Source organism: Mycobacterium venezuelense (assembly GCF_054919535.1).
On sequence record NZ_JBONDW010000010.1, the window covers coordinates 57,672 to 113,738 of the forward strand.

At 66.2% G+C, this 56,067-nt stretch carries 56 protein-coding genes and 1 tRNA gene (2 of these 57 running past the window's edge); 29 read left to right on the forward strand and 28 right to left on the reverse strand.

The annotated features are described in order from the left end of the window. The 3 genes in view from ACRCUN_RS17845 to ACRCUN_RS17855 are tightly spaced (at most 12 nt apart) and all read right to left on the reverse strand, a layout consistent with a single transcriptional unit that may run on beyond the window. On the reverse strand, positions 1 to 832 hold the 5' portion of the coding sequence (locus ACRCUN_RS17845) for a thiolase family protein (RefSeq protein ID WP_462142963.1). 344 nt of this gene lie to the left of the window's left edge; 832 of the gene's 1,176 nt are visible here — the first part of the coding sequence; the start codon lies at positions 830 to 832; its stop codon lies off the left edge, out of view. Continuing rightward, complete coding sequence (locus tag ACRCUN_RS17850; protein ID WP_462142964.1) at positions 832 to 1,902, reverse strand: thiolase family protein; 1,071 nt, start codon at positions 1,900 to 1,902, stop codon at positions 832 to 834. The genes ACRCUN_RS17845 and ACRCUN_RS17850 overlap by 1 nt, the downstream gene beginning before the upstream one ends. Before the next feature lie 12 nt (positions 1,903 to 1,914). Then, on the reverse strand, positions 1,915 to 2,916 hold the full coding sequence (locus tag ACRCUN_RS17855) for a Zn-ribbon domain-containing OB-fold protein (protein WP_462142965.1): 1,002 nt from the start codon (positions 2,914 to 2,916) through the stop codon (positions 1,915 to 1,917). Between the two features lie 57 nt (positions 2,917 to 2,973). Between ACRCUN_RS17855 and ACRCUN_RS17860 the strand changes: the two genes are divergently transcribed. From ACRCUN_RS17860 to ACRCUN_RS17870, 3 genes are read left to right on the forward strand one after another with little or no spacing between them, the layout of a single operon-like run. Next, a complete protein-coding gene (locus ACRCUN_RS17860; protein WP_462142966.1) occupies positions 2,974 to 4,005 on the forward strand; it encodes an LLM class F420-dependent oxidoreductase in 1,032 nt (343 codons plus the stop codon). Positions 4,006 to 4,048: 43 nt separating this feature from the next. Further along, positions 4,049 to 4,765: an acetoacetate decarboxylase family protein gene (locus tag ACRCUN_RS17865; protein WP_462142967.1), complete on the forward strand. Its 717-nt coding sequence runs from the start codon at positions 4,049 to 4,051 to the stop codon at positions 4,763 to 4,765. Further along, a complete protein-coding gene (locus ACRCUN_RS17870; protein ID WP_462142968.1) occupies positions 4,762 to 5,973 on the forward strand; it encodes a cytochrome P450 in 1,212 nt (403 codons plus the stop codon). The genes ACRCUN_RS17865 and ACRCUN_RS17870 overlap by 4 nt, the downstream gene beginning before the upstream one ends. A 510-nt stretch (positions 5,974 to 6,483) precedes the next feature. On the opposite strand, the gene ACRCUN_RS17875 is transcribed toward ACRCUN_RS17870, so the two are convergent. From ACRCUN_RS17875 to ACRCUN_RS17885, 3 genes are all read right to left on the reverse strand, one after another. Then, the gene (locus ACRCUN_RS17875) at positions 6,484 to 7,137 is read right to left on the reverse strand and encodes a nitroreductase (RefSeq protein ID WP_462142969.1); all 654 of its coding nucleotides are present in this window, start codon (positions 7,135 to 7,137) and stop codon (positions 6,484 to 6,486) included. Between the two features lie 42 nt (positions 7,138 to 7,179). Beyond that, positions 7,180 to 7,752 (reverse strand): HD domain-containing protein, encoded by a 573-nt coding sequence (locus tag ACRCUN_RS17880; protein WP_462142970.1) that lies wholly within the window; start codon positions 7,750 to 7,752, stop codon positions 7,180 to 7,182. 111 nt (positions 7,753 to 7,863) lie between these two features. Continuing rightward, a complete protein-coding gene (locus ACRCUN_RS17885) occupies positions 7,864 to 8,664 on the reverse strand; it encodes a crotonase/enoyl-CoA hydratase family protein (RefSeq protein WP_462142971.1) in 801 nt (266 codons plus the stop codon). 33 nt (positions 8,665 to 8,697) lie between these two features. Here ACRCUN_RS17885 and ACRCUN_RS17890 point away from each other — a divergent pair, with 33 nt between their 5' ends. Both ACRCUN_RS17890 and ACRCUN_RS17895 read left to right on the forward strand, forming a co-directional pair. Continuing rightward, a complete protein-coding gene (locus tag ACRCUN_RS17890) occupies positions 8,698 to 10,386 on the forward strand; it encodes a medium/long-chain-fatty-acid--CoA/3-oxocholest-4-en-26-oate--CoA ligase (protein WP_462142972.1) in 1,689 nt (562 codons plus the stop codon). Next, on the forward strand, positions 10,386 to 11,507 hold the full coding sequence (locus ACRCUN_RS17895; protein WP_462143137.1) for an NAD(P)H-dependent flavin oxidoreductase: 1,122 nt from the start codon (positions 10,386 to 10,388) through the stop codon (positions 11,505 to 11,507). The genes ACRCUN_RS17890 and ACRCUN_RS17895 overlap by 1 nt, the downstream gene beginning before the upstream one ends. Positions 11,508 to 11,510: 3 nt before the next feature. On the opposite strand, the gene ACRCUN_RS17900 is transcribed toward ACRCUN_RS17895, so the two are convergent. Both ACRCUN_RS17900 and ACRCUN_RS17905 read right to left on the reverse strand, forming a co-directional pair. Further along, a complete protein-coding gene (locus ACRCUN_RS17900; RefSeq protein WP_462142973.1) occupies positions 11,511 to 12,020 on the reverse strand; it encodes a DinB family protein in 510 nt (169 codons plus the stop codon). Next, positions 12,017 to 13,570, reverse strand: coding sequence for a succinic semialdehyde dehydrogenase (locus tag ACRCUN_RS17905; RefSeq protein WP_462142974.1), 1,554 nt, complete (start codon positions 13,568 to 13,570; stop codon positions 12,017 to 12,019). Before ACRCUN_RS17905 ends, ACRCUN_RS17900 begins: the two co-directional genes overlap by 4 nt. A 129-nt stretch (positions 13,571 to 13,699) precedes the next feature. On the opposite strand from ACRCUN_RS17905, the gene ACRCUN_RS17910 reads away from it, so the two are divergent. Beyond that, positions 13,700 to 14,095: a VOC family protein gene (locus ACRCUN_RS17910; protein WP_462142975.1), complete on the forward strand. Its 396-nt coding sequence runs from the start codon at positions 13,700 to 13,702 to the stop codon at positions 14,093 to 14,095. Here the strand turns inward: ACRCUN_RS17910 and ACRCUN_RS17915 are convergent. Beyond that, complete coding sequence (locus ACRCUN_RS17915; protein WP_462142976.1) at positions 14,032 to 14,748, reverse strand: helix-turn-helix domain-containing protein; 717 nt, start codon at positions 14,746 to 14,748, stop codon at positions 14,032 to 14,034. The genes ACRCUN_RS17910 and ACRCUN_RS17915 overlap by 64 nt on opposite strands. 42 nt (positions 14,749 to 14,790) lie before the next feature. Between ACRCUN_RS17915 and ACRCUN_RS17920 the strand changes: the two genes are divergently transcribed. Then, positions 14,791 to 15,360 (forward strand): helix-turn-helix domain-containing protein, encoded by a 570-nt coding sequence (locus tag ACRCUN_RS17920; protein ID WP_462142977.1) that lies wholly within the window; start codon positions 14,791 to 14,793, stop codon positions 15,358 to 15,360. Here ACRCUN_RS17920 and ACRCUN_RS17925 read toward each other — a convergent pair. Next, positions 15,331 to 16,302: an NAD-dependent epimerase/dehydratase family protein gene (locus tag ACRCUN_RS17925; protein ID WP_462142978.1), complete on the reverse strand. Its 972-nt coding sequence runs from the start codon at positions 16,300 to 16,302 to the stop codon at positions 15,331 to 15,333. The genes ACRCUN_RS17920 and ACRCUN_RS17925 overlap by 30 nt on opposite strands. 39 nt (positions 16,303 to 16,341) lie before the next feature. Between ACRCUN_RS17925 and ACRCUN_RS17930 the strand changes: the two genes are divergently transcribed. Further along, positions 16,342 to 17,529, forward strand: a complete 1,188-nt coding sequence (locus ACRCUN_RS17930) for an NADH:flavin oxidoreductase (RefSeq protein ID WP_462143138.1) — start codon at positions 16,342 to 16,344, stop codon at positions 17,527 to 17,529. On the opposite strand, the gene fadD17 is transcribed toward ACRCUN_RS17930, so the two are convergent. From fadD17 to ACRCUN_RS17945, 3 genes are read right to left on the reverse strand one after another with little or no spacing between them, the layout of a single operon-like run. After that, complete coding sequence (gene fadD17, locus ACRCUN_RS17935; protein WP_462142979.1) at positions 17,526 to 19,025, reverse strand: long-chain-fatty-acid--CoA ligase FadD17; 1,500 nt, start codon at positions 19,023 to 19,025, stop codon at positions 17,526 to 17,528. The genes ACRCUN_RS17930 and fadD17 overlap by 4 nt on opposite strands. 1 nt (position 19,026) lies before the next feature. Next, positions 19,027 to 20,112 carry an acyl-CoA dehydrogenase family protein gene (locus ACRCUN_RS17940; RefSeq protein ID WP_462142980.1) on the reverse strand — a complete coding sequence of 362 codons (1,086 nt, stop codon included), beginning with the start codon at positions 20,110 to 20,112 and terminating at the stop codon, positions 19,027 to 19,029. A 13-nt stretch (positions 20,113 to 20,125) separates the two neighbouring features. Then, a complete protein-coding gene (locus ACRCUN_RS17945) occupies positions 20,126 to 21,307 on the reverse strand; it encodes an acyl-CoA dehydrogenase family protein (protein ID WP_462142981.1) in 1,182 nt (393 codons plus the stop codon). A 164-nt stretch (positions 21,308 to 21,471) separates the two neighbouring features. Here ACRCUN_RS17945 and ACRCUN_RS17950 point away from each other — a divergent pair, with 164 nt between their 5' ends. The 12 genes from ACRCUN_RS17950 (at position 21,472) to ACRCUN_RS18005 (ending at position 33,333) form a co-directional block, all read left to right on the forward strand. Beyond that, the gene (locus ACRCUN_RS17950) at positions 21,472 to 21,663 is read left to right on the forward strand and encodes a ferredoxin (RefSeq protein ID WP_067846743.1); all 192 of its coding nucleotides are present in this window, start codon (positions 21,472 to 21,474) and stop codon (positions 21,661 to 21,663) included. 39 nt (positions 21,664 to 21,702) lie between these two features. Next, on the forward strand, positions 21,703 to 22,632 hold the full coding sequence (locus ACRCUN_RS17955; RefSeq protein ID WP_462142982.1) for a 3-oxoacyl-ACP reductase: 930 nt from the start codon (positions 21,703 to 21,705) through the stop codon (positions 22,630 to 22,632). Positions 22,633 to 22,917: 285 nt separating this feature from the next. Next, on the forward strand, positions 22,918 to 23,682 hold the full coding sequence (locus ACRCUN_RS17960) for an MlaE family ABC transporter permease (protein ID WP_067846736.1): 765 nt from the start codon (positions 22,918 to 22,920) through the stop codon (positions 23,680 to 23,682). Further along, on the forward strand, positions 23,679 to 24,521 hold the full coding sequence (locus ACRCUN_RS17965) for an MlaE family ABC transporter permease (RefSeq protein ID WP_462142983.1): 843 nt from the start codon (positions 23,679 to 23,681) through the stop codon (positions 24,519 to 24,521). The genes ACRCUN_RS17960 and ACRCUN_RS17965 overlap by 4 nt, the downstream gene beginning before the upstream one ends. 6 nt (positions 24,522 to 24,527) lie before the next feature. Continuing rightward, a complete protein-coding gene (locus tag ACRCUN_RS17970; protein ID WP_462142984.1) occupies positions 24,528 to 25,730 on the forward strand; it encodes an MCE family protein in 1,203 nt (400 codons plus the stop codon). After that, the gene (locus ACRCUN_RS17975; protein WP_462142985.1) at positions 25,730 to 26,767 is read left to right on the forward strand and encodes an MCE family protein; all 1,038 of its coding nucleotides are present in this window, start codon (positions 25,730 to 25,732) and stop codon (positions 26,765 to 26,767) included. Before ACRCUN_RS17970 ends, ACRCUN_RS17975 begins: the two co-directional genes overlap by 1 nt. Beyond that, entirely contained in the window at positions 26,760 to 27,818 is a 1,059-nt protein-coding gene (locus ACRCUN_RS17980) for a virulence factor Mce family protein (protein ID WP_462142986.1), read from the forward strand. Before ACRCUN_RS17975 ends, ACRCUN_RS17980 begins: the two co-directional genes overlap by 8 nt. Then, complete coding sequence (locus ACRCUN_RS17985) at positions 27,815 to 29,239, forward strand: MCE family protein (RefSeq protein WP_462142987.1); 1,425 nt, start codon at positions 27,815 to 27,817, stop codon at positions 29,237 to 29,239. The genes ACRCUN_RS17980 and ACRCUN_RS17985 overlap by 4 nt, the downstream gene beginning before the upstream one ends. An 83-nt stretch (positions 29,240 to 29,322) precedes the next feature. Next, a complete protein-coding gene (locus ACRCUN_RS17990) occupies positions 29,323 to 30,447 on the forward strand; it encodes an MCE family protein (RefSeq protein ID WP_462143139.1) in 1,125 nt (374 codons plus the stop codon). After that, positions 30,447 to 32,159, forward strand: a complete 1,713-nt coding sequence (locus ACRCUN_RS17995; RefSeq protein WP_462142988.1) for a virulence factor Mce family protein — start codon at positions 30,447 to 30,449, stop codon at positions 32,157 to 32,159. Before ACRCUN_RS17990 ends, ACRCUN_RS17995 begins: the two co-directional genes overlap by 1 nt. Further along, positions 32,159 to 32,848 (forward strand): Rv1363c family protein, encoded by a 690-nt coding sequence (locus ACRCUN_RS18000; RefSeq protein ID WP_462142989.1) that lies wholly within the window; start codon positions 32,159 to 32,161, stop codon positions 32,846 to 32,848. Before ACRCUN_RS17995 ends, ACRCUN_RS18000 begins: the two co-directional genes overlap by 1 nt. Then, positions 32,848 to 33,333, forward strand: coding sequence for a mammalian cell entry protein (locus tag ACRCUN_RS18005; RefSeq protein ID WP_462142990.1), 486 nt, complete (start codon positions 32,848 to 32,850; stop codon positions 33,331 to 33,333). Before ACRCUN_RS18000 ends, ACRCUN_RS18005 begins: the two co-directional genes overlap by 1 nt. Here ACRCUN_RS18005 and ACRCUN_RS18010 read toward each other — a convergent pair. From ACRCUN_RS18010 to ACRCUN_RS18030, 5 genes are all read right to left on the reverse strand, one after another. Then, positions 33,320 to 34,771 carry an alpha,alpha-trehalose-phosphate synthase (UDP-forming) gene (locus ACRCUN_RS18010; RefSeq protein WP_462142991.1) on the reverse strand — a complete coding sequence of 484 codons (1,452 nt, stop codon included), beginning with the start codon at positions 34,769 to 34,771 and terminating at the stop codon, positions 33,320 to 33,322. The two genes, ACRCUN_RS18005 and ACRCUN_RS18010, sit on opposite strands and share 14 nt — an antisense overlap. Next, positions 34,772 to 34,936: a hypothetical protein gene (locus ACRCUN_RS18015; RefSeq protein ID WP_462142992.1), complete on the reverse strand. Its 165-nt coding sequence runs from the start codon at positions 34,934 to 34,936 to the stop codon at positions 34,772 to 34,774. Between the two features lie 46 nt (positions 34,937 to 34,982). Beyond that, the gene (locus tag ACRCUN_RS18020; RefSeq protein WP_462143140.1) at positions 34,983 to 35,372 is read right to left on the reverse strand and encodes an intersectin-EH binding protein Ibp1; all 390 of its coding nucleotides are present in this window, start codon (positions 35,370 to 35,372) and stop codon (positions 34,983 to 34,985) included. A gap of 95 nt (positions 35,373 to 35,467) precedes the next feature. Next, positions 35,468 to 35,794 carry a hypothetical protein gene (locus ACRCUN_RS18025; protein WP_462143141.1) on the reverse strand — a complete coding sequence of 109 codons (327 nt, stop codon included), beginning with the start codon at positions 35,792 to 35,794 and terminating at the stop codon, positions 35,468 to 35,470. Between the two features lie 69 nt (positions 35,795 to 35,863). Then, positions 35,864 to 36,220, reverse strand: coding sequence for an intersectin-EH binding protein Ibp1 (locus ACRCUN_RS18030; RefSeq protein WP_462142993.1), 357 nt, complete (start codon positions 36,218 to 36,220; stop codon positions 35,864 to 35,866). A 265-nt stretch (positions 36,221 to 36,485) separates the two neighbouring features. Here ACRCUN_RS18030 and ACRCUN_RS18035 point away from each other — a divergent pair, with 265 nt between their 5' ends. Both ACRCUN_RS18035 and ACRCUN_RS18040 read left to right on the forward strand, forming a co-directional pair. Then, positions 36,486 to 37,394, forward strand: a complete 909-nt coding sequence (locus ACRCUN_RS18035) for an enoyl-CoA hydratase (protein ID WP_462142994.1) — start codon at positions 36,486 to 36,488, stop codon at positions 37,392 to 37,394. A gap of 43 nt (positions 37,395 to 37,437) precedes the next feature. Continuing rightward, positions 37,438 to 38,274 (forward strand): SDR family oxidoreductase, encoded by an 837-nt coding sequence (locus tag ACRCUN_RS18040; protein WP_462142995.1) that lies wholly within the window; start codon positions 37,438 to 37,440, stop codon positions 38,272 to 38,274. A 13-nt stretch (positions 38,275 to 38,287) separates the two neighbouring features. On the opposite strand, the gene ACRCUN_RS18045 is transcribed toward ACRCUN_RS18040, so the two are convergent. The 5 genes from ACRCUN_RS18045 to ACRCUN_RS18065 are packed head-to-tail and all read right to left on the reverse strand — an operon-like array spanning position 38,288 to position 43,616. Continuing rightward, positions 38,288 to 39,178: an NAD(P)-dependent oxidoreductase gene (locus ACRCUN_RS18045; RefSeq protein ID WP_462142996.1), complete on the reverse strand. Its 891-nt coding sequence runs from the start codon at positions 39,176 to 39,178 to the stop codon at positions 38,288 to 38,290. Beyond that, positions 39,175 to 39,666: a (2Fe-2S)-binding protein gene (locus ACRCUN_RS18050; RefSeq protein WP_462142997.1), complete on the reverse strand. Its 492-nt coding sequence runs from the start codon at positions 39,664 to 39,666 to the stop codon at positions 39,175 to 39,177. Before ACRCUN_RS18050 ends, ACRCUN_RS18045 begins: the two co-directional genes overlap by 4 nt. Then, the gene (locus ACRCUN_RS18055; protein WP_462142998.1) at positions 39,659 to 40,534 is read right to left on the reverse strand and encodes an FAD binding domain-containing protein; all 876 of its coding nucleotides are present in this window, start codon (positions 40,532 to 40,534) and stop codon (positions 39,659 to 39,661) included. Before ACRCUN_RS18055 ends, ACRCUN_RS18050 begins: the two co-directional genes overlap by 8 nt. Then, positions 40,531 to 41,232, reverse strand: a complete 702-nt coding sequence (locus ACRCUN_RS18060) for an SRPBCC family protein (RefSeq protein ID WP_462142999.1) — start codon at positions 41,230 to 41,232, stop codon at positions 40,531 to 40,533. The genes ACRCUN_RS18055 and ACRCUN_RS18060 overlap by 4 nt, the downstream gene beginning before the upstream one ends. Before the next feature lie 2 nt (positions 41,233 to 41,234). Beyond that, positions 41,235 to 43,616, reverse strand: a complete 2,382-nt coding sequence (locus ACRCUN_RS18065; protein ID WP_462143000.1) for a xanthine dehydrogenase family protein molybdopterin-binding subunit — start codon at positions 43,614 to 43,616, stop codon at positions 41,235 to 41,237. 212 nt (positions 43,617 to 43,828) lie between these two features. On the opposite strand from ACRCUN_RS18065, the gene ACRCUN_RS18070 reads away from it, so the two are divergent. Next, positions 43,829 to 44,662: a DUF5995 family protein gene (locus ACRCUN_RS18070; protein ID WP_462143001.1), complete on the forward strand. Its 834-nt coding sequence runs from the start codon at positions 43,829 to 43,831 to the stop codon at positions 44,660 to 44,662. Here ACRCUN_RS18070 and ACRCUN_RS18075 read toward each other — a convergent pair. Then, positions 44,659 to 46,362 carry a hydroxysqualene dehydroxylase gene (locus tag ACRCUN_RS18075; RefSeq protein WP_462143002.1) on the reverse strand — a complete coding sequence of 568 codons (1,704 nt, stop codon included), beginning with the start codon at positions 46,360 to 46,362 and terminating at the stop codon, positions 44,659 to 44,661. The two genes, ACRCUN_RS18070 and ACRCUN_RS18075, sit on opposite strands and share 4 nt — an antisense overlap. Further along, complete coding sequence (locus tag ACRCUN_RS18080; RefSeq protein ID WP_462143003.1) at positions 46,359 to 49,544, reverse strand: ATP-binding protein; 3,186 nt, start codon at positions 49,542 to 49,544, stop codon at positions 46,359 to 46,361. The genes ACRCUN_RS18075 and ACRCUN_RS18080 overlap by 4 nt, the downstream gene beginning before the upstream one ends. A 106-nt stretch (positions 49,545 to 49,650) precedes the next feature. Between ACRCUN_RS18080 and ACRCUN_RS18085 the strand changes: the two genes are divergently transcribed. From ACRCUN_RS18085 to ACRCUN_RS18100, 4 genes are all read left to right on the forward strand, one after another. Continuing rightward, positions 49,651 to 50,283, forward strand: coding sequence for a M15 family metallopeptidase (locus ACRCUN_RS18085; RefSeq protein WP_462143004.1), 633 nt, complete (start codon positions 49,651 to 49,653; stop codon positions 50,281 to 50,283). A gap of 63 nt (positions 50,284 to 50,346) precedes the next feature. Continuing rightward, positions 50,347 to 51,048 carry a cutinase family protein gene (locus ACRCUN_RS18090; protein WP_462143005.1) on the forward strand — a complete coding sequence of 234 codons (702 nt, stop codon included), beginning with the start codon at positions 50,347 to 50,349 and terminating at the stop codon, positions 51,046 to 51,048. A gap of 88 nt (positions 51,049 to 51,136) precedes the next feature. Then, positions 51,137 to 52,273, forward strand: coding sequence for a glycoside hydrolase 5 family protein (locus ACRCUN_RS18095; RefSeq protein WP_462143006.1), 1,137 nt, complete (start codon positions 51,137 to 51,139; stop codon positions 52,271 to 52,273). Between the two features lie 29 nt (positions 52,274 to 52,302). Beyond that, a complete protein-coding gene (locus ACRCUN_RS18100) occupies positions 52,303 to 52,458 on the forward strand; it encodes a hypothetical protein (RefSeq protein ID WP_462143007.1) in 156 nt (51 codons plus the stop codon). A 64-nt stretch (positions 52,459 to 52,522) separates the two neighbouring features. Here ACRCUN_RS18100 and ACRCUN_RS18105 read toward each other — a convergent pair. Next, a tRNA-Thr gene (locus ACRCUN_RS18105) sits at positions 52,523 to 52,597 on the reverse strand. Between the two features lie 27 nt (positions 52,598 to 52,624). Beyond that, positions 52,625 to 53,440: a hypothetical protein gene (locus tag ACRCUN_RS18110; protein ID WP_462143008.1), complete on the reverse strand. Its 816-nt coding sequence runs from the start codon at positions 53,438 to 53,440 to the stop codon at positions 52,625 to 52,627. A gap of 96 nt (positions 53,441 to 53,536) precedes the next feature. Between ACRCUN_RS18110 and ACRCUN_RS18115 the strand changes: the two genes are divergently transcribed. Continuing rightward, entirely contained in the window at positions 53,537 to 54,256 is a 720-nt protein-coding gene (locus ACRCUN_RS18115; protein WP_067846670.1) for a response regulator transcription factor, read from the forward strand. A gap of 30 nt (positions 54,257 to 54,286) precedes the next feature. Beyond that, positions 54,287 to 55,726 (forward strand): sensor histidine kinase, encoded by a 1,440-nt coding sequence (locus ACRCUN_RS18120; RefSeq protein ID WP_462143009.1) that lies wholly within the window; start codon positions 54,287 to 54,289, stop codon positions 55,724 to 55,726. Here ACRCUN_RS18120 and ACRCUN_RS18125 read toward each other — a convergent pair. Further along, positions 55,686 to 56,067, reverse strand: partial view of an HIT family protein gene (locus ACRCUN_RS18125; RefSeq protein WP_462143010.1) — the 3' portion only. The gene runs 35 nt beyond the window's last position; the window shows 382 of its 417 coding nt (coding positions 36-417); the start codon falls outside the window, past its right edge; it ends in the stop codon at positions 55,686 to 55,688. The two genes, ACRCUN_RS18120 and ACRCUN_RS18125, sit on opposite strands and share 41 nt — an antisense overlap.

Genomic DNA, 56,067 nt, shown 5'->3' on the forward strand with positions numbered 1-56,067 from the left:
CGTCGATCGGGCTCGTGATGCCTGCATCGCGCCACAACGCGGCCGCGGCATCCCGACCGGCCTGCGGGTTCACCTGGTCACGGCCCGCATAGGCAAGCGGTTCGGTGCGCAGTGCGGTTGCGTGGATCCAGGCGACCGGATGACCCTCGGCAACCCGCGCGTCGGCGGCCTGCTCGTCGCCGATCACCATCGCGGCCGCGCCGTCCGAGGACGGGCAGGTCTCATCGAAACGGATCGGGTCCCAAAGCATCTGGGACGCCAGCACCTTTTCCAGCGTGATGTCGGGCTGATGCAGATGGGCCAGCGGGTTCTTCGCCCCGTTGAGGCGGTCCTTGACCGCGACCATGGCGCCGATGTGGTTCGGCGCTCCGGAGCGACGGATGTATGCGCGCACGTGCGGGGCGAAGTAACCACCCGCACCCGCGCCGACGGGCTTGGTGAACGGCACCGGAATCGACAACGCCCACATGGCATTCGACTCCGACTGCTTCTCCCAGGCCATGGTCAGCACGCGGCGGTACTTGCCCGACTTCACCAGGCTGGAGGCGACCACGGCCGTCGACCCGCCCACCGAACCCGCGGTGTGCACGCGGATCAGCGGCTTGTTCGTCGCACCGACGGCGTCGGCCATGAACAACTCGGGCATCATCACGCCCTCGAAGAAGTCCGGCGCCTTGCCGACCACCACGGCGTCGATGTCGGCCATGGTCGAGCCGGAATCCGCCAACGCCCGGTCGATGGCCTCACGCACGAGCCCGTTCATCGACACGTCCTGACGCTTGGCCACGTATTTCGTCTGTCCGGTACCCAGTACCGCGGCTTTCTGAGCCATCACTTGCCCTCCAGTACGGCTACCAGATTCTGTTGCAGCGCAGCGCCGCTCGTGGCATGAGCCAGTACGCGCCCCGCTGATCCGTCGAATATGTGCTGTGCGGCGAAGCCGATTCGCTCGAGGCCCGCCGAGAACATCGGGTTGGCCGCCAGCACCCCACCGGACGGGTTGATCTTGGTCGATTCGCCAAGCCCGATCGCCTCGGTGAGGATCAACTGCTGGTGCGTGAACGGCGCATAGAGTTCGGCGACCTCGATCGAACTCGTATCGCCACCGGTCGCCGCCTGCGCCGACGCGGCGGTCGAGGGGGACGTCGTCAGATCGCGGGCACCGAGGATCGGGGTCTCGATGCGATGCTCGAATCCCGTTATCCACGCCGGGTTCTCCCTCAGTTCGCGGGCCCGGTCGCCTGCGGCCAGCACGATCGCCGACGCGCCGTCGGCGATCGGTGCGATGTCGTGGCGGCGCAGTGGATCGGCGAAGAACGGCCGGTTCAGCAGTTCGTCGATCGACTTAGCCGGCTTCTCGCTGTCGGTTCGTTCCGAGACGGCGAACGAGTCAAGCGCGACCTGGGCCATCTGCTCGGCGGTCCACTTGCCGGCATCGAGCCCGAAGCGGGCCTGCAGGCCCGCCATCGACACCGCGTCGGGCCACAGCGGCGCGACCGTATACGGGTCGGTCTGCAGGGACAGCACGCGGCGCAGGGTGCCGGCCGACGACTTGCCGAACCCGTACACCAGCGCGGTCTCGACCTCGCCGGTCAGGATCTTGATATAGGCCTCATACAGCGCCCATGCGGCGTCCATCTCCACGTGCGATTCGTTGATCGGCGGAACGGCGCCGATCGAGTCGATCGCGGAGATGAACGAGAATGCCCGGCCGGCAAGGTAATCGGACGAACCTGAGCACCAGAAGCCGATGTCGGTCTGCTGCAGGCCGAGCTCTTCGTAGAGCCGATGGAAACACGGCATCAACATCTCGACGCCGTTGGTCGTGCCGTCGGTGCGGCGAACATGCGGGGCGTGCGCGAAGCCCACCACTGCAACTTGTCTGTTTGACCCCGAAGTCATTGCGAAATCCCTTTACAGGTGGTGCTTGTAGCTGTCGTAGTCGGCGTCGGGCTCACCCGTCGGCCGGAAGTGCGAGATATTGTCGATGCCGAGGCCCCATTCCTCCTGGGGCTTCCACACCGCCTCAACGCGCATGCCCATCCGGACCTCGGATGCGTCGATCTCGGTGACCAGATGCAGGAACGGGATGTCGGCACCGTCGAGCAGTACGTACGCCGCGACGTAGGGCGGTTTGATGCGCTGCCCGGCGAACGGGATGTTGATGATGGCGAACGTTGTGACCGTGCCCTTGTCCGGCAGCTCCAGATACTCGGTGAGTTCCTTGCCCGTCGCGGGATCGGCTTCCTTCGGCGGGAAGTAGACCTTGCCCTTCTCGCCGTTCGCGCCCACCGTGCGCGCGCCCAGCAGTTTGCCTTCCTGCAACGCCCGCAGGAACGTGCTCTCGGGAAGCGACGCGGTGTGCTGGATCTCGATGGCCGTCGGAACCACCAGCATCGTCACCGGGTCACGGTCATCGGTGGTGTCCGGCACGGGCTCCGGGGTCTCACCGGGCACGAAGTAGGCGATGTCGGTGATCGCGCCGACGGGCTCGTCCACCCAGTGCGCGTGCACCCGCATGCCGGTGCTCACGGCGCCTTCCGCAGCATCCACCGCATGCAGCAGCGGGGTGTCGGCGCCGTCGAGCTTGATCAGCGCCCAGGCGAACGGGCGGTCCAGCGGCTGGCCCTCGAGCGGCTGCGGCTGCCAGGTCCAGGACAGCACCGTGCCGACACTGGCCACCGGAACGACCTCGGTCAGTGCTTCGTAAGTGACCGGGTCATACTCAGCGGGTGGCACATGCACGCGCCCGTCCGATCCCCGCACGCCGACGATGCGGCGCTCGCGCAGGGCGGTGAAGAACTGACTCAGCAGAGGGCCAACTGAACGGGTGTAGTCAAAAGACAGTTTCAGTGGCGCAGAAAGTGGCGGCTCGCGGCGATCTATCGAGGCCGGGCTGCTTTGGCTGGCTGTCACACATCGAGTAGAACAGGTTCTAAGAATCGTGGCAAGAAGCGGTCGAGAGGACAGCTAATGAAGTTGGGACTGCAGCTCGGATATTGGGGTGCGCAGCCGCCCGCCAACCATGCGGAATTGGTGGCAGCGGCCGAAGCGGCCGGGTTCGACACCGTGTTCACCGCCGAGGCGTGGGGGTCGGACGCGTTCACCCCGTTGGCCTGGTGGGGACGCGAAACGAGCCGGTTGCGGCTCGGCACCTCGGTCGTGCAGCTCTCGGCCCGCACGCCGACCGCGTGCGCGATGGCGTCGCTGACGCTCGACCACCTGTCGGGTGGGCGCCACATCCTGGGCCTCGGCGTCTCGGGCCCTCAGGTTGTCGAGGGCTGGTACGGCCAGAAGTTCCCGAAACCACTTGCCCGCACGCGTGAGTACATCGACATCATCCGCCAGGTGTGGGCGCGCGAAGCGCCGGTGACCAGCGATGGACCGCACTATCCGCTTCCGGTTTCGGGTGAGGGCACGACCGGGCTTGGTAAGGCGCTCAAGCCGATCACGCACCCGCTGCGGTCTGATATTCCCATCATGCTGGGTGCCGAGGGCCCCAAGAACGTCGCGCTCGCGGCCGAGATCTGTGACGGCTGGTTGCCCATCTTCTATACGCCGCGCATGGCCGACACCTACAACTCGTGGCTCGACGAAGGGTTCGCGCGGCCGGGTGCGCGTCGAACACGCGAGAACTTCGAGATCTGTGCGACCGCCAACATCGTCATCACCGAGGACCGCGCGGCCGCGTTCGCCGCGATGAAGCCGTATCTGGCGCTGTACATGGGCGGCATGGGCGCCGAGGACACCAACTTCCACGCCGACGTCTACCGGCGGATGGGCTACGGCGAGGTGGTCGACGAGGTCACCGCGCTGTTCCGGTCGGACCGAAAAGATGAGGCGGCCAAGGTCATCCCGGACGAGGTCGTCGACGACGCGGCGATCGTCGGCGACGTCGACTACGTACGCGAGCAGATCAAGGTGTGGGAGGCCGCGGGCGTCACAACGATGGTCGTCAGCGGGCGCAGCGCCGAACAGATCCAGGAGCTCGCCACGCTCGTGTAGACACTTCTTGCAAAGTGTTTAGAACAGGTTCTAGATTTGGCCTGTGACCCAGCACACCATCGCCGGGCAAGCGGTGACCATGCCGGTGCAGATTCGCACTGCGAACCAGCACATGGCCATGTTCTCCGTGGATGCCGACGCGGCGCAGCGGATGATCGACTACAGCGGTCTGCAAGTGTGCCGCTACCGGCCCGGCAAGGCCGTCGTGATCCTGATGCTCATGCGGTACGTGGACGGTGACCTGGGCCAGTATCTGGAGTACGGCACCAACGTCATGGTGAACCCGCCCGGATCGGATGCGTCCGGGCTACGTGCGCTGCAGTCCGCGGGTGCGTTCATCCATCACCTTCCGGTCGATCAGGCGTTCACGCTGGAGGCGGGCCGCAAGATCTGGGGCTATCCAAAGGTGATGGCGGACTTCACCGTTCGTGACGGACGCCAGTTCGGTTTCGATGTGAGCATCGACGGCAGGCTCGCGGTGGGCATGGAATTCCGGCCCGGCCTGCCGGTGCCGTCGGCGTTCACCGCCAAACCGCAGGTGCACCCGACGTATTCGCATCTTGACGGCGTCACCCGCGAAACTGCCGGGCAGATGCGGCTTTCCGGCGTGCGGTACCGGCTGGGCGGGGTTCGACTGACGCTCGGCGACCACCCGTATGCGCAGGAACTCGCGGCGCTGGGCCTGCCCAAGCGGGCTTTCGTTTCCAGTTCTGCTGCCAATGTGCAGATGACGTTCGGCGACGCCAAGGAGATCGCATGACCCAGGTTCTGCCCGCGACCAAGCCGGACGTCGATCTGGTGAACGGGGTGTTCTACGCCGACGGCGGGGCCCGCGAGGCCTACCGGTGGATGCGGGCCAACGAGCCGGTCTTCCGGGATCGCAACGGGCTTGCGGCGGCGGCGACCTATCAAGCCGTCATCGACGCCGAGCGCAACCCCGAGCTGTTCTCGTCGACCGGCGGCATTCGCCCCGACCAGCCCGGCATGCCGTACATGATCGACATGGACGACCCGCAACATCTGTTGCGCCGCAAGCTCGTCAACGCGGGCTTCACCCGCAAGCGCGTCATGGACAAGGTGCCTTCGATCGGCAGGCTCTGTGACACGTTGATCGACAACGTGTGTGAGCGCGGCGAATGCGACTTCGTCCGTGACATCGCCGCGCCGCTGCCGATGGCCGTGATCGGCGACATGCTCGGTGTGCTGCCGTCCGAACGCGAGATGCTGCTCCAGTGGTCCGATGACCTCGTGTGCGGCCTGTCGTCACACGTCGACGAGCAGACCATCCAGAAGCTCATGGAGACGTTCGCGGCTTACACCGCGTTCACGATGGACGTGATCGCCAAGCGCCGCGCCGAACCGACCGACGACCTGTTCTCGATCCTCGTCAACGCCGAGGTCGAGGGCCAGCGGATGAGCGACGACGAGATCGTGTTCGAGACGCTGCTCATCCTCATCGGAGGCGACGAGACCACCCGGCATACGTTGTCGGGCGGCACCGAACAGCTTCTGCGGCACCGGGATCAGTGGGATGCCCTTGTTGCGGATGAGGAGTTGCTGCCGGGCGCGATCGAGGAGATGCTGCGCTGGACCTCGCCCGTGAAGAACATGTGCCGCACGCTCACGGCGGACACCGTCTTCCACGGCACCGAGTTGAAGGCCGGTGAGAAGATCATGCTGATGTTCGAATCGGCCAACTTCGACGAGGGGGTGTTCGGCGATCCCGACAACTTCCGGATCGATCGGAATCCGAACAGTCACATGGCCTTTGGCTTCGGCTCTCACTTCTGCCTCGGCAACCAGTTGGCCCGCCTTGAGCTCAAGCTCATGACCGAACGTGTGCTGCGGCGCTTGCCCGACCTCCGCCTTGCCGACGACGCCGCGGTTCCGTTGCGCCCGGCGAACTTCGTCAGCGGCCCGGAATCCATGCCGGTGGTCTTCACGCCGACGGCTCGCGTGGGGGATTAGGCGCCGCTACCCGGCAGATGTGTGGGTGTGGTTCTGCCCGCCTGTTAGCGACAATGTCGCGGAAATCGCCTCATGTTGCCCTTTGGGCACTTCGGCCCCACGTCGGCGACATCATCGGTCGCTTGTGTCGCAATTTCTTCTCCTGCAACGTAATTGGTGGTGCCCGCCTATTAGCGACATTGTCGCTGGCGGCTGAATGTGGAGACGGATCGCGAAGCCGCTTGGCCGCGTGAGTAACGAGACGGCGATTTGACACGTCTTTTTCCGCCACTGCGTTACTGGCGCGGCAGTGTCATCTCGCGGTCCCCCCATTGTCACGCCAGAGTGGCTGTGGGCGTCGATTGTCACGCCAGAGTGGCAGTGGGCTTCGATAGCCACGCCAGCGTGACAATCGCGAGCTCACGCCGTTGCGCCTGAGTCGATTTCCGCGACATTGTCGCTCATAGGCGGGCGCACCGACACCTCGGTGATCCTGACGTCGGACCGCGGCCGGCCTCGGTACCTCAACACTCAGTGCTCCAGGAACACCACATTCGCGCTCACCGGGTTTCGTGGCGTGTGAACGGAGTTCCCCGGGAAATCCGGGTCGGCGTAACCGATGCCCACGCCGCACAGGATGCGCAGGTCTTCGCCGATGCCGAGCTGTGAGCGCACCACATCCGGATACCCGGCGATGGAAACCTGGACGCACGTGTCGAGGCCGCGGGCGGTCAGCGCCAACAGCAACGTCTGCAGGAACATCCCGACACCCATGGCGTCGACGTAGTCGAGGTCGCGGTGCATGCACACGATGCCGGCCAGCGGGGCGCGGAAGAACTCCCAGTTGCGCAGGACCACCGTGCGTCGGGCGTCGGCGTCGCCGCGCGCGATGCCGAGTGCGCCGAACAACGCTGCGCCGACCTCGAATCGGTGGTGTTCGTACTGCTCGGGAAGCGGGGGAATCTGAGGGTCAGTGGTTTTGGCCTCGGCCAGCAGAGCCGCGACGAGCCGGTCCCGCGCGGCGCCCGAGGCGAACAGCACCTGCCACGGCTGCACGTTCGAATTGGACGGTGCGCGGATCGCGAGTTCGAGTGCCTCGTGGACGAGTTCGTGCGGGACGGGTTTGTCAGGCAGGAACAGCCGAGTCGAATGTCGCTCGGCGATGGCGTCTTCGAGGTCGTACATGAATCAGCACGGTATCGGCGCTGCGCCGCGCTGCCTACTCATTTACACGAGGTACGGGTCGCTGTGGCCCTGGCCGGCCAACCGACCGCGCACCCGGGCCGACGCCGCGCGGATGTAGTCGTCGCGCGCCGGGTTGGCGAGCGCGCCCGGCGAGGTGGGTCCGTGGCGGGCCAGCTTTTCGCGGAGCCGCTCGGACACCGTGATGAACGAACCGTCCTGCAGTGCGGTGTTGTCGGCAACCGTCAACACGTCAGACGATTCGTCTTCGACGAACTCGAAAACACCCAGCGAGCTGCCGAGGCCACGTACGCGGGCCACGAACCTGCTGCCGGAATGGTGGGCGACCATCGCGCAGATGTCGTCGCGCCAGCCGTGCTCGCGCAGATACAGCGCGCCGTCGAGCGGGTGGAAACCGGTTCGGCCGAGCGCGGGCAGATAGCCGATATCGTGCAGCCATCCCGCGGCGACGAGCGCATCGACCGCGGCAGGCGGTACGGCCGCGCTGAGAGCTTCGCACCGGGCAGCGACGCCTGTGAGGTGGCTGAGGCGATCGGGTTGCTCATGCATGAGACAGGTCGCGAGCTCACGGGCGTTTTCCGCGAGCGTCCCGGACACAAACGCCAACGTACGCGCGGCAATCCGTGGGCGCCGCCCCGTTCAGCAACTTGTCGCGCGACGTTCGGACGTTCGCTGCGGTGTGTTGGTCGTGGCGCAGTCGAGCGTGGCCTACTTCATCTGGAACTTGGGCGCGCGCTTCTCCTTGAACGCCAACGGACCTTCCTTGGCATCCTGGGACAGGAACACCGGAATGCCGTTGGCGGTGTCGGGCTTGAACGCGTCGTTCTCGTGCATGCCCTCGGTCTCGCGGATGGTCTTGAGGATCGCCTGCACGGCAAGCGGTCCGTTGTTGTTGATCACCTCGGCGATCTCCAACGCCTTGTCCAGCGCCGTCCCGTCGGGAACGACGTATCCGATCAGCCCGTACGACAGCGCCTCGGCTGCGGTGATGTGGCGTCCGGTCAGCAGCAGATCGCACGCGATGGTGTAGGGAATCTGGCGCACGAGGCGCACGGCCGACCCACCCATCGGGTACAGGCTCCACTTGGCCTCGGAGATCCCGAACTTCGCGCTCTCGCCCGCGATGCGGATGTCGGTGCCCTGCAGGATCTCGGTGCCGCCCGCGATGGCAGGTCCCTCGACCGCCGCGATGAGCGGCTTGGTGAGACGGCGGCCCTTGAGCAGGCCGTCGATGCGCGACGGGTCGTAGCTGCCGTCCTTGAACGAATCGCCCGGCGGCTTCTTGGTCGCGCCTTTGAGGTCCATGCCCGCGCAGAAGTAGCCGCCGGCCCCGGTGAGGATGCAGGTGCGGATCTCCGGGTCGTTGTCGACGCGGTCCCACGCCGCGACCATGATCGAGAGCATCTCGGTGGAAAGCGCGTTGCGCGCCTCTGGCCGGTTCAGCGTCAGGATCAGAGTGTGTCCACGCTGCTCAATGAGTGCGTCGGGCTCCTTTTTCGCCTCGCTCACAGGTACCTGCCTCCATGCTTTCTAACCCCAGACTTGTCACGAAATGTAACACGTTCTAGTTTAGGTTCCGTGGCTCTGAACATTGCGGATCTTGCCGAGCATGCCATCGACGCGGTGCCCGACCGGGTGGCGCTCATCTCCGGCGACGAACAGCTGACATACGGGCAGTTGGAGGAGAAAGCCAACCGTCTCGCCCATTACCTGATCGAGCAGGGCGTCAACAAGGACGACAAGGTCGGACTGTATTGCCGCAACCGCATCGAGATCGTGATCGCGATGCTGGGCATCGTCAAAGCCGGCGCGATTCTGGTCAACGTCAACTTCCGCTACGTCGAGGGTGAGCTGAAGTACCTGTTCGACAACTCGGACATGGTCGCGCTCGTGCACGAGCGTCGCTATGCCGACCGGGTGGCCAACGTGCTGCCCGAGACCCCGAACGTCAAGACGATCCTGGTGGTCGAAGACGGCAGCGACGATGAGTACGAGCGGTACGGAGGCGTCGAGTTCTACTCCGCCATCGCCGACAGCTCGGCCGAACGTGACTTCGGCCCGCGCAGCGAGGACGACATCTACCTGCTCTACACCGGCGGCACCACCGGGTTCCCGAAAGGCGTGATGTGGCGCCACGAGGACATCTACCGAGTGTTGTTCGGCGGGACCGACTTCGCGACCGGTGAACCCGTTGCCGACGAGTACGGCCTGGCCAAGCAGGCCGCGGCCGGACCGCCGATGATCCGCTACCCGATCCCGCCGATGATCCACGGCGCGACGCAGTCGGCCACCTGGATGGCGCTGTTCTCCGGCGGAACCGTGTTGCTGACACCGGAATTCAATGCAGAAGAGGTCTGGCAGGCCATCCACGACCACAAGGTCAACCTGCTGTTCTTCACCGGTGACGCGATGGCCCGCCCGCTGCTGGACGCGCTGCTGGCCGCGCAGGCCAACGGCACGGAATACGACCTGTCGAGCCTGTTCCTGCTGGCGAGCACGGCCGCGCTGTTCTCGACGAGTCTCAAGGAGAAGTTCCTCGAGCTGCTGCCCAACCGCGTCATCACCGACTCGATCGGTTCGTCGGAGACGGGCTTCGGTGGCACGAGCATCGTCGCCAAGGGTCAGTCGCACACCGGCGGTCCGCGCGTGACCATCGACAAGAACACCGTGGTGCTCGACGAGGACGGCAACGAGGTCAAGCCCGGTTCGGGTGTGCGTGGTGTGATCGCCAAGCGCGGCCACATTCCGGTGGGCTACTTCAAGGACGAGAAGAAGACCGCGGAGACGTTCAAGACCATCAACGGAGTCCGCTACGCGATCCCCGGTGACTACGCCGAGGTCGAGGCCGACGGCAGCGTGACGATGCTCGGCCGTGGCTCGGTGTCGATCAACTCCGGTGGCGAGAAGATCTACCCAGAAGAGGTCGAGGCCGCGCTCAAGGGGCATCCGGATGTGTTCGACGCGCTCGTGGTCGGCGTACCCGATCCGCGGTTCGGTCAGCACGTCGCGGCCGTCGTGCAGGCCAGGGAGGGCACACGCCCGTCGCTGGCCGAACTCGACGCGTTCGTGCGCACCGAGATCGCGGGATACAAAGTGCCGCGCAGCCTTTGGCTGGTCGACGAGGTCAAGCGCTCGCCAGCGGGCAAGCCCGACTATCGGTGGGCCAAAGACACCACCGAGGAGCGCCCCGCCGACGAGGTGCACGCCAACCATGTGGGAGCCAATTCATGATGCGTACTGAACTCTGTGACCGGTTCGGGATCGAATACCCGATCTTCGTGTTCACCCCGTCGGAGAAGGTGGCCGCCGCCGTCAGTAAGGCAGGCGGGCTCGGTGTTCTGGGCTGCGTGCGGTTCAACGACGCCGACGACCTCGAGGACGTTCTGCAGTGGATGGACGCCAACACCGACGGCAAGCCCTACGGCGTCGACGTGGTCATGCCGGCCAAGGTGCCGACCGAGGGCACGGCCGTCGACATCAACAAACTGATACCGCAGAGCCACCGTGACTTCGTCGCCAAAACTCTCGCCGATCTGGGTGTTCCGCCGCTGCCGGAGGACGAGGACCGCAACGAGGGCGTGCTGGGCTGGCTGCATTCGGTGGCCCGCAGCCATGTCGAGGTGGCGCTCAAGCATCCGATCAAGTTGATCGCCAACGCGCTGGGCTCGCCGCCCAACGACGTCATCGAACAGGCGCACGCGGCGGGTGTCCCGGTGGCGGCGCTGGCCGGCAGCGCCAAGCATGCGCTGCGCCACGTCGAGAACGGTGTTGACATCGTCGTCGCGCAGGGGCATGAGGCCGGCGGGCACACGGGCGAGATCGGCTCGATGGTGTTGTGGCCGGAAATCGTTGACGCCCTTGACGGCAAGGCGCCCGTGCTGGCCGCGGGCGGTATCGGCACCGGACGTCAGGTCGCCGCGGCGCTCGCGCTGGGTGCCCAAGGCGTGTGGATGGGGTCGGCGTTCCTGACGTCGGCCGAATACGACCTCGGGCATCGGCTGCCCGGTGGCACCTCCACGATCCAGGAGGCGCTGCTGCGGGCAGGCACCGCCGACACCGTGCGCCGCAAGATCTACACCGGCAAGCCGGCCCGGTTGCTCAAGACCAAGTGGACCGACGCCTGGGATGCCCCGGACGCGCCCGAGCCACTGCCGATGCCACTGCAGAACATCCTCGTCAGCGAGGCGCACCAGCGCATGAACGAGTCGGACAACCCCGACACCGTTTCGATGCCGGTGGGCCAGATCGTGGGCCGCATGAACGAGATCCGGCCGGTCGCCGACATCATCGGCGAGTTGGTGGCCGGCTTCGAGCAGGCCACCAAGCGCCTGGACACCGTTCGCGACAGCTGAGGTTCACACGCCGGTCGCGCCGTCGATGCTTTCGCGGATGAGATCGGCGTGCCCGCAGTGCCGGGCGTATTCGGCGATCATGTGGGTGTAGATCCAGCGCAGGGTCACCTCGGTGCCCATGAACGGGCTGGTGTCATCGAGTGCGCGGCCGGCACAGTTCGCCTTCGACCGCTCGATCTCGGATTGCCATCTGGCGTGCACGGTTTCGAAGGTGACGTCCGTGGCGGGGTCGAAGCCGCCGTCATGGCCTTCTGCTGACCGTGGACCATAGATCGACGGTATGTCCTCGCCGATCAGCACGCGGCGGAACCAGTTCCGCTCGACTTCGGTCTCGTGCTGGACGATGCCCATGAGCGTCAACGAGGACGGCGACACCGACGCCGTGCGTAACTGCTCGTCGGACAAACCCGCACACTTCGCCGCCAGGGTCGCGCGATAGAAGTCGAGCCAACTCTGCAGCGTGGTGCGCTCGTCGCCGGCCAGCGGCGGGGTGCTCCGTTCGACCGTGCTCACCGCCCGGGCAGTTTCTGCACAGCCTGGATCATCGGCGTGAGGGCCTTCTGCCATAAGGTCTGCGATATACCCAGCGGCGGATCGAGATTGAGCACACGGGCCGTGGAAACCGTCTGGGATTCCGTGTATTTGAGGATGCCGTCGGCACCGTGCCTGCGGCCGACGCCGGATGCCTTCATGCCGCCCATCGGAGCCGCCGTGCTGCCGAAGGCGAGCGCGTAACCCTCGTCGACGTTGACGGTGCCGGAACTGATCCGGGTGGCGATCGCCTCACCCTCGGCCTTGCTGGCCGCCCACACGCTGGCGTTGAGGCCGTACTCGGTGTCGTTGGCCTTCTCGATCGCCTCCTCGACCGAATCGACCGGGTAGATCGACACGAGCGGGCCGAAGGTTTCGTTACGCGCGCATTCCATCTCGTCGGTGACGTCCGACAGAACGGTCGGCTCGTAGAACAGCGGCCCGATGTCAGGGCGGGCATTGCCGCCCGCGATCACCTTGGCGCCCTTGACCTTTGCGTCGTCGACATGGCCTGACACGGTCTTGACCTGGTCTTCGGAGATCAGGCTGCCCATGTCGGCGGTGAAGTCGTATGCCGGCGACAGCTTCATGTTGCGGACCTGTTCGCCGAACTTGGCGGTGAATTCGTCGGCGATGTCGCGCTCGACGTAGATGCGCTCGATCGAGATGCACAGCTGGCCTGCGTTCGAGAAGCACGCCCGGGTCGCGGCCTTCGCGGCGACGTCGAGGTTGGCGCCCTTTGCGACGATCATCGGGTTCTTGCCGCCGAGTTCGGCGGAGAAGCCGATCAGCCGCCGGCCGCACTGCTCGGCCAGTGACCGGCCGGTGGCCGTGGAGCCGGTGAACATCAAGTAGTCGCAGTTCTCCACGATTGCGGTGCCGACGACCGAACCCGGGCCGGGCACAACGGCGAACAGGTCGCGGGGCAGGCCTGCCTCGTAGAGCAGTTCGGCATTGGCGAGGGTGCAGTACGGGGTCTGGCTGTCGGGTTTCACGACGACGGCGTTGCCGGCCAGCAGGGCCGGAATCGAGTCCGAGATCGAAAGCGTCATCGGGTAGTTCCACGGCGAGATGACTCCGACCACGCCTTTGGGGTGGTGGTTGACGACGGTCTTGACCACGCCTGGCAGCAGGCCCTGAACACGCTTGGGCGCCAGCAGCTTGGCTGCCTGGCGCGCGTAGTAGCGCGAGTTCAGCATGATGTCGACGAGCTCTTCCTGGGCGGCCGAGCGCGCCTTGCCGGTCTCGGCCTGCGCCACGTCCATCAGGAAGTCACGGTTCTTGGCGACGAGTTCGCGGAACCGCTCGATGATCGCGCAGCGCTCCTTGACCGGTCGCTTGGCCCACGCCGCCTGTGCGGCGCGTGCCTTGGCGAAGGCGGCCGTGACGTCTTCGGCGGTGCCGACCGGGATGGTGGTCAGCTCGCGGCCGGTGAAGACCTCCTCGATCGATCTCACCTGCCGGGATTCGACGTCGTCGATCGCGACGAGCTTGCGGAGCCGGGCGAATTCCGCGGCGGACGGAGCGGGCATGGCTGACCCTCCCTACTGGCGAGTAACTAGCGGTTAGGGTCAACCTACTCGGCAACCGCGGACCGACCAAGGGCAGGCCTGTCCGATCTGTTCACGACGCGGTCCACACTGCGGGCTTAACGTGCGGATATGGATATTCACGTCACGTCGACCGCCATCGAGATCGTTGCCAAGGACTTGGGCCGATCTCTCGCCTTCTACCGTCTGCTCGGCCTGGCGATTCCTGACGAAGAAGGTCCGCACGTCGAGGTCGAACTCCCAGGGGGAGGCAAACTGGCGTTCGATACCGAGGAGACCATCGCCGGACTTCACCCCGGCTGGTCACCGCCCACCGAGCCGGGCCGGGTGGTGATCGGGTTCGAGTTGAATGCGCCTGCCGCGGTCGACGCCCTCTACGACAAGCTGGTGGCCGCGGGCCATCCCGGCGTACTTGCGCCGTTCGACGCCTTCTGGGGCCACCGCTACGCGACTGTCGAGGACCCCGACGGCACGTCGGTCGACCTGTACGCGCCGTTGGCCAGCTGACGTAGCGGAACTCCGGCCAGGGTGCGCACCTCGCGGTGCAGGTGGGGCTGATCGGCATATCCGGCCTGCGCCGCGACATCGGCAACCGGCAGTCCGGAATTGAGCAACCGCACGGCCCGCCGGAACCGCAACACGCGCCGCAGCATTGCGGGCCCGTACCCGTAGACCGCCGTGCAGTGGCGCTGCAGCGTGCGGCTCGACCAGCCGGTCTCCCGTGCGATGTCCGCTACGGCGGCACCGTCGGCGAGCCGGCTCGTCACCTGCCGCAGTGTCGCAAGCGACCACGGCGCGGTCTCGGCGCTGGGTTGGTCGGAGGCGAGACCGGCTGCCAGTTCGTACAGCGAGCGGTCGCGGCGGATCACGCGGAGATCGTGCAGGGCCACGCGGGTGTTCTGGACCTCGGCAGCCGGGACGCCGAGCAGCCGCGGCAACACGCCTGGCCGGAACCGCAAGCCCTGTATGGGATGCGGACTTCCGTCAGCGACGTATGCGGTGGTGTCCGGGCCCGCCACGATGGTGTGGTCGCCGGCGCGGATCAGGTCCATGCAGCCGTCGGGCAGCACACGAGCGGGCTCGACCCGCCCGGTCCGTGTCCAACTGCATTCCACGAGGGCGGCCAGCTCAGGCGGCGGAGACTGCTCGCGGTAGCCCACAGACCCGACGGTACCCGCGCGGGCATGCGGTTGAATCGGGGCATGACCGGGCGTCCACGCGACACGTCGATCGACGAACGGGTGCTGACCGCGACGCGGGAGTTGCTCGTCGAGGTCGGCTGGGACGATCTGAGTGTCCGGTTGGTCGCGGCCCGTGCGGGGGTCGGGCGCTCAAGTTTGAACCGGCGCTGGGCGTCCAAGGCGGAACTGGTGCTGCACGCCATATTCGGCGAAACACCGGATATGTCGCCGTTCGAGGGCACCGATCTCGCCGGCTGGATCGAGTGGGTGGTGCGCGGCAGCCACGAGATGTTCAGCAGGCCCGACCTCAACGAGGCGGTGCCGGGCCTGCTGCTGGCCCTGCGGGAGAACCACGAGCTCCGCACCGCGTTGTGGACCGAGTTCAGCGGTCCCGCGATCAAGCTGTTCGCCGAGCAGGGATACGGCAGTGAAGTGGACGCGCGGGCGGCGATCGCACTGGCGGCCGGGGCGGCGTTGTTCGTCACAAACGTTGCCGTCGACGATGATTCGCCTGCTCTGCAGGACCGCCTCGTGCAACTGCTCTGCGCCGCGCTCGGCGCATCACCGCCCGATCGACTCGAGTATCGCTGACTGCGGTGAGCGCCAGGCGCCGATCCCGAGTTCAGCGCGGGTGTGGCTGTCGTCGGTGGGGGTTGCGGCCGTCAGCAGCATCGCGGCTTCATAGCTGAGGCCGTCGCCGAGTGGCAGCATCCCGCCGATCAGATCCGAGCACCGGCCGACCGCGCGGAACACCTTCGGTGACAGCGGGATCCTCCGGATCCGCCGGCCGGATCCCTGCTGCAGGGTGTCGATCATGTCGTCGAAGCTCACCATGGCCCCGCCGCAGACGTAGCGGCGTGGCCCCCGTCCGGGTTGCATGAGCCTGATATGGACGTCGGCGACGTCGCGCACGTCGATCATCTGCATCCCACCCTGCAGGCGCGGCGCAATGCGCGCGCGCAGGATCGGTGCCCACCCCCGCTCGGTCACGCCGGGCGCCGTCCAGTGGGCCGAGCCCACGACGCTCGACGGGTAGGTCACCACGACGGGGGCGCCTGCGCGTTGCAATCGTCGCGCCACCCGGTCGGCGTACGCCTTTGTCTGCGCGTAAGGGCTCCGGCCCGGCGCGGTCGGGGTGTCGCGCGAGATCACGCCGTCCGGCGGCGGGAACAGTGCGCTGTAACTGCTGACCGAGACGACGGGATCCAACCCGGCCGCCACGGCCCGCGTCAGTACCGACTCGGTTGCGTAAGCGTTGATGTCCCACATCAATTCGGTGCGACGGCGGTCGGTGCCGACCACGCCGGCCGCGTGGATCACCGCATCGCAGCAGGACAGCAGTAGGTCGATGGCCGCGGTATCGCGGATGTCGCCTTCGATCACCGTCATGTCGCCGCCGGTCGCGAGGCGCTCGATCACCGCGTCGTCGACTCCGGGTATGGCGAGCATGCGTACCTCGTGCCCGGCTTCGAGCAGGCCTCGGACGATGTGGGCCCCGACGTAACCGGTCCCGCCGGTCATGGCGATTCGCACAATTCACCTCTCGTCACTGCCTGCTATATTTCGATGCCAATGGTATCGAAACTGGAAAACGCGGTGGCGGCGGGGCCTTTCACGTCCATGACCCTGGGGCCGTTGACGCTCAAGAACCGGTTCATCAAAGCCGCGACGTTCGAAGGCGTGATGCCGCTCGGGCAGGTCAGCGACGAACTCGTCGACTTCCACGTCGACGTCGCCAAGGGCGGTGCGGCGATGACGACTGTCGCCTACTGTGCGATATCGCCAGGCGGCCGCGTGCATCGCGACACGATCGTGCTGGACGCCGACCGGGCGCGAGCGCTGCGCCGGCTCACCGAGGCGGTACACGGCGAAGGCGCACTGGCCTGTGCGCAGATCGGGCACGCGGGCCTGGTGGCCAACACGCTGTCCAACCGCACGCCATCGCTCGCCCCGGGCACGCGGCTCAGCGCGCCCGCGATGGGCCTGGTGAGGGCCGCCACGCCCGAGCAACTCGAGACGGTCGTCGAGCAATTCGGAGTCGCGGCCCGTAACGCCGTCGACGCCGGTTTCGACGCCGTCGAAATCCACATGGGCCACGGCTATCTGCTGAGTTCCTTCTTCAGCCCGAACCTCAACAAGCGGAATGATGCGTACGGCGGCACCACCGTTCGACGTGCCGAGCTGGCCCGTCGCGTGGCCGAACAGGTCCGCCTGGCGGTCGGTGAAACAGTCGCGGTAACAGCGAAATTCAGCATGGACGACGGCGTGCGAGGCGGATTCTGGCTCACCGACAGCCTGCCGACCGCACAGCTCCTGCAGGACGACGGTCACCTCGACGCACTGCAGTTGACCGGCGGCAGTTCACTGCTCAACCCGATGTACTACTTCCGTGGTCCGGTTCCCCTCGATGAGTTCATCGCGTCCCAGCCGGGCGTGGTGGGACTGGGCCTGCGGGTGCTCGGCCGAAGGCTGTTCCGGGAGTATCCGTTCGAAGAGGCGTTCTTCCTTCCGCTGGCCAGGCAGTTCCGTGAGACCTTGACCATGCCGCTGATCCTGCTCGGCGGGGTCAACGAGTTGGCGACGGTGCAGGACGCGGTGGCCGACGGATTCGAGTTCGTCGCGATGGCCCGTGCGCTCCTGCGAGACCCAGCGCTGGTCAACCGCTTTCGCGTGCACGCGGCCACCTCGGGTCTCTGCGTGCACTGCATGAAGTGCATGCCGACGGTGTACAGCGGCACGCGCTGCGTCGTGCGCGGCTAGCGCACGACCGGCCACACCGGATCGGTGCAGTCGATGCCCTCGGCCGACAGTTGTCGCTTGACCACCTTGAAGGTTTCGGTGCGGGGCAACGTGGGGCCCACCCGCACGTAGGAGGGCCACTGCTTGGGTCCGAGATCGGGTTGCTCGTAGAGGAAGGCGCGAAACTTCTCGACATCAAACTCGCCGCCTGCGGCAAGCACCAGCGCCGCCATCACCTGATCGCCCACCGCGGGGTCGGGGATCGGGTACACGGCAACCTCGACAACGTCGGGATAGCGCAACAGGATTCGCTCGATCGGGGCAGTGCCCAGGTTCTCGCCGTCCACGCGCATCCAGTCACCGAGCCGGCCGGCGAAGTACACGTAGCCATCTTCGTCGCGGTAGGCGAGGTCGCCCGTGTGGTACACCCCGCCGGCCATCCGCTCGGCCTCCGCGTCGGGATCGTTGTAATAGCCCCGGAACCAGCCCCGCCCAGTGGGATTCACGAGCTCGCCGACGACCCCGGCGGGGCACGGCTCGCCGGTCTCCACATCGACGATCGCGACCTCGTCGGTCAGCGGCCCCAGCGAACCCTCCGGCGTGCCGGGGGCACGGGCGATCGCGACACCGCCCTCGGTGGACCCGAAACCGTCGACCACCACGACGCCGAACCGCTTCGCGAAGCGCTCGAGATCGCGCGGCGCGCCCTCGTTGCCGTACATGATCTTGAGTGGATTGTCCGCATCGTCATGCCGGGGCGCGGTGGCCAGGATGTAGGACAACGGCTTGCCCACGTAGTTGGCATAGGTGGCGCCGTAGCGGCGGACGTCGTCGATGAATCCCGAGGCGGAGAACTTGCGCCGCAGAGCGATTGACGCGCCCGCCGCGACGGCCACGGCCCAGCCGGCCATGATCGCGTTCGAGTGGAACAGCGGCATCGAAAGATACGCGGTGTCGTCCGGCCCCAAGCCGAACCGGTCGGCGAGCATACTTCCCGGAAACGCCACCTTGTCGTGGGTAACCCGCACGGCCTTGGGTTCACCGCTGGTCCCCGAGGTGAAGATCAGCATGAACAGGTCGTCGCCCGACAGCTCGGCAAAGGTCACCGGCGTGCCGTCGAAGGACGCGAGTTCACCTGCCCATTCGGCTGATTCGACATCGACGAAGTCCACGCCCGGCGGCACTGTCTCCGGGTTGTCGGTGAGCACCAGCTGACAGTCGGCCCGTGCGATGTCGCGGGCCAGCGCCTCGCCTCGCCGGGTGGGGTTGAGGCCCACCGGAACCAGCCCGCTCAGCCCCGCGGCCACCAGCAGGCTGGAGAAAAACGGCGTATTGCCCAGCAACACGCCGACGTGCGGTGGCCGCCCCGGCTCAAGGCGCGACCGCAACGCGGCGGCCAACCGCGCACCGTCCGCGATGTGGTCGGCCCAGCTGACGAACGAATCACCTTCGTAGATACCGCGGTCGGTGACGTCAGCCAGCGGGGCCAGCAGTTCGGTGACGGTCGGGCCTGCCACTTCAGGCAGGCGTATCGGCGAGTTCGCGTCCGATGCGCAGTAGCTGCCCGGTCGCGCCGCCGAGCGCGAACTCGGTCTGCTTGGCAACCAGGAAGTACCGGTGCACCGGGTGATCCATGTCGATGCCGACGCCGCCGTGCACGTGCACCGTGGTGTGGGCGACCCGATGGCCTGCCTCAGCTGCCCAGAACGCGGCACTCGAAACATCGATGTCGGCGGGGAGATCCTCCGACAGCCGCCACGCGGCCTGGGTGAGGGTGAGCCGCAATCCCTTGATGTCGATGTAGCCGTCGGCCAGCCGCGACGACACCGCCTGGAAGCTGCCGATCGGGCGGTCGAACTGCTCACGCTCGCGCGCGTACTCCGCGGTGAGCTCCAGGGCTCGTTCGAGCACCCCGAGTTGATAGGCGGTCCGGCCCAGCGCCGCGTGCGTGGTCAGCCAGTCCACCACATCCGCGCCGCCGACGACTCGACCGTCGTCGACCGGGGTGCCTTCCAACTCCAGGAGCCCGACGCTGCCGCGTCCGGTGGTGACGAGCGCGCTGACGGACACGCCCGGGTCATCTGCTGCGACCACGAAAACGGAGACGCCCGAACCTGTCTCGGCCGGCACGAGGAACGCGTCGGCCACCGGGCCGAAGCTCACGAGGGTGCGCGTCCCGGTGAGCCGGCCGTCGGTGGCCTGCACCGGGCCCTGGCCCATCTCGCCTTCGAGAGCCACCGCGAGAATCTTCTCGCCGGCCACGGCGGGAGCTGCCCACTGTGTGCGCAGTTCCTCCGATCCGAACGCCGCGATGGCGCCGGCGCCGAGGATCACCGAATCGAGGTACGGCACGGCGGCGAGTTGCCTGCCGAGCGCGGTCAGCACCGCGGTCTGCTCCAGCACGCCGAAGCCGCCTCCGCCAACGGATTCGGGGGCCGCGGCCGAGAGTACGTCTGCTTCGACCAGCTTGGCCCATAGGTCGCGGTCGAAACGTTGTTCCAGGCCGTCGAGCTCACGCTGGTGTTCGGGCGTGCACACCGACTCGGTGATCGTGCGCACCAGGCCGCCCAGGTCGGCGGCCGCTTCAGTGGTCTTGAAATCCATTGGTGTGCCGTCCTTACCGGTTCACTCGGGGCAGGCCGAGCGCGACCATGCCGATGATGTCACGCTGAATCTCGTTCGTGCCGCCGCCGAACGTCAGGATGAGCGCCGACCGGTGGAACCGTTCGATCCGGCCGCGCAGCAGTGCGCCGCGGCTGTCGGCGCGCAGCGTTGCCGACGTTCCGAGTACCTCCATGAGCAGGCGGTAGGCCTCGGTGGCGAGTTCGGTGCCGTACACCTTGGCCGCCGACGCGTCGGCGGGGGAGGGCGCCGCGTCTTGAGCCGAAGCCAGTTCCCAGTTGACGAGCTTGAGCACCTCGGCTTTGGCGTGCACGCGGGCCAGATTCAGCTGCACCCACTCGGAGTCGATCAGGCGCTTGCCGTGCACGTCCTTGGTGTTCTGCGCCCATTCGCGAACGCCGTTGAGCGCGACGTAGATCGGCTGGGCCGAGACCAGCGCGACCCGCTCGTGGTTGAGCTGGTTGGTGACGAGCTTCCAGCCGGCATTCTCCTCGCCGACGAGGTTGGTGACCGGCACCCGCACGTCCTGGTAGTAGGTGGCGCTCGTATCGACGCCGGACATGGTGTGCACCGGAGTCCACGAAAAGCCTTCGGCGGTCGTCGGCATGATCAGCATCGAGATGCCGCGGTGCTTCTTGGCTTCGGGGTTCGTGCGCACGGCCAGCCACACATAGTCGGCGTAGGCGATCAGGCTGGTCCACATCTTCTGGCCGTTGACGACATAGTCGTCGCCGTCGCGCACGGCGGTGGTGCGGAGCGCCGCCAGGTCGGTACCCGCGCCGGGCTCGGAGTAGCCGATCGAGAAGTGCAACTCGCCCGCGGCGATCTTGGGCAGGAAGAACTTCTTCTGCTCCTCGGTGCCGAAGTGCATGATCGTGGGCGCGACGCTGTTGATCGTCAGGAACGGGACCGGCGCACCTGCGATGGCCGCCTCGTCGGTGAAGATCAGCCCGTCCATGGGCGGACGGGCCTGACCGCCGAACTCCTTGGGCCACGACAGCGTCAGCCAGCCGTCCTTACCCATCTGCGCCACCGTGTCGCGGTAGACGTTGCCCCGGCCCATCTCGCCTTCCGACGAGTTCAGCGCTTCGACTCGGTCGGGTGTCATCAGTTCGGAGAAGTAGGCGCGCAGCTCGCGGCGCAGCTCCTCCTGCTCGGGGGTGTAACCGATCCGCATCCGCTGCATCCTCACTGCTTGATAGACCTGAGTTCTCACCCGGTTGTAACACGTTCTAGTCTTAGGGTCCAGGCCGGTATTGAGCCGGCAGTGTTCACGCCGGGTCGTATTCTGTGGCTGCGTGCCCCCAGCCCGGCGCACGCACACGTCGTGAGGAGGTCGTCATGCGAGTTGAAGTTGACCGTGATCGCTGTGAAGGCAACGCGGTGTGCGTGGGAATCGCCCCTGATCTGTTCGATCTCGATGATGAGGACTACGCCGTGGTCAAAGCCGACCCGGTCCCTGCCGACCAGGAGGAACTGGCCGAGCAGTCGGTCGCCGAATGCCCACGGGCAGCCCTGATCCGGAAAGACTAGAGGTATTCATAAATTGACGCCGCGCACGCGAGGAGCGATATGACCGGAGACAGCAGCGCCGACGCCCAGATCGATCTGTCCGGAAAGGTTGCCGTGGTCACCGGCGCGGCGGCCGGACTGGGCCGGGCCGAGGCGATCGGGCTCGCCCAGGCGGGTGCGACCGTGGTGGTCAATGACATGGCCGGCGCACTCGACAAATCCGACGTGCTCGACGAGATCGCCTCGGCCGGCTCGAAGGGTGTTGCGGTGGCAGGCGACATCAGCCAGCGTTCGACCGCCGACGAGATCGTCGCGACCGCCGACGGCCTCGGTGGGCTCAGCATCGTCGTCAACAACGCCGGGATCACTCGGGACCGGATCCTGTTCAACATGACCGACGAGGAATGGGATGCCGTCATCGCGGTCCATCTGCGTGGTCACTTTCTGCTCACCCGCAATGCCGCCACCTACTGGCGGGCCAAGGCCAAAGAGGGCGATGGCACGGTATACGGCCGCATCGTCAACACCTCGTCAGAGGCCGGGCTGTCCGGTCCGGTCGGGCAGCCGAACTACGGCGCGGCGAAGGCGGGAATCACGGCGTTGACCCTCTCGGCGGCGAGGGCGCTCGAGCGGTTCGGGGTGCGGGCCAATGCCATCGCGCCGCGAGCCAGGACCGCGATGACCGCGGGTGTGTTCGGCGATGCGCCGGAGCTGCCGGAAGGTCAGGTCGATCCGTTGTCGACCGATCATGTGGTGACGCTCGTGCGGTTCTTGTCGTCCCCGGCGGCGGAAGCCGTGAACGGTCAGCTGTTCATCGTTTATGGTCCAACTGTCACGTTGGTCGCGGCACCCACGGCGGAGAAGCACTTCACTGCGAGCGCCGATGCGTGGGCTCCGGCGGACCTCAGCGTGACACTGCACGATTACTTTGCTGATCGTGACCCTGAGCGTGGATTTTCGGCGACTGCACTGATGGAGTCACGAGACTGACAGTCTCAGTTGTCATTGCCCGGCGAGTGTTAGAACACGTTCTAGAACGTGTGTCGATCGACGTGCTCTGACCTGGGGAAACAATGTAGTTTTCCTATGATTTGCTGTTCTTTGACACTGCGAACGTGTTCTAGTTAGTATGATCCGGCTCACTAAGAGCCATGTAAGACCAAGGGGTGGGAGGACCGCCACGGCGCGCGGTCACCGAATTTTCGCCAACGCAAACTGTGCAAAGTTGGCGAACAGTCGAACGACCACCCCGCCCACCCGAGAACGGAGCTGAGGTTGATCGAACAGCTTGCGGCTCCGGCCCGGGCCGTGGGCGGTTTCGTCGAGATGTCGTTGGACACCTTCGCCAAGATCTTCCGCCGACCTTTCCAGCTCAAGGAATTTCTCGATCAGACGTGGATGATCGCGCGCGTGTCGCTCGTGCCCACGCTGTTGGTGGCCATCCCGTTCACCGTGCTGGTGGCCTTCACCCTCAACATCCTGCTGCGCGAGATCGGTGCCGCCGACCTGTCGGGTGCAGGCACGGCGTTCGGCACCATCACCCAGCTCGGCCCGGTGGTGACCGTGCTCGTAGTGGCGGGCGCCGGGGCCACGGCCATCTGCGCCGACCTCGGTGCGCGCACGATTCGTGAGGAAATCGACGCCATGCGGGTGCTGGGCATCGACCCGATCCAGCGTCTGGTGGTCCCGCGGGTGCTCGCGTCCACGTTCGTGGCGCTTCTGCTCAACGGCCTGGTGTGCGCGATCGGCCTGTCCGGGGGTTATGTGTTCTCGGTCTTCCTGCAGGGCGTCAACCCGGGTGCGTTCATCAACGGGCTGACCGTGCTGACCGGTCTGGGGGAGCTCGTGCTCGCCGAGATAAAGGCCTTGCTGTTCGGCGTGGTCGCCGGTCTGGTCGGCTGCTATCGGGGCTTGACCGTCAAGGGCGGTCCGAAGGGTGTCGGCAATGCCGTCAACGAGACCGTGGTGTACGCGTTCATCTGCCTGTTCGTGATCAACGTGATCATGACGGCCATCGGCGTTCGGGTGCTTGTTCGATGAGTTATGACGCCACTCTTCGCTTCCGCCGACTGTTCCGCGGCGTGCCCAAGGTCGTCGACAACGTCGGCGAGCAGGCGCTGTTCTACGGCGAGACGATGCGCTACATCCCCAACGCGGTCACTCGCTACCGCAAGGAGACCATCCGCCTGATCGCCGAGATGACCCTCGGCACCGGCGCGCTCATCATGATCGGCGGCACCGTGGGCGTCGCCGCGTTCATGACCCTGGCCTCCGGCGGTGTCATCGCGGTGCAGGGTTATTCGTCGCTCGGCAACATCGGTATCGAGGCGCTGACCGGTTTCCTCTCGGCGTTCCTCAACGTCCGCATCGTCGCACCCGTCATCGCGGGAATCGCGCTGGCCGCGACCATCGGCGCAGGCGCGACCGCACAGCTAGGTGCGATGCGGGTGGCCGAGGAGATCGACGCCGTCGAATCGATGGCCGTCCACGCGGTGTCCTATCTGGTGTCCACGCGGCTGATGGCCGGCCTGATCGCGATCGTGCCGCTGTACTCGTTGTCGGTGCTGGCCGCGTTCTTCGCCGCGCGCTTCACCACGGTCTTCATCAACGGACAGTCCGCGGGCCTCTACGACCACTACTTCAACACGTTCTTGATCCCCAGTGACCTGTTGTGGTCCTTCCTGCAAGCCATCGTCATGTCGGTCGCGGTCATGCTCGTACACACCTATTACGGCTACAACGCCTCGGGCGGCCCGGTCGGCGTCGGCATCGCGGTCGGTCAGGCCGTGCGGACCTCGCTGATCGTCGTGGTCACCATCACCTTGCTCATCTCCCTGGCCGTCTATGGCGCGTCCGGCAACTTCAATCTTTCCGGGTAGGGCGGGATGTCGAACGGAAGCGCGAAACGTAGCCATGTCAGGATCGCCGCCGCGATCTTGGCCGCCATCGTGCTGGCCGCGGTGGTCTTCACCTACCTGTCCTATACCGCGGCGTTCACGCCTACCGACACCGTGACCGTGACCTCGCAGCGCGCCGGTCTGGTGATGGACCGCGACGCCAAGGTCAAGTACCGCGGCATCCAGGTGGGCAAGGTCTCCGACATCGAATACGCCGGCAACGAGGCCAAGCTGACGCTGTCGATGAACCGCAACGAGCTGCGCTACATCCCGTCCAACGCCACGGTGCGGATCGCGGGTAACACGGTCTTCGGCGCCAAGTCGGTCGAGTTCCTGCCGCCCGACGAGCCGAAGGAAACCTCGCTGCGCCCCGGCACCAACGTCGCGGCCAAAGACGTCCAGCTGGAGGTTAACACCCTCTTCCAGACGCTGTCGGATGTGCTGAACAAGATCGACCCGGTCAGCCTCAACGCGACGTTCACCGCGCTCGGTGAAGGCTTGCGCGGCAATGGCGACGACCTCGGTGCGGCCATGAGCGGGCTGAATTACTACCTGCAGCAACTCAATCCGAAATTGCCGACACTGCAGGACGACCTCGCCAAGACCGCGGTGGTGGCCAACATCTACGGCGACGCCGGACCCGACATCGCGCGCGTGATCGACAACGTGCCCGCCTTGAACCGGACGATCGTCGACGAGCAGGCCAACCTCAACGCCACGCTGCTGGCCGCGACCGGGCTGGCGAACAACGGCACCGCGACGCTGGAACCGGCTGCCGACGACTACATCGCCGCGATCCAGCGGTTGCGCGCCCCACTGAAGGTCGCCGGCGACTATTCGCCCGAGTTCGGCTGCATCCTGAAGGGCGTGTCGGTCGGTGTCGACCGGTTCGCGCCCATCATCGGCGGTATCCGGCCCGGTCTGTTCGTGGCATCAAACTTCCTGCCCGGCGCGCCTGCCTATACCTACCCGGAAAGCCTGCCCCTCGTGAACGCCTCCGGTGGGCCGAACTGCCGTGGCCTGCCGGACATTCCGTCCAAGCAGTTCGGCGGCAGCTGGTATCACGCTCCCTTCCTGGTCACCGACAACGCATACGTTCCGTTCCAGCCGAACACCGAATTGCAGTTCGACGCACCCGCGACGTTGCAGTTCCTGTTCAACGGCGCGTTCGCGGAAAGGGATGACTTCTAGTGCATCGCGATCGGACCATGCTCAAGGTCAGTGTCTTCACCATCGCCATGCTGTTGGTGGCGGCGATGCTGGTCGTGGTGTTCGGCGAGTTCCGCTTCGCCGCGGGCAGCGGCTATCACGCCACGTTCAGCGAGGCGTCGCGGCTGAAAGCCGGCCAGGACGTCCGCATCGCCGGGGTGCCGGTCGGCACGGTCAATGCGGTGAAGCTGAATCCGGACAACACCGTTGACATCGAGTTCGACGTCAACAAGCGCTATCAGCTCTACACCTCCAGCCGCGCCGTGGTGCGCTACGAAAACCTGGTCGGCGACCGGTATCTCGAGATCACGTCCGGACCCGGTGAGCTGCGCAAGCTGCCACCGGGCGGCACGATCGCGCTGCAGAACACCCAACCCGCACTGGATCTTGATGCGCTGCTCGGCGGTTTGCGGCCCGTCCTCAAAGGCCTCGACGGCAACAAGGTCAACGAGGTCTCCAACGCCGTGATCGAACTGCTGCAGGGGCAGGGCGGCGCGTTGTCGAATCTGCTGACGAGCACGAGCGCGTTCACGCAGAACCTGGCCGCGCGCGATCAGCTGATCGGCGACGTGATCACCAACCTCAACACCGTGCTCGGCACCGTCGACGAGAAGGGTGCCCAGTTCGACGCAAGCGTCGACGAATTGCAGAAGCTCATCACCGGATTGGCGGAGGGGCGCGATCCCATCGCCGGTGCCATCGCGCCGCTCGCGTCGGCTGAGAACGATCTCACTGCGATGCTGGAGGCCTCCCGCCGCCCGATCCAAGGTGTCATCGAGAACGCCAGGCCGCTCGCGCAGCGGATGGACGAGCGTAAAGGCGACATCAACAAGGTCATCGAACCGCTTGCGGAGAACTACCTGCGGCTCAACGCACTCGGCGCGTACGGCTCGTTCTTCAACATCTACTACTGCTCGATCCGGATGAAGGTCAACGGACCGGCGGGCAGCGACATCCTGATTCCGTTCGGCGGCCCGCCGGACCCGTCCAAGGGGAGGTGTGCACCGAACGATGGCTAACTCACGCGAGTCGAATCCCTTGCGCACCGGGATCCTCGGCATCTTCGTGGTGGCGTGCCTGGTGCTGGTGTCGTTCGGATACACCGGGCTGCCGTTCTTCCCGCAGGGCAAGCCGTATGAGGCGTACTTCAGTGACGCGGGCGGCATCAACCCCGGCAACGACGTGAACGTCTCGGGCATCACGGTCGGCAAGGTGACCGGCGTGGCCTTGGCCGGCGATGCGGCCAAGGTCAGTTTCACCGTCGACCGCAACATCAAGGTCGGCGACCAGTCGCTGGTCGCCATCAAGACCGACACCGTGCTCGGCGAGAAGTCTCTCGCCGTCACCCCGAAGGGCTCGGGCTCCCAGACCGTCATCCCGTTGGGGCGCACCACGACTCCCTACACCCTCAACACGGCTCTGCAGGATCTCGGACAGAACGTCAGCGATCTCGACAAGCCGAAGTTCGAGCAGGCCCTGCAGACCCTGACCGACACGCTGCGCGATGCCACCCCACAGTTGCGGGGCGCGCTCGACGGCGTCGCGAACCTGTCGCGCAGCATCAACAAGCGCGACGAGGCGCTCGAACAGCTGCTGATGCATGCCAAGCGGGTGTCGGATCTGCTGGCACAGCGCGCCGGGCAGGTCAACCAGCTCGTCACCGACGGCAACATGCTGTTCGCGGCTCTCGACGAGCGCAGGCAGGCGCTGAGCAACCTGATCGCCGGTATCGACGATGTGTCCAAACAGCTTTCGGGCTTCGTCGCCGACAACCGTCGCGAGTTCAAGCCGGCCTTGGAGAAGCTGAACCTGGTGATGGACAACCTGCTGGAACGTCGGGAACACATCGGCGAGGCGCTCAAGCGGCTGCCGCCGTACGCGACCGCACTCGGTGAGGTCGTCGGCTCGGGGCCCGGCTTCCAGATCAACCTGTACGGTCTGCCGCCTGCGGCCATCTCCGAGGTGCTCCTCGACACCTACTTCCAGCCGGGCAAACTGCCGGACAGCCTCGCCGACATGCTGCGCGGGTACATCTCCGAGCGGACGATCATTAGGCCGAAATCGCCATGACCCAAGACAATTCGGTTTCCAGCCGCGGTCGCTGGCTTCGTATCGGACTGGCAGCTCTGCTGCTGGTGACCCTGGCGGTCGGGGTGTTCCAGGTGTGGCCGTCGCGGGTCGGCCACAAGCTGACCGCGTACTTCACCAACGCGGTGGGGCTCTACCCGGGCGACGAGGTCCGCGTGGTCGGCGTGCCGGTGGGCAGGATCGACTCGATCGAACCGCGGCCGTCCGACGTCAAGATCACCATGACCATCGACGACGGCGTCAAGGTGCCCGCCGACGCCAAGGCCCTCATCATCGCGCCGAACCTGGTGTCGGCCAGGTTCATTCAGCTGACCCCGGCCTACACCGAGGGTGACGTCATGGCCGAGGGCGCGTCGATCGGCCTGGACCGCACGGGCGTTCCCGTCGAATGGGACGAGGTCAAGGAGCAGCTGACCCAGCTCAGCACCCAGCTCGGGCCGCAGCAGGGCTCGGTTCAGGGCCCGCTGGCGCAGTTCGTCAACCAGGCCGCGGACACGTTCGACGGCAACGGCGACTCCTTCCGCAACGCACTGCGCGAACTGTCCCAAACCGCTGGGCGCCTTGGTGATTCGCGCACGGACCTGTTCGGCACGATCAGGAATCTGCAGGTTCTGGTCGACGCGCTGTCCAACAGCAATGAGCAGATCGTGCAGTTCACCAACCATGTGGCGTCGGTGTCGCAGGTGCTAGCCGACAGCTCCAGTGGGCTGGACTCGACCCTGGCCACGCTCAACCAGGCGCTCAGCGATGTCCGTGGGTTCCTCGACGAGAGCAACGACGCGCTCATCGGGCAGGTGGGTAAGCTCGCCGACTTCACGCAGATCCTCACCGATCACAGTGACGACATCGAGCAGATCCTGCACATCACCCCCAACGGCCTGGCGAACTTCTACAACATCTACAACCCGGCCCAGGGCACCGTCGGTGGTCTGCTGTCACTGCCCAACTTCGCGAACCCGGTGCAGTTCATCTGCGGCGGCACGTTCGACACCGGCGCCAACCCGGACAACTACAAGCGCGCCGAGATCTGCAGGCAGCGCATGGGGCCGGTGCTCAAGCGCATCACGATGAACTACCCGCCGTTGCTGTTCCACCCGATCAACAGCATCACGGCCTACAAGGGCCAGATCATCTACGACACCCCGGCGACCGAGGCCAAGTCGGAGACGCCGTTGCCGTACCTGCAGTGGCAGAACGCTCCCGGCGTGACGCCGCCGCAGATCCCGCCGGACGCGTCGCTGAGCTCCCTGATCCTGCCGCCCGATCCGGCCGCCGCGGCGCCGGGTGCGCCTGCTGCTCCGCCGCCGTCGAGTTCGCACATGGGCGGACCCGAGGCGCCGGCCCCCGGCCCCGCCCCCGATCCGGCCGCGCCGCTGCCCGCGCAGGCAGGAGCCGGCGGATGACCTCACCGATCACAAGAGGTAAAGCGTTGGGAAGCAAAGCATCACGGCTCACCTGCCGGACCGTGGCGTTCGGTAGCGGCGCAATGCTGCTGGCCGGATGTCAGTTCGGCGGCCTCAATTCGCTCAACATGCCCGGCACCGCGGGGCACGGTCCTGGCTCCTACACCGTCACGGTGCAATTGCCGGATGTGGCGACGCTGCCGCAGAACTCGCCCGTGATGGTCGACGACGTCACGGTCGGGAGCGTGTCCGGCGTCGACGCGGTGCAGCGTCCGGACGGGACGTTCTATGCGGCCGTCGAGTTGTCGCTCGACGGCAACGTCAAGCTGCCCGCCAACGCGACGGCGCGCGTGGCGCAGACCTCGCTGCTCGGTTCCCAGCACGTCGAATTGTCAGCGCCGGTCGACGAGCCGGCCGAGGACGAGAAGCTGCGCCAGGGCTCCGACATCGCGCTGGCCGAGGCCGGCCGCTATCCGACTACCGAGGAAGTGCTGTCTTCACTCGGGATGGTGGTAAACAAGGGCAATCTCGGTGCCCTGCAGGACATCACCGATGAGGCGTACGCCGCGGTAGCCGGGCGGGCAGGCAGCTTCACCGACCTGATTCCGCGCCTGGCCGAATTGACGTCGTCACTGGACCGCCAAACCAACGACATCATCGCCGCCGCCGACGGTCTCAACAGGTTCGCGTCGATATTGGCCCGCAGCAAGGACAATCTGGGCCGTACGCTCGACACGTTGCCCGCCGCGCTGAAGGTGCTCAACGACAACCGCACCAACATCGTCGAGGCGTTCACCGCCCTGCGCAGCTTCGCCGAGGTGGGCTCGCGCATCCTGTCGCAGACCAAGGACGATTTCGCGGCAGACCTCAAGGACCTCTATCCGGTCATCAAGGCGTTCAACGACAACGTTGACGACTTCATCAAGGACCTGGAGTTCCTGCCGACGTTCCCGTTCCACTACAAATACCTGCGCCAGGCCGTCCGCGGCGACTACCTGAACGTGTTCGTGACGTTCGACCTGACGTTGCGACGGTTCGGCGAGTCGATATTCACGACCTCCGGATTCGACCCGAACATGAAGCACCTCAACGAGGTGATCAACCCGCCGGACTTCGTGACCGGGGCGATGGCGAACCTGTCGGGGCAGGCCGCCGACCCGTTCAAGATCCCGCCGGGAACCGCCACGCAGCACGAGGGGACGCCGTAATGATCGACCGGCTGACTCGGATGCAGTTGATGATCTTCGGGATCGTCACGGTCCTGACTGTGGGTGCGATCTCGATCTTCTACCTGCACCTGCCCGCCGCCGTGGGCATCGGCACCTACAACGTCAACGCCAACTTCGTTGCGGGCGGCGGTATCTACCAGAACGCCAACGTGACCTATCGCGGCGTGACGGTCGGGCGGGTGGAATCGGTGGGGCTGGCACCCGACGGCGTCGTCGCCAAGATGCGGCTGGACAGCAGCACGGCGATTCCCCAGAACGTCACCGCCACCGTCAAGAGCGTCTCGGCCGTCGGCGAGCAATACATCGACCTGATCCCGCCGGACGATCCGTCGACCGACAAACTGCGCAATGGTGCCACGATCGACCAGCAGAACACCCGCGTGGGCCAGGACATCGCGGGGCTTCTGCAGGAGGCCGACAACCTGGTCAGCAGCATCGGCGACAGTCGTCTGCAGGATCTGCTGCGCGAAACGTTCAAGGCTTTCAACGGATCCGGGCCCGAACTCGCGCGGCTCATCGAATCGTCGCGGCTGCTGGTGGACGAGGCAAACGCCAACTACGAGCAGACCACGAAGCTCATCGACCAGGCCGGGCCGTTCCTCGATGCCCAGATTCGCGGCGGCGACGACATCAGGTCCCTTGCCGAGGGGCTGGCCCGGTTCACCGGCGAGGTCTCCAACGCCGATCCGCAACTGCGCACGACGCTCAAGACCGTGCCCGGTGCGACGGCCGAGGCCAACACCGCGTTCAGTGGAATCAGGCCGTCCTTCCCGATCCTGGCGGCCAACCTGGCCAACTTCGGGCGCATCGGCGTGATCTACAGCAAGTCGCTGGAGCAGGCGCTGGTGATTTTCCCGGCGTTGATGTCGGCGCTCAACACCGTGGCTGGCGGCGTTCCCACCGACGAGGGCGGCAAGCTGGACTTCAAGATCGACCTCGGTGATCCGCCGCCGTGTTCGGTCGGGTTCATCCCCGCGACCGAGATCCGCTCGCCTGCCGACGAGACGCTGCGCGAACTTCCACCCGACCTGTACTGCAAGACCGCGCAGAACGATCCGGCGGTGGTGCGCGGTGCACGTAACTACCCGTGCATGGAATTTCCCGGTAAGCGCGCGCCGACTATCCAGCTGTGCCGCGACCCCAACGGTTTCGTGCCGATCGGCAGCAACCCGTGGCGCGGACCGCCGGTGCCGTACGGGACGCCTATCGAGGATGGCCGGAACATTCTGCCGCCCAACAAGTTCCCGATGATCCCGCCGCAGGTGGATCCGGATCCGGGCCCGCCGGTTGTGCAGCTGCCGCCGGGTGTGCAGCCCGGGCCGGGGCCTGCGCCGCACGCGCCGTTCCCGCTGCCGGTGCCGCCGAACAACAACCCGCCGGCACCACCGTGGCCGTACTACGCGCCGCCGGACCAGATCGTGCCGCCGTACGGTCGCACGCCTCCGCCACCCGCGGGTGTTCCGCCGGCCGTGCCGCCGCCGGCCGGAGTCCCGGCTCCGCCTCCCCCAGGGGACGGTCCGCTGCCCGCCGAGGCACCACTGGCCAGCCCGCAAGGTATCGGCACCTACGATCAGCACAGTGGGGTTTTCGCGGCCGGCGACGGCGGCACCGGTGTGTACGCGCCCGGAGCCGACAATCTGGCCCCCGCGGAGACCTGGGTAGACCTGATGCTGGATCCAAGGCAGGCTTGATGAGTGAAGACACGGCCTTAGAAACTTCGAGGCCGGTGCGCCGCCGCGCGTCGCGCGCGGCCGGTCCGGCTGCCGGTGACACACCGGCGGCTACGACCACGGATGTGCGCGTCGAGCCGCCCGTGACCAAGGTGCGGGTGGCCAAGCCCATCAAGGCGCCGCCACGGCGTCGGCCCAACGGCAGGCTGGTCGCGATCGTCGCGGCCGCGGTACTTGCGATCGCGACGGTGGGTATGGGCGTCCTGACGTATGTGATGGTCGACCAGCAGCGTGCGGTCGACGCCGCGCAGGCCCGCGACGAACGCTTCGTGGACACGGCCAAGCAGACCGTGGTGAACATGTTCAGCTACACGCAGGAAACCATCGATGAGAGCGTCAACCGGTTCGTCGACGGAACCAGCGGCCCGCTGCGGGACATGATGAGCCAGGGCAACAACGTCGACAACCTCAAGGCGCTGTTCCGCGATACCAACGCGAGCTCCGAAGCCGTCGTCAACGGGGCCGCGCTGGAGAAGGTCGACGACATCGCAAACAACGCCTCGGTGCTGGTGTCGGTGTGGGTGACGGTCACCGACCTGGACGGCGTCAACTCGCCGACGCGTCCCTACCGGCTGCGCGTCATCGTGCACGAGGACGACAACGGCCATATGACCGGGTACGACCTCAAGTACCCGGACGGGGGCAACTGATGCGGTCGAAAGTCGCCGGGCTCCTGATCGGCCTGTTGGCGGTGGCATTCGTCGCGCTGTCGGGTGCCGGGGGAGTGCTGTACTGGAACCGCGTGCAACAGCACGGGCAGGAAGCCACCCGGGCCGAGTTGGCACCGCTGGCGGCCGACCAGATCCCCAGGATGTTCGGCTACGACTACCAGACCGTCGAGCGCAGTCTCATCGAGACGTATCCGCTGCTGACCCCGGACTTCCGGCAGAAGTTCGAGGAAGATGCCACCAAGACGGTGATCCCCGAGGCCCGCAAGCGCCAGCTCGTCGTGCAGATCAACGTCGTCGGCGTCGGTGTCATGGCCGCGCAGCGCGAGTCGGGTTCGGTGCTCGTGTATATGAACCGCACGGTCACCGACCAGTCCCGACAGCCGCTCTACGACGGCAGCCGACTGCGCGTCGAGTACCGCAAGGTCGACGGCAAATGGCTGATCGACGCGATCAATCCGATTTAGTCGACGCGAGCGCTTCCAGGAACGACCGGGCCCACCGGTCGACATCGTGGGCGAGCACCTGCCGGCGCAGCGCGCGCATGCGGCGCTTGCCTTCCTCCGGGATCTGCGTCAGCGCCGCCTCGATGGCGTCCTTGACGCCCTCAAGGTCGTGCGGGTTGGCGAGATACGCCTGACGCAATTCGGCTGCCGCACCGGTGAATTCGCTGAGCACGAGGGCACCGCCGAGATCGCTGCGGCAGGCCACGTACTCCTTGGCCACGAGATTCATACCGTCTCGCAACGGGGTGACGAGCATGACGTCAGCGGCCACGAAGAACGCGATGAGCTCATCCCGCGGCACCGGCCGGTGAATGTAGTGCACGAGCGGATGGCCGACCTCGCCGTACTCGCCGTTGATGTGGCCGACCTGACGCTCGATGTCCTCGCGCATCGCGATGTAGCTCTCGACGCGTTCACGGCTGGGTGTCGCCAGCTGTACCAGAACGGTGTCGTCGCGTTTGACGCGGCGCTCCTCGAGCAGTTCGGAGTAGGCCCGCAGTCGGACGTCGATGCCCTTCGTGTAATCGAGCCGGTCGACCCCGAGCAGGATCTTGCGGGGATTGCCGAGCTCGGCGCGGATCTGGCGCGCCCGCTGCCGGATGCTGCGGTTGCGGGCCTTGCTGTCGAGTTCGGCCGAGTCGATCGAGATCGGGAAGGCTCCGACCTTGACGGTCCGGAAACCGACATGGACCTCGCCGAAGCGTGAGCGCACGCCGACCGAGGCCCGCGAGGCATTGGCCCCGACCAGGCGCCGCGAGAGCACCAGGAAGTTCTGTGCCCCGCCGGGCAGATGGAAGCCGACCAGGTCGGCTCCGAGCAGGCCCTCGACGATTTCGGTGCGCCACGGCATCTGCATGAACAGTTCGACGGGCGGGAACGGGATGTGCAGGAAGAAGCCGATGGTGACGTCGGGGCGCAGCATGCGCAGCATCTTCGGCACCAGCTGCAACTGGTAATCCTGGATCCACACGGTCGCGCCATGGGCCGCGGCCCGCGCGGTAGCCTCGGCGAACCTGCGGTTCACGTCGACGTAGCTGTCCCACCACTCGCGGTGGTATTCGGGCTTGACGATCAGGTCGTGATAGAGCGGCCACAGGGTGGCGTTGGAAAAGCCCTCGTAGTAGGTCGCGACATCCTCGGCCGACAGCGATACCGGATACAGCCGAAGGCCGTCATCGTCGATCGGCTCTTCGTCGCTGTCGGGGATACCGGCCCAACCGATCCACGCACCGCTGCGTTTGCGCAGCAATGGCTCCAGGGCGGTCACCAGACCGCCCGGGCTCCGTTTGAACTGCGTGGTGCCGTCCGGCAACCGCTCCATGTCGATCGGCAGCCGATTGGCCACCACGACAAAGTCGGAATCTCCGGAGACGGAATTGCTGCCGTCCTCCGGAGACATCTAGGCCTCGATTTTCGACGGTCCAATGCCGAGCATCGAGAGGAACATCCGGCATTCGTCGGCGTCGACCGCATACGTCGCCACGACTCGTCTGGCCTGGCTGGCAGTGCTGTCGGCTAACGGTTCAACATCGTCGATATCGGCGGGATCAGATTTTGCAGGCATAGAACAACTGTAGGCGACCGGGAAACCCCGGTCGCCTACAGCTTGATCAGCCGATCGAACCGTGAACTGTCGGGCTGCTGCCGACGGTCGACTCCGGCACGGCTTGGGGGCCTGCTGCCTGGGCCTCCTCGGCCAGGCCGATGCACTGGCCGGAGTTCGCACCCGTGCACGGGATGGAGCCGCCGCCACCGGGCAGGTTCACCGCGGGAAGGCTGGGGTTACCGGGGATGGGGCTGAACGCGCCGCCCGAGTTCGGCACCGTGTGCGGGACGCACACGCCGGTGTAGAGGTCTTCTTCCTCGCCCGCGGGGCATGCGACCGCGGGAGCGGACGACATCGGAACGGCGAAGACGGTGATCGCCGGAGCGGCGGCCGCTGCAACCACGAATCCGCCGGCAAGGATCAGTCGTCGCATGGAGTACGGGAAGGTCGCCATCGTCACGCTTTCTGTAGTTATTCGACTGTTTCGTCGGGGAGGATTCTATGGAACCTGAGAAGAATCTGCATTAGTTCTACTAGTTGCCTGGGAAACTAAGGACTCGCGCTGATCGTCGACCGCGGAATCGGTTGCGGTCCAGCGGCCTCGGCTTCCTCGGCCAGGCCGATGCACTGTCCGGCATTGCGGCCGGTGCACGGTATGCCGTCGATGGCCGGGATATCCGGATTACCCGGTATCGAGGTGAACGGCGAGGGTGAATTAGGCACCATAAAAGGGGTGCACACGGTTGTGAAGACGTCGGCTTCTTCACCGGGTACGCACGTCGCCGATGAGGTCGGCGTTATGCCGGGCAGCAAGGAAAGCGCCGCTACACCGAATATGGTGGCTGCGAATCCCGCGCCGAACAGCAGACGTGACATCACCCCAACAGTCTAGGACTGCTGGGGTGCTGCTGTATGGGGTCTGCTAACTCCCTGTGATTGCCGGGGTCAGCCGATGTGGCCGGTGGCGGTGGGGCTGCTACCCACCGTCGACTGCGGAACGGGCTGCGGTCCCTGCGCCTGCTGCTCCTCGGCCAGGCCGATGCACTGACCGGAGTTGGCGCCCGTGCACGGGATGCCGTCGATCTGCGGAAGCTGTCCCGGAGCGGACGTGAACTCGGGGGAGTTGGGGACGAGGTCGGGCACGCACACACCCGTGAAGGTGTCTTCGGTCTCGCCGCTGGGGCACGCGGCGAGCGCGGTCGCCGGAATCGTGAATGCCGTGATCGCCGGAGCCGCGGCGATCGCGGCGGCGAGGCCGCCCGCAACGATCAACCGCCGTGCCGAAAGCTTGGAGATGGTCATTCGTCATGCCCTTTTCTGAGTGTCCGACCAGTTTGCTGCCCGAACGCCTTCCGATGGCCGGTCGAGTGTTGTCCTCGGAGTCGTCTGGTGACGATATCCTACGCGCCACAACGAGAATGCGCCGCGCGATCTCGCTGTTGGCGCGTGCCTCGGCGTCCGCTGTGAGACCACTGTAAGGTTGCTGTGATCCCGGTGTGAGCCGCTGGCGGCGATACACGTAAGGTGCAGTTTGTTAAGTGCCGGTCCGCAGCGAGGTGGTTTCGACATGGTCAGTTCCGACGACGCGTCCAGCCAGGTCGCCTACGAGACTCTCGATGACGGGCGTATCGCACGGATCTGGCTCAACCGCCCGGCCGCGCAGAACGCGCAATCGCGAACGCTGCTGGTGCAACTGGACGAAGCGTTCGGCCGGGCCGAGGCCGACGATCAGGTCAGGGTGGTGATCCTCGCCGCGCGCGGCAAGAACTTCTCGGCCGGGCACGATCTGGGCTCGGAGGAGGCGCTCGCCGAGCGGCAGCCCGGGCCGGACCAGCACCCGACCTTCCGTTCGCACGGTGCGACCGCCGCGGGTGTCGCCGAGCGGACCTATCTCCAGGAATGGCATTTCTACTTCGAGAACACCAGACGCTGGCGTGATCTCCGCAAGATCACCATCGCCCAGGTGCAGGGCAATGCGATCTCGGCAGGCCTGATGCTCATCTGGGCCTGCGACCTCATCGTGGCCGCCGACAACGCCAAGTTCAGCGATGTGGTCGGCGTGCGGATGGGCATGCCCGGCGTCGAGTACTACGCCCACCCGTGGGAATTCGGGCCGCGCAAGGCCAAAGAGCTTCTGTTGACCGGGGATTCGATCGACGCCGATGAGGCGCACCGGCTCGGGATGGTGTCGAAGATCTTCCCGCGCGATGAACTGGAGGACAAGACACTGGAATTCGCGCGCCGCATCGCCGAACGGCCGACCATGGCTGCACTGCTGATCAAAGATTCGGTGAACGCGGCCAGCGACGCGATGGGCTTCACCGAGGCGTTGCGGCACGCGTTCCACATCCACGAGCTGGGGCATGCGCACTGGGCAGCGGCCAACGAGAACCGGTTCCCGGTGGGCCTGCCGCCGGATGTTCCGGATTGGCGCACATTGGGTGCCCCCAAGCCCGCGCGCCGTGATACACCTTGACGTAACAAGAACCTGTTTCAGTTTCGGGTAAGGGGTCACAGCAGTGCAGCTGTCCTTGGCGGATCATACGTATCTGGTAACCGGTGGCGGTAGCGGTATCGGCAAGGGCGCCGCCGCCGCGATCGTCGCGTCAGGCGGCAACGCGATGCTCATCGGCCGCAACGCCGACAAGCTCAGCGCCGCCGCCGACGAACTCGGCGCGCAGGGGCCGGGCGAGGTGCGCTACGAACCCGCCGACGTGACCGACGAGGACGAGGTCAGCCGCGCGGTCGACGCCGCGACTGCCTGGCACGGCCGGCTGCACGGTGTCGTGCACAGCGCAGGCGGATCGGAGACCATCGGGCCCATCACCCAGATCGACTCCGAGTTGTGGCGGCGCACGGTCGATCTCAACGTCAACGGCACCATGTACCTGCTCAAGCACGCGGGCCGGGAGATGGTGCGCGGCGGCGGTGGGTCGTTCGTCGGTATCTCCTCGATCGCGTCGAGCAACATCCACCGCTGGTTCGGGGCATACGGCGTGAGCAAGGCCGCGCTCGATCACCTGTTGATGCTGGCCGCAGACGAACTCGGCCCCTCATGGGTGCGGGTCAACAGCATCCGGCCCGGTCTGACCCGTACCGAGATGGTCGGCCCCATCATGGATGTGCCCGCCGTGACCGACGACTACAAGGCCTGCACGCCGCTACCCCGGTTCGGCGAGGTCGAAGACATCGCGAACCTGGCGGTGTTCCTGCTGAGCGATGCCTCGGGATGGATCACCGGCCAGGCCATCAACGTCGACGGCGGTCACGGGCTGCGCCGTGGCCCCGACATCTCCGGCATGCTCGAACCGCTCTTCGGCGCCGACGGGCTACGCGGGGTCGTGCCGTCCGAGTAGGTCAGGTGTCGAGTTATTGCGCCGGGCTTGCGCCACCGGCTTCCCAGGCGCTCAGCGCGCCGACCGCCGACCAGTCGAGTTCGCCGCCGCCCGTGGCCAACAGCGTCAGGAACCGGTCGCGCAGCAGGCTGGCCACCGGCATCGGCACCTGCAGTTCCTCGCCGGCACTGAGCGCGAGCTTGACGTCTTTGAGGCCGAGCCTGGCGGCGAAGCCAGCGGGGGTGAATTCCTCGCGGGCCAGCAGCCCGCCGTAGGTGCGATATGCCGGGGCGTCGAACAACGTCGAGGTCAACAGTTCCAGGTACTCCTGCTTGTCGACGCCGGCTTTGCCGACCAGTGCCATTGCCTCGCCCAAGGATTCGATCACCGAGGCGATCAGGAAGTTACCGCTGATCTTCACCAGGCTCGCGGTCTTGGGATCGTCGCCCAGCACGAACGTGCGCTGCCCGATCGCGTCAAAAACCGGCGTCGCTGTCTCGACGTCGACTGCGGCGCCTGCCGCGACGACGAACAACTTCGCCGCGGCCGCGGCTTCGGGCCTGCCGAACACCGGGGCGCTGACGAACCGCTGCCCGGCATTCGTGTGAGCTTCGGTGAGACGCTCGGCCAGTGCCACGCTGACGGTCGACGACGAGATGTGCACACCGCCTTCTGGCAGCGCACCGAGGATGCCGTCGTCCCCGAACGTGACGGCCTCCACCGCGGCATCGTTGGCCAGCATGGTGATCACCACATCGCCGCGGCACGCGTCGGCCACCGACGCTGCCGGCAATGCACCCTGGTTGGCCAGGTCGGCGACCTTGTCGGGTGATCTGTTGTACGCAGTGACCTCGTGTCCGGCCTTGAGCAGATTGGCGGCCATGGCCGCGCCCATGTTGCCAAGGCCGATGAATCCGATCCTCATGCCTCCATTGTGGCGGGGGCGGACGAACCCGCAGCGCGGTGCACCGCGTTGACGATGCCCTGGTAGCCCGTGCAGCGGCAGAAGTTGCCCGACAGGCCCTCGCGGATCTCCTCGTCGGTGGGCGACGGGTTGTCCCGCAACAGCGCGGTGATCGAGGTGACGAAACCCGGTGTGCAGAAGCCACACTGCAGGCCGTGGCATTCCTTGAGCGCGGCCTGCACCGGTGACAGCTCGCCGTCCGGATCGGCGATGCCCTCAACGGTCGTCACGTCCTGGCCTTCCGCCTGCACCGCGAAGATCAGGCAGGATCGCACCGCCTGGCCGTCCAGCAGCACCGTGCACGCGCCGCATGCGCCGTGTTCGCAGCCGAGGTGGGTACCGGTCAGGCCGCACTGTTCACGCAGGAAATCGGCGAGTGTCACCCGTGGCTCGACCACGGCTTGATGCGTCTGCCCGTTGACCGAAACCTGCACCGGCAGTTCATGCATTGAGCGCCTCCACGCTTGCTTGTGTCCAGGCCCTTGCCACCATCGCGGCTCCGACCCGAGTGCGGTAGGACGCCGAACCTTGCAGGTCGGCTGGTATGTCGGTGAGCTCGGACATCGCGAGTTCGCCGATCTGCTCGGCCGTCAGGTTCCCGATCGGGGTGCCCGTCACGGCGGCTTCGGCGGGAGTGGCTCGTTTCGGTGTCGATCCGAGGCCCAACAGGCCGATGCCACAGCGGCTCACGCGGTTGTCATCGTCGAGCTGGATACCCACGACGGCCCCCGCTATGGCGAAATCGCCGTGGCGGCGCGCGAATTCCTGCACACCGAATCCGCAGCGCCCGGACCAGGCCGGGAACCGCACCGCGGTCAGGATCTCGTCGGGAGCAAGCGAGGTCTCCCACAGGCCGGTGAAGAACTCAGCGGCCCCGATCTCGCGCTTACCGCGCGGGGAGGTGGCCTCGATGGTCGCGTCCAAGGCAAGCGCCACCGCGGCGTACTCGGCAGCCGGGTCGGCGTGGGCGATCGCGCCGCCGAGGGTGCCGCGGGTCCGGATCTGAAAATGCCCGATGTGCGGTGTGGCCAGGCTCAACAGCGGCACCGAATCGGCGACCTCGTCGTCCATCCCGACGAGAGCATGCGGGGTGGCCGCACCGATGCGCACCTCGTCCCCAACCCGGTCGATGTCGTTGAGCTCGGTGATCCGCGAGATGTCGATGAGATTGTCGAAATGCGTCAGCCGCATGGCCAGCATCGGCACCAGGCTCTGCCCGCCCGCGAGGATCTTCGCGTCGTCGCCGTACTCACCGAGCAACCCGACGGCCTCGGTGACCGAGTCGGGGCGGTGGTAGGCGAACGGGGCGGCTTTCACGACACCAACCGAAGCAACGCGGCGTGCAGGTCCTCGGTTGACAGCGCGGTGCGCCTGCGGTCCTTGCGGCCGACGCGGCCCAGCACGAATCCGAGCATGCCGGCAGCTGCGACCGCGCCGATGGCCGGAGCGAAGCGCTTGGCCATCGGCACCGCCATCACCTTGGCCAGCGCGATCGCGTTGATCGGGGCGGCCTCTTGTGGACCTTGTCCGGAACTTTCTGGGGCCGAACCGGTTTCGCTTGACGGACTGGCAGCGCCGAGCAGTTCGGCTTCCAGCCTCTTGGCGAACTGGTCGATGAGACTGCCCGCGACATCGGCCAGCACACCGCGACCGAACTGGGCGGCCTTGCCTGAGATGGCCAGGTCGGTGGTGACGACCACCGTGGTGGCATCGCCCTCGTCCTTGAGCTGGGCGGTCACGAGCGCGGCTGCGGTGCCGTTGCCGCGGGTCTCCTTGCCGTTGGCCTTGAGGACGACCCGCTGGGCCGCGGCATCCTTCTCCTGGAATGCGGCTTCGCCCTTGTAGGACACCGTGATCGGGCCGACTTTGACCTTCACCGCTCCGGTGAACTCGTCGCCATCCACGCTGAGCAGCGTCGCGCCGGGCAGGCACGGTGCCACGCGCTCGACGTCGGTCAGCACCTCCCAGGTCTTGGCGGCGGGCACCGCGACCCGGAATTCGTTGTTGAGTTCCACCGTTAGTGCTCCTTCTCTTCCGAACGTTCGAGCGCAGCGACGATGGCAGCTGGGCTGGCGGGCAATGTGGTCAAGGTGACCCCGAGCGGGGCCAGCGCGTCGTTGATGGCGTTGATGACCGCCGGTGTCGAACCGATGGCGCCGCCCTCGCCCGCGCCCTTGTAGCCGCCGACACCGGGTCCGGGAATCTCGACGTGTCCGTATTCGATGGTCGGCACATCGGTGGCCGTGGGCAGCAGGTAGTCGACAAACGTTGACGAGAGCGGGTTTCCGGCATCGTCGTAGGCCAACTGTTCCAGCAGCGCGCCGCCGATGCCCTGAACGGTGCCGCCGGCGATCTGGCCCTCGACGACGTTGGGGTTGATCATCGGGCCGACATCCTCGCTGACGATGTAGCGAGTGAGCGTGACGTGTCCGGTCTCGACGTCGACCTCACACGTGCACGCGTGGGTCGCGTTGGCCCAGTGGATCGGTGCGGTCGGCGGTGCGGTGTAGCGGGCGGTGGCCTCCAACGTCGCAGACACACCGGGCGGCAACTGCTGGGGTTCGTAGTAGGCGCGGAACGCGAGATCGGCGAATGTCACGCTCTTGTCGGGATCGTCACGGACCGTCGCCTTGGACCCGCCGAGTTCGATCTCCGATTCGTCGACGCCGAGCCGGCCCGCGGCCATCGCGACCAGCTGGTTGCGCAGGATCGTGCCGGCTTCGCTCACCGCGCCCGCAGTCATCGGCGCGCTGCGGCTGCCCTGTGTGCCTGCGCCGTAAGGGGTCACCGCGGTATCGCCCTGGATGGTCGCGACATCATCGATGTCGGCGCCCAGCGCATCGGCGGTGAGCTGAATGACCGTCGTTTCCAAGCTGTTCCCGGTCGAGCCGCCGTTGACGTAGACATTGATCTTGCCGGTGGGCTCCATGCGGATGGTGCAGCCCTCGGAGGCCAGGTGGCCGGTGGCCGCACCGGTGGGTTCGATATAGGCCGAGAACCCCAGGCCGATGTAGCGACCCTCGGCCAGTGCGGCCGCCTGCTCCTTGCGGAAGCCCTCGTGGTCGAGGATCTTGACCGCCTGTTCGAAGGTCTCCACCGGGGCTACGTGGTCATACGGCATGCCGTTGGGATTGAAATACGGCATCTCGTCGCGGCGCAACAGGTTACGGCGACGCAGGTCGACCGGATCCATGTTCATCTTGCGGGCCGCGATATCGAGAAGTATTTCCCTGGTGAGGGTTTCGTACTGCCACGGCCCGCGGTAGGCGTGCAGGCCCGCGGTGTTGGAGAACACCGTCTTGTAGTTGAAGCTCGCCTTCGGCACGCGGTAGGGGCCTGGGAAGAACATGCCGATCGCGGCGGTGGTCAGTACCGGGTAGGGCGTCGGGTAGGAACCGACGTCCTGGACGAAGTCGATGTCGGCCGCCAGGATGTTGCCCTCATCGTCGAATGCCATCCGTACGTCGCCGTCGACGTGGCGGGACTGCCCGGCCGCCATGAGGTTTTCCCGGCGGTCCTCGATCCACTTCAGCGCCGCGCCCGATCGCGCGTTCGACGTCGCGGCGGGTAGTTTTCGCGCGGCGAGCAGAACGCACATGTCTTCGCGCATCGGCACGACCTTCTGGCCGAAGCCGCCTCCGGTGTCGCGCATGATCACCCGCACGTGCTGAGCCGGGATACCCAGCAGCCGGGCCGCGAACGCGCGAAGTTCATGCGGAGTCTGGGTGGATGCCCAGATGGTGAGCTCGCCGGCGGCCGTTCCGGTCGCTGCCCATTCGACGACCATGCCGCGGGTCTCGATCGGCACGGGCACGTACATCTGTTGGTAGATGTGCTCTTTCACGACGTATGCCGCCGAACCGAAGGTCTCCTCGTCGGGCGGCATCCCGGCCATCCCGCCGGCATTGTTGTCGGGGTAGGCCTCGTGGACGGCAACGTCGGAGGTGAGGGCGTTCCGGAAGTCGGCGACCGCGGGCAGCGGTTCGTAATCGACCTCCACGAGGTCGACCGCGTCCTCGGCGATGTATCGGGTCTCGGCGATGACGAGGGCAACCGGGTCGCCGACGAACTTGACCTCGCCTTCGGCCAGCGGCGGCCGCGGCGTGTCCGGGATGTCCTTGCCCGCGACGGCGTGCCAGGCCTCTTTGACGTCCGGGTTGAGATCGGCGGCCGTGAACACCGCGCGCACGCCGGGCAGGGCGAGTGCCGCGGTCGCGTCGATGCCGTTGAGCTTGGCCCGTGCATACGGACTGCGGACAAAGCAGGCATGCAGCATGCCGGGCCGTGTGATGTCGTCGACGAATGTGCCGCGTCCGGTGAGCAGGCGGGTGTCCTCGACCCGCTCGACCCGCCGGCCCGCATAGCGGCTTGCGACGGTTGCCGGGGCAGCTGACGCCATAGGAGCGCTCCAATCCGTCGGTTACTTCTGCGCGTAAGTAATAGCGCCAGGCAACCGACGTCGTCCTCAAGAGTGCGGTTATCGTACAACGGAAAGATGCGTGCCAGAAGAAGAGAGTGCCATTTCCGCTCGAAACTAGGGTAGCGACCTACTCATCCCGCGGTGCTCGAACCGCGCGAACCTGTCTGCGTCGACTAAGGCAGGTGAACATCATGACTACAGACGTAGACGCCCTTGAACCTTTGGAGCGCGCGGTGACGATCGACGATGTCGTGCACCGCCTCGACCTGATCATCAAGTGGTCGATCGATGCGAAGAGCGCCATCGGGTACTTCGCCGTGTTGTACCGGCGGGGCACCGTCGCCATTCAAGAGGCCATCGCGCGCGGCGAGTTCAACGACCCCGAGTGGATCGAACAGTTGGATGTCGATTTCGCCAACCGGTACTTCCATGCGTTGAACGGGTACTTCCACCCAGCTGAATACTCCGCAGGATTGACGCTGCCTTGGGAAGTCGCCTTCGTCAAACAGCACAACACCAAGGTGTCGCTGATCCAGCAGATGATCGCGAGTTTGAACGCCCATATCTGCTACGACCTCGGTCTTGTCACAGCCAGCCTGTCGGGGACCCGGCTGAAGGCAGTCGAAGCTGATTTCGTCCGAGTCAATCGCTTGGTGGCAGCCCAGACCGAGAGGATGCTCGACGTCGTCGAACGACGCTCCCCGCGAGTTCGCTGGCTCCGTCGGGCGATTCCCCGCGAGGTCACGTTCATCGCGAAACTGCTGACGGAGTTCCGGAAGTCGGCGTGGCTTTTCGCCTATGGCCTCGCTCAGTATCCGGCTCTGGCCCGCGAGACTGAGGCGAACAAGGCGGCGTGGACGGCAGGGCTCGGTGCCTACTATCTCGACCCCTGGCCGCGGTGGACGCCGACCACGCTGCTCGTCAAGGCGATCGGCGTGCGTGAAAATCGTGATGTGGGCGGCAACATCCGAGCGCTCGCCGATATCAAGGACGACCCTGACCCAGTGTCCAGCGCCTTCGCCTAGGGTCGCCGGCCGAACAGGCGAGCCGCTGCGAGGAGCCCGCGGGCCGAAATGCTCGTGGGTTCCAACTCTCCGCCTGGTTTCACCTCGATCGGGGGCTTTGCCGGTTGGCGCAGCAGCCAGCGCACTCGGTCCAGCCTGCGCAGCGGTTTGAGCACCGATTGCTCACGGAGCGGCCAGACTTCACAGCGACGTGCCGACGAGTCGGTCGCGTCCAGGATGCCGTTGACCGCACGTCGAGCCGCCTCGTTCGCTGCTTCCATGGTCGCCAGATCGGTGTATGTGCGGACGAAGTCGGCGGCCAGGAAGAAGTTCGGTATCGCGGTGACGGCGTCCGGGCGATCCGCCCACGACCCGGCGATGTTGATCAGCAGTGGCTCGAGGTTGGTGGCCTTCGTGGGGTTCGGGAACGTGATCGCCGGATCGAGAAACGAGGTGATCACGTTGTCCTTGTCGAGGCTGCCGTCGTCGATATGTTCGACGAGCTGGTGCCACACCTCTTCGAGGATCTGGTCTTTCGAGCAGGCCGCGGCAACCATCCCATTGCCACCCGGTTTGTCCCATGCCGAGATATCCACGGAGAGAATGCCTTCGACACGGCCATCGCCACGCTGTGTCAAGTTGATGCCGTGCCAGAACTGGGCCTGCGAGATCGCGGTCAGCGACCATGCGGAGTCGATGAAGATTGCGTGGCCGTGGACCACCCGAACGTCGCGGTCGAGGTAGAACATCGCGCCGTTCATCCAGTCCGTCTTCAGGCGGGGCAATCCGGCTAAACGGGGTTCCGCGGATTGCAGGGCCGGCGAAAGCAGCAGTTCCAGGCGCTCTTTGGGCAGCGCCGAGATGTAGTAATCGGCAACCACGTGTTCGGGCCCGCCATTGGCGGTGACGGTGACTCCAGTGATGCGTGTTCCGTCGCAGTCGATTCCGGCTACCGGACATTCACTGCGGAATACGACGCCATTGCCCGCCAGATGGGCTGTCCACGGATCGATCCACACCTCACTGGTCGGGCCGTCGAGCACGCGATCCAGCCGCCCATCCGCACGCGCCAGATCAAAGAGCAACTGGCACAGGATGACGCCGCCGGTGCGGGCCGACATCTCCGTTGCCTTCGCCGCCACCAGTGTCCGGGTCATGCCTTCGGCGAGGAACTTCTGGAAGGCCTCGGAGCGCTGTGCCGCACCGATGAACTCCCACCAGCTCATCTGTTCCCACTGACCGAACCGGCGCTCGTCGCACGAGGTCATCATGGTGAGCAGGCGCTGAACGAACCACACCAGTTCCGGCGGGCTGACGCCGAGTTTGAAGCCGACTTCCCAGAAGACCTTCACGATGGCTCGCAGGTCATCGAGTGAGGTTGGCGGCTGGGTTGACGTGACGATTTCGTTGGCCCCGCCATCCTGAGCCAGCAGCATCTCCGTCGCCACGGCGAGATGTTTGTCAACGGTCTTGTTGCCGTGCGGGATCCGGGCCATGGTGTCGGGGATGTGACGGTAGAAGCCGGGAAAGAAGCGGAATCCGTGCTCGGCGGGCAGCGGCTTCCGATTGCCGACCGCGGAGCCGGGCACCGGCATCGAGCGGGCCTTGCCGCCGAATTCGCGCCGCGACTCGTACACGGTGACGTCGAATCCGCGGTCACACAGCTCGTGTGCAGCGGTCAGCCCTCCGACACCGCCGCCGAGCACTGCCACCGTGGTCATGACAGTATCCGCTCGGCCCGGGCACGTTCGGGCCATCTCGTGTCCCCGCCGAAGCGGTGCGCAACATCGGCCAGCGCATTGCGGTCACCGTCCCCCAACAGGTCGAAAGAGTCCAACAGGCAACGTAGTTCGAAGAGCACGGCGCGTTGGTGACGGGCGCATTCCAGTGCTTCGGCAAGTGCCGCCCGACGTTGTGGCCGCCCGATGAACGTGTGGGCCCGTAACCGCATGAGTTCGGCGTTGTGAAAGCGCATCCCCGTCTCTTCCGCTAGGTGTAGTGACATATCCAGTCGTTCGCGAGCCTGTGCGGGCCGGCCTGCTGCGATGAGCAGCCGGCCGATGATCGAATCGTGAAAGGTGAGATAGACGTTGAGGTGCATGAGGCGCGATCCGTCGACGCGAACCGCGATGTTGTCGGCCGCCGCGGTCAGCGTGGCCGGATCAGCACCGGATCGCAGTGCGGCCATGGCCTTCACCGTGGCGTGCTCGGTGGCGCTGACGATGCGCCACAGATCCAGCCCGGAATCCTCGGTGCAGCGTCGCATTCCGGCGGCCAACGCGGCCGCTTCTTCGATCTGCCCGGATTCCAGACAGACCCAGATTTCCTTGAAGTACGTGTGCGCCCGATTGAACGCGTTCAAGGGGAATCCCAGGCACTCGCAACGGCGAACCGACTCGGCGAGCTCGGCATTGGCGCCGTCCAGGTCACCACAGACCAAATGACTGAGCGCCAGATAGGTGTGGGCACCCGAGATCGGATCGGTGTTTCCCCGCCAGGTGGTGTCGAGCTCCTGCGGATCTGCTGCCGAGGCCTCGGCCAGCGCTCTCATCAGATGCTCGCGCGCAGTCGTGAAGCCGCCTTCGAGCCAGGTGATCGAACCCAACGAGGAGGCGATCGCGGGGTAGAGCCACAGCTGTTCGGGGGCGATGCGGCCGGATAGGGAGTCCAAAAGCTCATGGCTCCTGCGTAACTCGGCCCGAGGCACGTAGTAGCTCAGCATCGCGGTCAGCGTGGCGAACAGTTCGGCCTGGTGTGACCCGCTGGTGGCCAGGTCCAGACAACGTTGATAGTCGGCCGGGCAGTCACCGCTCATGCTGCCGTGGGCGGCTCCTACCAGAAATCCGCGTTCCAGCCGGATCGCGATCTCCACCGTGTCGCGCCTCGGTCCGGGGACACAACGGTCGAGCTGGTCGAGGGCATTCGTCAGGTAGGTGCACGCCTCGCCTGCCGCCCCGAGGCGCCGGGCCTCTACCGACGCCTTCTGGTAGGCCGTGACGGCATCGTCGTATTTGTGTGCCCATTCGAAATGGCGTGCCACCAAGCGCCAATCGGGTTCGACCCCGGGCGTTGCTGCCACCAGCTCCCTGGCCACGCGCTCGTGCAGCGTCCGCCGCACACTGGGCGGGGCAAGTTCCGTGGCCACTTCACGCAGCAGCTCGTGGCGGAATCGCCACCGCTCCGGGCCGTCGCGCTCGAACACCCGGGCATCCATGAGTTCGGCGACCACCGTATCGGCGTCGACATCGGCACCGGCCACCGAACGCAGCAGAGCCAGATCACCGCTTCGGCCAATGACAGCCGCGGCCTCCACAACGGGTACGACGTCGGATCGGGTGTGCAGACGGGCGAACAACGGTTCGTAGAGCGCCTCCGGCACCTGCTGCTCATGTCCGGCGGTTGTCAGTCCGGCAAGGACGTGTTCGATGTAGAACGGAATCCCGTCACTGCGTCGGCAGACGGCCACTTTCTGCGCTGCCGACACGTTCGGCTCGATAGCGTCGATCAACTCGATGCAGTCCTCGACGGACAGGGCTGACAGATCGAAAATCTCCACCGGCCAGTCGACTTGAAGCCACTTGCCTTCCCGCCCGGTCAGCACCACGAGCAGGTCACCGTGTGCGCTGGTGAGCAGGGATTCGATCAGGGCCATGGTCGACTCGTCGAACCACTGCAGATCCTCGCCGATGATGACCCCCGGTTTGTCCCGTAGGCATGCCAACAGGTACCGGTGGGTTGCCGCGCGGATCGACTCGTAGAGAGTACGGCCCTCCGCGGCGGCGGGCTGATAACCGTGCTCAGGGCCCAGGCCGAGCACCGGTGCGAGCAATGGGATGAACGTCGAATCCATTGCGCAGGAGCTCAGTTCGGACTCGAGTAGCCGCAGCCGATCCGGAGCAGCGGTCAGTCGGCTTATACCGCAACGGCGTTCGAGCAGGCGGCGGACCGGATGGAGCCCGGATTCCATGTGAAGCGGCGAACCCCGGATCTCGATGGCCGTGCAACCGCTTTGGTGGGCGAGTTCGGCCGCGGCACGCGCCATGCGGGTCTTGCCGATGCCGGCTTCGCCGCGAAACGCGACACCCGGGCATTCCGAGGTCCGATTCAATACGTCGTGCCAGGTGCGTTGCAGCCAGGCGAGTTCTCGCCGGCGGCCGACCAACGGGACCGGCGTGGCCATGGCCGCTTGTGGCTGCTCTGACAGCACGAGATGGTGACTCACCAGGCCGTCAACGCCTTTGACTGCAGCGGCAGGCCGAATCCCGAGCTCGAACGTATCGCCGACCAACGCCGCGACCACGTCCGATACCGCGACCGTTCCCGGTGCGGCGAGTGAGGAGATCCGTGCGGTGAAGTTGGCGGCGAAACCGTAGACGTCGTCCTGCGAAGTATCGAGATAGACCACGCCGCGGTGGACGCCGACACGCACGTCGATCGTGACACCGAACCGGCGCTTGGCTAGCGCGCTGAGGCGTGCCACCGCATGGACCATGTCCAGACCCGCCGCTACGGCGCGGCGGGTGTCGTCCTCGTGCGCCTTCGGGTGGCCGAACACCGCGAGCAGTCCGTCACCTTTGGTCGAACTGATATGTCCCTCATACTGATTGACGAGTCGCTTCACCTCGTGGTGGTAGCGGCCGACCAACGTGTGGTAGGTCTCGGGTTCGACGCGGGTGGACAGTGCGGTCGAGTCAACGAGATCGATGAACATCAATGTCAGTCGCCGGATTTCGCCAGGATTCTCAGAGGCGGCCAGGAGATCCTCGGCATCGGTGTTGCCGTGATCGACGGCGAGTACTTGTTCGGCAAGAGAATTCGCAGCGGCGCGGTCACCCCTGTTGCACGCGCGCACGGCCCGGTCGAGCAGTTCGTCGATCGATGTCTGGTTCTCGTCGAGGCTCATGGGGATACTCCTGCGCAGAACGGGCACAGCCTAACTCTGTAAACGCGGCACGCCGGTGAAATTATCGTTAACGAAGAAATGGTGCTTGAACAGGCAAAAAAGATCGATGTGGTGCAATTTCTCTGTGCGATGGGCTCTTGGGCTGGTTGTGCTGTGCGGTGTGGTCTCGGGCTTCGTGATCCCGTCGGCCTCGGCGCAACCGGCGACCGCGGCCGGATTGGTCGATGTGCGCACCGTCGTGCCCGACGCCGTCGTCGACCTGCGGTACGCGACCAGCGACAACTTCGTCGGTGAGCGGCTCTACCCGGTCGGCGCACGGTGTCTCGTGCACGAGTCGTTGGCACCCGGGCTCGCCGTGGCGGCTGCGCGGCTGCGGCCCGACGTGCTGGTGTTCTGGGACTGCTACCGCCCTCATGAAGTGCAGGTTCGGATGTTCGAGGTCGTCGGCAATCCGAACTGGGTGGCCCGGCCGGGTGCCTATGCCCGCAGCCACGAGGCCGGACGGTCCGTGGACGTGACGATCGCCGGTGCCGACATGGGCGGAGGTTTCGACGACTTCTCACCGCGCAGCCTGGCGTACGCCACCGAAGGTGTGAGCCCGCCGGCACAGGCCAACCGCGCCCGGCTGCGGGAGGCCATGCAGGCCGGCGGGCTCGCGGTGTACTCGGGGGAGTGGTGGCATTTCGACGGCCCAGGCGCGGCCGATCCGCGGCCATTTTTGAATGTTCCGCTCAATTAGATTCGGTGTGTGTCAGCATGGTGAACGGCAATGGTCGGGGGATCCGATACGCCTGGAGCCGATATGCGATTGCTCAGAATCATCCAGGGTGCCGCGCTGACAGCGACGTGTGCACTGCCGATTGCTCCCGCTTACATCGCGGCGGCCGAACCGTGCCCCGACGTCGAGGTGATATTCGCGCGTGGCACCTATGAGCCGCCCGGCGTAGGCGGGACCGGCCAGGCCTTCGTCGACGCGCTGCGCGCGCAAGCGGCTGGCAAGTCGGTCAACGTGTACCCGGTGAATTACCAGGCGAGCGGGAACTTCGGGGACCGAATCGAATTCGCCAAAACCGTCGTCGATGGAATCCGGGATGCCGCAAACCACGTCGAGGCCACCGCGGCGAGCTGTCCCAACACCAGGGTCGTGCTCGGCGGCTACTCGCAGGGCGCAGTCGTCGCGGGCTTCGTAACCTCGGCGGCCATACCGGATTCCGTACCCACCGAGTACGAGCAGTACATCCCCGACCCGATGCCGCCCGAGGTGTCCGACCATGTCGCGGCCGTGGTCTTGATGGGTAAACCATCGGACCAGTTCATGCGCGATGTCGGTGCGCCCCCGGTCGTGATCGGGCCGCGCTACGCCGACAAGACGATCGAACTGTGCGCACCGGGTGACACGATCTGCGATGGGGCGCCCGTTGGCGGTCCCAGCTTCGCGCACACGATGTACGGCATGAACGGCATGACGGCCGAAGCCGCGTCCTACGTGGTGGGCCGCCTGTGACGAGCCGCGGATAACAATTTGAAACCTCAATGGTTGCAATGTGATACGTGAGCCCGGGTATTTTGCTGGGGCACACTATGTTCACTAAGTGCACCGTCGAACAGCCCTGAAAATACCGCTGGTACTCGCAGCATCCATGGCTCTTCCCCAGGCGCTGTCCACCCTTCCCCGCGCGAGCGCCGCACCAGGCCAGTGGCCGGTTGAGCGGGCCAACGCCTGGTACCAAGCGCAGGGCTGGCTCGTCGGCACGAACTTCATCACCTCCAACGCCATCAACCAGATCGAGATGTTTGCGCCGGGCACCTATGATGCCCGGCGCATCGACAGTGAGCTCGGGGCGTGCCGGCTGCTCGGCTTCAACACCGTGCGGGTGTTCCTGCACGATCTGCTGTGGGCGCAGGACCGCGGCGGCTTCCAGCGCCGGCTCGCGCAGTTCGTCTCGATCGCGGCGCGCCAGGGCATCAAGCCGTTGTTCGTCTTCTTCGACTCATGCTGGGATCCGAACCCGAACCTCGGTGCCCAGCGCGCGCCGACGCCCGGCGTGCACAACTCGGGCTGGGTGCAGAGCCCGGGCGCTCAGCGCATCGACGACCCCCGCTACCGTCCGATGCTCCGCGACTATGTGATCGGCGTGATGAGCCAGTTCCGCACCGACAATCGCGTCCTCGGATGGGATCTGTGGAACGAGCCGGACAATCCCGCCAAGCAGTACCGCAGTGTGGAACGCAAGGACAAGATCGACCTCGTCGGGGGTCTGCTTCCGCAGGTGTTCGGATGGGCGCGCTCGGTCGATCCGGTGCAGCCGTTGACGAGTGGCGTATGGCAGGGGAGCTGGGATCCCGGCAGCCGCAGCGAAATGGACAACTTCCAGCTCGACAACTCCGACGTCGTCTCCTTTCACTCCTACGGCGGGCCGAGCGACTTCGAAGCCCGCATCGCCGAACTCGCGCCCTACGGGCGGCCCATCCTGTGCACCGAGTACCTGGCGCGCAACGAGGGCAGCACGATCGAAGGGGTGCTGCCAATTGCCAAGCGGCACAACGTTGGTGCGTACAGCTGGGGACTGGTCGCGGGCAAGACCCAGACCTATTTCCCGTGGGATTCCTGGGACAAGCCCTACACCGAGGTGCCGAAGGTCTGGTTCAGCGATCTACTCCGGCCCGACGGCCGGCCGTACCGCGACGCTGAATATCAAACGCTGCGGAAACTGACCGCGCGGGTTTAGCCGCCGCGACAGCGGGCGATTCACGATCCATGGATCGAAGCGATGGTGGTCGGCCGGTACCGAAGGACGCGCGCGAGGCAACCGAACGGCAGCAGAAGCAACAGGACGAATTCGAACGCCAAGGCCGGGATCCCGAGGCTCCCGGTCAACACGAGAGCAGGGAACAGATCGCCGACGAGAATTGACTCTGCGGTGAGGGCGTTGGTTACTCGCACTTTTGCGCCCTGGACGCAGAGTCGATGGACGCGGTGGAGCCCCCTGTCAGGATTGAACTGACGACCTACGCTTTACAAGAGCGTTGCTCTACCACTGAGCTAAGGAGGCGGGTGGAACGCGCCCTAGCTTAACGGGTCACTCGTCGGCGTCGATAATTCGCTGTGATGTGACGGGCCGTGGCGCGGTTCGCTTGCCGTAACGGCGGGGCAGCGGGATCCGGTCGGCGATGTTGCTGAGCGGGTTGACGACCTGGCTCAGCGTCACTACGGCGTCGTGCAGCGCGTCGATGGTCGGTGCCAGCGCCTCGAGGCCGGGCGCCAGTCGGTTGAGGGTGTCGGCGACGTCGGCGAGTTTGAGCAGTGGCCCGTCGGGATCGGTCAGGGTGTCGAGCAGGCCGCCTTCGGCGAGCAGCCGGTCGGCGACGCCGTCTTCGCGCAGCACGCGCTCGATGAGGCCGTCGTTGGCCAGCAGCTGATCGGCCAGCCCGCCCGGCGCGATGACCCGTGACAATGCGCCGTCGTCGGTCGTCATGCGGTCGAGGAAGCCGCCTTCCATCGTCACCTGGTCGATCAGCCCGCCCGGTGCGACGGCCCGCGCGACAGCGCCGTTCTCTGCGGTCAGCCGGTCCAGCAGCCCGCCTTCGGCAGTGAGCTGGTCGACGATGCCGCCCGGTCGCAGCAACCGGTCGACCGGCCCGTTGGGCGCCAGCGCCCGGCCCAGTGGCGCGTCGTCGTCCATGAGTCGGGCGAGCCGGTTCGCGCGTTCGACGGCGTCGTCGAGGCCGAACATGTGCGCCACCGATGACCTGCCGTTCAGCGGGTTCGCGTCGGTGATGCCCCGTTGCACGGCGTTGAGCGTCTCGCCGGCGATACCGAGGCCGGCGTCGGCCACTGCGAGTCCTATGCGTACCGGGGCAGTGGCAAACTGGACCAGCGTCTTGCCGAGGTTCATGGGGCCAGTCTAGGTGAGAGCGATCACACTCAAACTCACAGGAAGTCCACAGCTGGCGTGCAGGATTACTCCAAGCGACAGCGTCAACATTGCGGAATGGCCATGCCTGCACTGCCTGAAAGCGTTCCGGAAGCCCGGATCCTCGTCGTGGACGACGAGGCCAACATCGTGGAGCTGTTGTCGGTAAGCCTCAAGTTCCAGGGCTTCGAGGTGCACACCGCTTCCAACGGTGCCGCGGCGCTCGACAAGGCCCGTGAGGTGCGCCCCGACGCGGTGATCCTCGACGTGATGATGCCGGGCATGGACGGCTTCGGTCTGCTGCGCCGCCTGCGGGCCGACGGCATCGATGCCCCCGCACTGTTCCTCACCGCGCGAGACAGCCTGCAGGACAAGATCGCCGGGCTCACGCTGGGCGGCGACGACTACGTGACCAAACCGTTCAGCCTCGAAGAAGTGGTGGCCCGTCTGCGGGTCATCTTGCGCCGCTCGGGCCGAGGCGTCGAAGAACCCCGCAACGCCCGGTTGTCCTTCGCCGACATCGAGCTCGACGAGGACACCCACGAGGTGTGGAAGGCAGGCGAGCCGGTCTCGCTGTCGCCGACCGAGTTCACGCTGCTGCGTTACTTCATCATCAATGCGGGCACCGTGCTGTCGAAGCCCAAGATCCTCGACCACGTGTGGCGCTACGACTTCGGCGGCGACGTCAACGTCGTCGAGTCCTACGTCTCCTACCTGCGCCGCAAGATCGACACCGGCGAGAAGCGCCTGCTGCACACGCTGCGTGGTGTCGGCTATGTTTTGCGCGAGCCGCGCTGACGCCCCGCTCGTCGGCGGCATACTTTTGAGGTGTTTGACCGGGTGAACCGTGGGCGGCGTGGGGTGCCGCTGCGCGTCGGGCTGGTGGCCGCCGCACTGGTGCTGGTGGCATGTGGCCTGCTCGCATCGGGCGTGGCGGTGACGTCGATCATGCGCCACACCGAGGTCAGCCGAATCGACCAGACGCTGCTCGACGCCTCCCGCAGCTGGGCGCAAGAGCCGCGCCGCATGCCGACGACGCCGTTGGAAGGCCCCAACCCGGCTCGCCCACCCTCGAACTTCTACGTCCGCGGCGTGGATGAGGACGGCCGCACCTGGATCGCGGTCAACGACCGGGAGGCCGAACCGGCGCTGCCCGACAACAACGATGTCGGCCCCGAGCCGGTGACCGTCGGGTCGATCGACAATTCGAATGTGCAGTGGCGGGCGATGACGGTCCGCGGTGCATCGGGCGGGCTCACCACCGTCGCGATCGATCTGTCCGAAGTGCAGTCGTCGGTGCGCGCGCTGGTCTGGTCCCAGGTCGGCATCGGTGCCGCGGTGCTGCTGGTGCTCGGCGTCGTCGGGTATGCGGTGGTGCACCGCAGCCTGCGTCCGCTCGTCGAGGTCGAACGCACGGCCGCGGCCATCGCCGCCGGTCAGCTCGATCGTCGTGTGCCCGAACGGGATCCGCGCACCGAGGTGGGCCGGCTGTCCTCGGCGCTCAACGGCATGCTCGCGCAGATCCAGCGGGCCGTGGCCTCCTCGGAAGCCTCCGCCGAGCAGGCACGTACCTCCGAGGAGCGCATGCGGCGGTTCATCACGGACGCAAGCCACGAACTGCGCACACCGCTCACCACAATCCGCGGTTTCGCCGAGCTCTACCGACAGGGCGCGGCCCGTGACATCGAGATGTTGATGGGCCGGATCGAAAGCGAATCCCGGCGGATGGGTCTGCTCGTCGAAGACTTGCTGTTGCTGGCGCGGCTCGATGCGCAGCGGCCGCTCGACCAGCACCGCGTCGACCTGCTGGCGCTCGCCACCGATGCCGTGCACGACGCCCAGTCGATCGCGCCGAAGCGCAAGGTGAAGATGGAAGTCTTCGACGGTCCGGGCACACCGGAGGTGCTCGGCGACGAGGCCCGGCTGCGTCAGGTGCTGGGCAACCTCGTCGCCAACGCGGTGCAGCACACACCGGAGAGCGCTGGCATCACCGTGCGGGTCGGCACCGACGGTGACAACGCCGTGCTCGAAGTGTGCGACGAGGGGCCGGGCATGAGCCAGGAGGATGCGCGACGCGTGTTCGAACGGTTCTACCGCGCCGACTCATCGCGCACCCGGGCCAGCGGCGGCACCGGCTTGGGGCTGTCGATCGTGGATTCGCTGGTCTACGCGCACGGCGGGACGGTGAAGGTCACCACCGCGCCGGGGCGGGGGTGCCGCTTCACGGTCAACCTGCCGCGGATTGCAGATCTGCCAGCGCGGCTTTGATCTTGGCCTGCGCCTCGTCGAGAGATTCGGCCGACGGATTGTTGTCGACGTTGGCGAACCCGAAGTCCGTGAGGTTGTAGGCGGGGAAGACGTGAACGTGCAGGTGCGGCACCTCGAGGCCGGCGATGATCACCCCGGCCCGCTGCGCACCGAACGCCGTGCACACCGCCTTGCCGATGAGCTGCGACACCTCCATGACCCGGCCGAAGACCGCAGGCTCGACGTCCTGCCAGTTGTCGATCTCCGCGCGCGGCACCACGAGGGTGTGTCCCTGTGTCATCGGCGCGATCGTCAGGAACGCCACGTTCTCGTCGTCCTCGTAGACGAATCGGCCGGGCAGT

Coding starts and splice junctions, on each gene's coding strand:
- ACRCUN_RS17850 (WP_462142964.1), bottom strand. CDS start 1,902: ATGACTTCGGGGTCAAACAGACAAGTTGCAGTGGTGGGCTTCGCGCAC.
- ACRCUN_RS17860 (WP_462142966.1), top strand. CDS start 2,974: ATGAAGTTGGGACTGCAGCTCGGATATTGGGGTGCGCAGCCGCCCGCC.
- ACRCUN_RS17870 (WP_462142968.1), top strand. CDS start 4,762: ATGACCCAGGTTCTGCCCGCGACCAAGCCGGACGTCGATCTGGTGAAC.
- ACRCUN_RS17875 (WP_462142969.1), bottom strand. CDS start 7,137: ATGTACGACCTCGAAGACGCCATCGCCGAGCGACATTCGACTCGGCTG.
- ACRCUN_RS17895 (WP_462143137.1), top strand. CDS start 10,386: ATGCGTACTGAACTCTGTGACCGGTTCGGGATCGAATACCCGATCTTC.
- ACRCUN_RS17905 (WP_462142974.1), bottom strand. CDS start 13,570: ATGCCCGCTCCGTCCGCCGCGGAATTCGCCCGGCTCCGCAAGCTCGTC.
- ACRCUN_RS17910 (WP_462142975.1), top strand. CDS start 13,700: ATGGATATTCACGTCACGTCGACCGCCATCGAGATCGTTGCCAAGGAC.
- ACRCUN_RS17920 (WP_462142977.1), top strand. CDS start 14,791: ATGACCGGGCGTCCACGCGACACGTCGATCGACGAACGGGTGCTGACC.
- ACRCUN_RS17930 (WP_462143138.1), top strand. CDS start 16,342: ATGGTATCGAAACTGGAAAACGCGGTGGCGGCGGGGCCTTTCACGTCC.
- ACRCUN_RS17940 (WP_462142980.1), bottom strand. CDS start 20,112: ATGGATTTCAAGACCACTGAAGCGGCCGCCGACCTGGGCGGCCTGGTG.
- ACRCUN_RS17945 (WP_462142981.1), bottom strand. CDS start 21,307: ATGCGGATCGGTTACACCCCCGAGCAGGAGGAGCTGCGCCGCGAGCTG.
- ACRCUN_RS17950 (WP_067846743.1), top strand. CDS start 21,472: ATGCGAGTTGAAGTTGACCGTGATCGCTGTGAAGGCAACGCGGTGTGC.
- ACRCUN_RS17955 (WP_462142982.1), top strand. CDS start 21,703: ATGACCGGAGACAGCAGCGCCGACGCCCAGATCGATCTGTCCGGAAAG.
- ACRCUN_RS17965 (WP_462142983.1), top strand. CDS start 23,679: ATGAGTTATGACGCCACTCTTCGCTTCCGCCGACTGTTCCGCGGCGTG.
- ACRCUN_RS17970 (WP_462142984.1), top strand. CDS start 24,528: ATGTCGAACGGAAGCGCGAAACGTAGCCATGTCAGGATCGCCGCCGCG.
- ACRCUN_RS17980 (WP_462142986.1), top strand. CDS start 26,760: ATGGCTAACTCACGCGAGTCGAATCCCTTGCGCACCGGGATCCTCGGC.
- ACRCUN_RS17985 (WP_462142987.1), top strand. CDS start 27,815: ATGACCCAAGACAATTCGGTTTCCAGCCGCGGTCGCTGGCTTCGTATC.
- ACRCUN_RS17990 (WP_462143139.1), top strand. CDS start 29,323: ATGCTGCTGGCCGGATGTCAGTTCGGCGGCCTCAATTCGCTCAACATG.
- ACRCUN_RS17995 (WP_462142988.1), top strand. CDS start 30,447: ATGATCGACCGGCTGACTCGGATGCAGTTGATGATCTTCGGGATCGTC.
- ACRCUN_RS18000 (WP_462142989.1), top strand. CDS start 32,159: ATGAGTGAAGACACGGCCTTAGAAACTTCGAGGCCGGTGCGCCGCCGC.
- ACRCUN_RS18005 (WP_462142990.1), top strand. CDS start 32,848: ATGCGGTCGAAAGTCGCCGGGCTCCTGATCGGCCTGTTGGCGGTGGCA.
- ACRCUN_RS18010 (WP_462142991.1), bottom strand. CDS start 34,771: ATGTCTCCGGAGGACGGCAGCAATTCCGTCTCCGGAGATTCCGACTTT.
- ACRCUN_RS18015 (WP_462142992.1), bottom strand. CDS start 34,936: ATGCCTGCAAAATCTGATCCCGCCGATATCGACGATGTTGAACCGTTA.
- ACRCUN_RS18020 (WP_462143140.1), bottom strand. CDS start 35,372: ATGGCGACCTTCCCGTACTCCATGCGACGACTGATCCTTGCCGGCGGA.
- ACRCUN_RS18025 (WP_462143141.1), bottom strand. CDS start 35,794: ATGTCACGTCTGCTGTTCGGCGCGGGATTCGCAGCCACCATATTCGGT.
- ACRCUN_RS18030 (WP_462142993.1), bottom strand. CDS start 36,220: ATGACCATCTCCAAGCTTTCGGCACGGCGGTTGATCGTTGCGGGCGGC.
- ACRCUN_RS18035 (WP_462142994.1), top strand. CDS start 36,486: ATGGTCAGTTCCGACGACGCGTCCAGCCAGGTCGCCTACGAGACTCTC.
- ACRCUN_RS18045 (WP_462142996.1), bottom strand. CDS start 39,178: ATGAGGATCGGATTCATCGGCCTTGGCAACATGGGCGCGGCCATGGCC.
- ACRCUN_RS18050 (WP_462142997.1), bottom strand. CDS start 39,666: ATGCATGAACTGCCGGTGCAGGTTTCGGTCAACGGGCAGACGCATCAA.
- ACRCUN_RS18065 (WP_462143000.1), bottom strand. CDS start 43,616: ATGGCGTCAGCTGCCCCGGCAACCGTCGCAAGCCGCTATGCGGGCCGG.
- ACRCUN_RS18070 (WP_462143001.1), top strand. CDS start 43,829: ATGACTACAGACGTAGACGCCCTTGAACCTTTGGAGCGCGCGGTGACG.
- ACRCUN_RS18075 (WP_462143002.1), bottom strand. CDS start 46,362: ATGACCACGGTGGCAGTGCTCGGCGGCGGTGTCGGAGGGCTGACCGCT.
- ACRCUN_RS18080 (WP_462143003.1), bottom strand. CDS start 49,544: ATGAGCCTCGACGAGAACCAGACATCGATCGACGAACTGCTCGACCGG.
- ACRCUN_RS18085 (WP_462143004.1), top strand. CDS start 49,651: ATGTGGTGCAATTTCTCTGTGCGATGGGCTCTTGGGCTGGTTGTGCTG.
- ACRCUN_RS18090 (WP_462143005.1), top strand. CDS start 50,347: ATGCGATTGCTCAGAATCATCCAGGGTGCCGCGCTGACAGCGACGTGT.
- ACRCUN_RS18100 (WP_462143007.1), top strand. CDS start 52,303: ATGGATCGAAGCGATGGTGGTCGGCCGGTACCGAAGGACGCGCGCGAG.
- ACRCUN_RS18110 (WP_462143008.1), bottom strand. CDS start 53,440: ATGAACCTCGGCAAGACGCTGGTCCAGTTTGCCACTGCCCCGGTACGC.
- ACRCUN_RS18115 (WP_067846670.1), top strand. CDS start 53,537: ATGGCCATGCCTGCACTGCCTGAAAGCGTTCCGGAAGCCCGGATCCTC.